Raw genomic sequence first — 56,511 nt, forward strand, 5'->3', positions numbered from 1 at the left:
CTGATCACGCTCGGCGCGCTGGAGGCCGTGCTGCGCGCCGAGGGCCATGCGCCGCCGGCGGGGGCGGCCATCGAGGCCGCGCGGGCCGTCTACGAGGCCGCGTCGTGAGCGGGCGGATGGCCCGTGCCGCGTCGGCCGGCGGCATGGGTTCGTTTTCGGTGTCATTATAATTTCAAGATCAATCGGGCTTTCGCTGCTCTAGCTTCCGCCGACCTCTCTCCGTGGCGGGGAACGGGGATTCGTTCGTGCGGGAAGATCGGGATGCCTCCTTCGGATGACGAGCGGATCGCCTGGGTCGCCAGCCAGGTGCTGCCGCACGAAGCGGCGCTGAGGACGTGGCTGCGCCGATTTCGCGACATCGATATCGACGATATCGTCCAGGACAGCTACGCGGCGATGATCACGGCCGATATCGCCGGGATCCGTAATCCACGAGCATATCTGTTTACCGTCGCCCGCAGCGTGGTGCTGCGCCATTACCGGCGCGCGCGCATTATTTCCATCACCACCCTGACGGATTTCGACGCGCGAAGCATCATGGATGAGGGGGCCGACGCCGAGCGGACCTTCGGCGCCCGGCAGGAGCTGGCGCGTCTTTACACATTCATCGAGGAGCTACCGCAGCGTTGTCGCCACATTCTCCTGCACCGCAAGATCGACGGATTGTCCCAGCGCGAGGTCGCGCAGCGTCTGGGCGTGTCGGAAAGCGTGGTCGAAAAGCAACTGGCCAGGGCGCTGCGCGCGCTCGACGCCCTGTTCGGCGAGACCGGCGCGGAGCGGCGGCCGGCTGATGGCGGGCCCGTTCGCGCGGCGCGGCGACGCGATGCCGGAAAATCCTGAAAGGCGCGCCCATCCGGTCGATGAGGCGGCATTCGACTGGGTGCTCCGGCTGGACCGGGGCGCGCTGGCGCCCTCGGACGCGGCGGATCTGGACGCATGGCTGAAGGCGGACAGCCGGCATCGGGGCGCGTTTCTGCGGGCGAGGGCGTTGTGGCGCTCGGCCGATCGCGTGGCGGCTTTTCGCGGCGGCGCCGGCGCGGTGCCGGAGGCGGAACCCGCGCCGTGCCGCGCCATGGGGCGGCGGCGGATGGTGGCGTCGGCCGCGGCGGTGCTTGCGGCCGGCGTGGTGCTGGGGGCGACGGCCGGGCCTGGCGAGGCGCGTGAGCCGGCGCGCTTCTTCCGTTCGGGCTGCGAATTGCCGCGGCCGGTGCGGCTGGCCGGCGGGACGTTCCGCCTCGATCGGACATCGCAGCTTGTCTGCCTGATGCGGGGTGGGCGGATCTACGGCGATCTGCTGGGTGGGCGTGTGCGGGTCGACTGGCGGCAGGGACCGATGTCGGTGCGGGCGGGGGGCGTGGAGATCGACACCGTCGCGGCGTCGTTCGTGATGCGATGCGATCGTGACGGGCAGAGCGTGCTGCTGCTGGAGGGAAGTGCCCGGCTGCGGGATGTGGCCGGAGGCGGGACGCACATGCTGCGCCGGGCGCAATGGGCGCGGCTGGCGCCCACGGGCCGGTGGGAAACCGGGAGCCTGAGCGCGGACGACCTGGATTATGTCTCCGCCTGGAGCCATGGCAGGCTGGAATTGCGCGCCGCTTCGGTCGCCGAGGCGATCGGGACGATCAATCTCTATAACGACACCCACATTCATGTGGCCGATGCGACGCTCGCGCGCCAGCGGATCGACGGCATTTTTTCGCTGACCGATCCGGAGACGTTCGCCCGCAGCCTTTGCCGCATGTTCCATGCCCGGCTGGTGACGTCGGCCCATGGGCTGGAACTGCGCTGACGGGCGGATGCGTTTTTTGCGCGGGCCAGCGTCTGTCAGAAAAGCTTAATAAAAATAAAGGAGTTTCTGGAGGGGGATTTTTCGCGCCCCGGTCTCAAGTAAGGAAACGTATCATTGGTGGATATGAAAGACCATGTCGCATTCATCGTTTCCCCATGCCCGCTTCGTTGCGGCGCTGCTTGCAAGCACCGGTATCGCGCTGAGTCTTTCGCCTGCTTCCGCCCATGCCCAGGCACGCCGGTTCGATATCGACAGCATGCCGGTTTCCCGCGCCGCGATCGTTTATGGGCGGCAGGTGAACATGCAGATCATGCTGCGGGAAAAATCGGCGCGGAATATTCAGGCCCATGCCGTCCACGGGGTGATGAGCGACGAGCAGGCCCTGTCGCGGCTTCTGGCGGGGACCGGGCTGGTCGTGCAGTCGCGGCATGATTCGGTGCTGATTTTGACGCCGGGGCATCGGGGGGTGTCGGTACAGCCGGCCGGCGAGCGGATCGTGGTTTCCGCGACCCATGACACGATGCTGACCAAGCGGACGAGCGATCAGATCTTCGATACGCTGAGCGCCGAGCAGATCCGCTCGGCGCCGGACCTGACGGTCGTCGAGGCGGCGCGGCGGATGGTGGGTATTTCCACCCTGCCGAGCCAGAATGACGGCCGGTCCGATAACCAGATGGAAAACGTCACCATTCGCGGACTGGACAATTCCTATAACCTGATCACGCTGGATGGGGCGCAACTGGCCTCGGCGGACAATGTCTATTCGCCGCAGCGTGGCATGCGGCTCGACCTGATCCCGTCCTCGCTGGTGGGGGAGTTGCAGATTCTCAAGACGATCGATGCCTATGACGATCCGCAGGGCCTGGGCGGGCAGGTCCACATGCTGTCGAAGAATGCCTACGAATATGGTAATTCCGCCGATATCCAGTTGCTCGGCGGGTGGAGCAACAGGGCGGGTACCGTCGTCGCGCCCCGCCGCGAGGATTGGCGCGTGGATGGAACGATCACGCGCGTCTTCGGCGGGAACCGGCAGTTCGGCCTTGTGCTGGCCGGGGGGTATCAGGAACTCAACTCGGCGGCGCATGCCATTCTGCCCGGTGACTCGGCGGGGGATGGATGGACCTATTACGGGGCGTCGGGTGCCGCGCAGGGCAGTTCCATCAATACCGACGCGGCCGCCCATGCCCCCGGTGCCGCCGCCGTGCCGGTGCGGGTGCAGGATTATGCGTTCGACGATGCCTACAGGCGCTACAGCCTGAACGGGAAATTCCAGTGGCGGCCGACATCGCGCCTCTCCATGGCCGTGGCGGGCGGCTATTTCCATGCCGTGGACCAGGAAGTGCGCAACGAGGCGCTTTCGATGCCGTCGGGCAACTGGATCGCGGGGGCGACCCCCGATACCGGCACGCTGACGCAGGGGCAGTATCAGTTCGGCGATTCGGTCCAGCCGGAAGTGCATCGGACCTTCTATGTAAACGGCACGCTTCATTACGACATCACGAACCGTATGAAGCTGGACCTGGTGGCCGCGGACTCGGAGGCCTGGGACCATCTGTCGGACTGGATGTTCAAGTGGAATACCGGCATGAAATACAGCAATACCGGAAATTCGGAAGACAAGACCAGTTATTCGCCGCTCTATGGGTATAATTATACGGTCAATGACGGGGCGCCTTCGATTTATCTCAACGATCTGGCGGCGGCGAACACCCTGAGCAATTACGGGCCGCGCTATTTCAGGGATTATGAGTATGCGCTGCGCACCAAGCTGCGATTTCTGCGTGGCGACTGGCACTGGGACCTGGGGCGCGGCTTCTGGCTGGGGGCGGGGGCGACGCAGACCATGACCAACGTGCAGCATACGGAAACCTATGATGACTGGGCGCCGCTGGCAGGGAATGCCCCGCAGGAGATCGGCAACCTCGGGGGGTACATCACGGGCCGCACCGGCGAGGTGACGTCCGCGCCGGGGCTGACCTATTATTATGTCGATCCGGTCAAGGCGCATGCCATCCTGACCGGGCGGCCGGACCTGTTTCGCAAGCTCGACGAGACGCCGGTCAACAAGGAATCCTATTATCATCTGATGGAATCCATCACGGCGCTGTATTTCCAGACCGGATGGCGGAACGACTGGTTTGCGATCCATGGCGGTTTCCGCTGGGATCATACGTTTCTGAACGTCGCCAACATCAATGCCGTCAGCACGGGAGGCGCGACGCAATATCTGCCGCAGACCCGCACGGCGCAGTACGATTACCTGCTGCCTTCGGTGCTGACGACGTTCTCGATCACGCCGCGGATGAAGGTCCGGGCGGATTTTACCGAGTCCATGGGGCGGCCGAACTATAACCAGATCGGGGGTGCGACCACGACGTCGGAAAGCAACGGCACCTATACGATCTCGCAGGGCAATTCGAACCTGAAGCCGCTGCATTCATGGAATTATGATCTGGCCTACGAATGGTATCCGGGACGCGATACGCTGGTCTCGCTCGGCCTGTTCTACAAGGATATCCATGACTCGATCTATACCCGCAACACGCTGGGGGAAGCGACGCTGAACGGCATCACGGAGCAGGCGATCGTGTCGCAGCCGCTCAACGCGTCCGGCGCGGGGCTGCGCGGGCTGGAGATGCAACTGGTGCGGGAGAAATTCGGTTTTCTGCCGGCCGTGCTGAGGAATTTCGGCGTTTCGTTCAATGCGACCTTTCTACAGGGCTGGTTCGATGAGCAGATGAGCGACGGTTCCGAGCGGCGCATGGGCGGATTGGCGAACCAGCCCCGCCATATCTACAACGCGTCCCTGCTCTATTCGGACCGGAACCTCGAAGCGCGCTTCGCCTATAATCTGACGGGAAAATATCTGTATTACACCTCGGGCACGGCCAGTTGGCTCGATATGTGGATGCAGCCGCGCGCGCAGATCGACATGCAAGTGAGCTATCATGTCAATCGGTGGATGTCGGTGACCGGGCAGGTGCAGAACCTGACCGATGCGGGCTACCAGACCCGGATGGGGCCAAGCGCCAACCTGATCCAGGACATGCATCCGGTGGGCCGGACCGTCTGGTTCGGTATCCGCTTCCAGCCCAGACTGTGAGGATCGGCATGTCATTTCGGGACTGTCGCCGGGTGATGGCGGCCGCGCTGGCGGCCTCCTGGACCGCCGGGCCGGTAGATGCGGCGGAGCCCGCCCCGCCGATGCCCGAAATCGTGCGGGTGGTCGCGGCGCCGGAGGCGACGCAGGGTGTGACCGACGATGCGGCGTTTCTCTATGCCGTGCAGAACGGGCGCATCGGTCGATATAGCCGGGCGACGGGGGAGCGTGTCGGGTCGTGGCAGGGCGACCCGGCGCTTTACATCCACATCAACAGTTGCCGGGCGATGGATGGCGAACTGGTCTGTGCGATGTCGAACTATCCGGAAACGCCGATGACCAGTTCGGTCGAATGGTTCGACGCGCGGACGATGCGGCATGTGCGGTCGCACAGTTTCGGCCCGGGGCTGGGGTCGCTGACCTGGATCGACTGGCATGGCGGAAGCTGGTGGGCCTGCTTCGCCAATTACGACGGCGAGGGCGGCGAGGCGCCGCGCGACCATCGCGCGACCGTGCTGGTGCGGATGGATTCGCATTTCGTGCGCCAGGAGGCGTGGCTGTTTCCGCGGGACGTGCTGGAGCGGTTCGGCCACTACAGCGCGTCAGGCGGGCGATGGGGGGCGGATGGCCGGCTTTACGTCACCGGGCACGACCGCGCGGAACTCTATGTCCTGGCCCTGCCGGAGGCGGGGGGGCGCCTTGTCCATGTCGACACCATGGCCCTGCCGACCAATGGCCAGGCGTTCGACTGGGACGTGCTGCGCCCCGGCCATGTCTGGACCATCGATCGCCGGCATGCGGCCATGGTCGAGAGCGTGCTGCCGCCGGCCGGCGCTAGCCGTGCCGGACCCTGGCGATCGTCGCCTTGAGTTCGTCGTAATCCACCGCGCCGGGAATGACGGTGCGGGCGTCGAAGATGAAGGTGGGCGTGCCTTCCATATGGATCGCCTCGGCCAGTTGCGCGTTGGCGCGCAGGGTCGCGGCGACGGCGGGACCGGCCATGTCCGCCACCAGGCGGTCGGCGTCGAGCCCGGCCTGCTTCGCCAGCAGGCGGATGCGGGCGGTGTCGGGGTGCGTGGTGTCGGTCATGACCGCGTGCTGCATGCGGAAATAGGCGTCCTGCCCGCCCTGCAACGCGGCGGCGGCGATGGCCTGGGCGGTCAGCAGGCTGGCCGGGCCCAGCACCGCCACCACTTTTTCCACGATCCGGACATCGGGATCGTCATGCACCAGGCGGTCCAGGTCGGGCAGGACCTTGCGGCAGTAGGGGCAGCGCGGGTCGTAGAACTCGACCACCGTCATGCGCGCGTGCGGCGCGCCCAGGATGGCGTCGGTCGGGGCCGGGGCCATCAGTGCCGCGCGGTTGGCGACCAGCGCGTCGCGGGTGCGGGACTGTTCCTGCGCCTCGGCCCCCGCGCGAAGGGCGGTGATCGCGTCGGTCAGGATCGTGGGGTCGGTCTTGAGCGCGTCGCGGACGATGGCGACGATTTCCTTGCGCTGGGCGGGGGTGAAGCCGCCATCGTCGGCATGGGCGGCGGAGGAGGCCGGGGCGGCAGCGGCCAGGGCCAGCATGACGCCGATGCCACCGCAGAGGATGGTGCGGAGCCGGGTGGGGCTGCGGGACGGGAGAAATGGCAAGGGCGGCCTCCGGCTCGGGTTCCGTATCGGGGCTGTCTGTAGAGCAGAACGGGGCGGCGCGGAAGGGTGCCGGGGGAGAAGGCGAGTTGCCGATGGCCCGGAAGACCGCTAATTCCCGATAGCCCGGTGGTTTCGCGCCTGGCATGCGGCGGCAATGGAGAATCTGTGCGTGCGTGAACGTCCCCTGAACCACCCGTTGCGTCGTTGCGGGGCCTTGCTGCTGTCCACGGTCATGGCCGCGGCGCTTGGCGGTTGTTCGGTCAAGACATTCAACGACCCGGTGGGGCAGGTCAGCCACGTTCTGTTCGGCGGCGGGGACAATGCCGCGAAGGGACCGACCTACCTGACCGGCTATATCGGCAATGTCGTGTCGGACGAGCCGCAATCCGCCATGGTCGCCCGCGACGTGCTGGCGCGGGGCGGCAATGCCGCCGACGCGGCGGCGGCGCTGGGCATGTCGCTGGCGATCACGCTGCCGTCGCGGGCCTCGCTGGGCGGGGGGGGCGCCTGCCTGGCGTGGCGGCCCGGCGATTCCGGCGGCGCGCGGGCGTTCCTGTTCCTGCCGGTTGCCGGATCGACGACGCCGGAGCCGGGTGGCGCGCCGGTCGACCGCCCGGCGGCGGCGCCGACGCTGGCGCGCGGGCTGTACCTGATGCATCTGCGCTATGGCAGCGTGGCGTTCGCCGAGACGCTGACGCCGGCGCTGGACCTGGCGCGGGGCGGGATTTCGGTCAGCCGGGCGCTGGCCACCGACCTGGCGGCCGTCCAGGGGCCGCTGCTGGCCGACCCCGGGGCCGCGGCGATCTTCAGCCGGGGGGACGGCAAGGTGCTGGCGGAAGGCGACAGCCTGGTACAGCCGCGCCTGGCCGGGGTGCTGGAGCAGATTCGCAGCATGGGCGTGGGCGACCTGTATAACGGGGCGCTGGCGCGCTCGTTCGTCGCCGGCAGCCAGGGCGCGGGCGGCGGCCTGACGATGGCGGACCTGCGCGGGGCCGTGCCGGTCGAGACCGATCCGCTGACCGTGCGCGCGGGGGACGTGACGGTGAGCTTCCTGCCGCCGCCCGCCGATGGCGGACTGGGCAGCGCGGTCGCGTTTCGCGCGCTGAACGCGGGCGGGCGGGGCGATCGTGTCGGGCAGTCGGTGGTTGCCGCCTGGCGCGCGCAGGCGGCCGGCGCGCGACCCGGCGCCGAACTGGTGGCCCGTGCCCAGGCACTGGTCGATTCCGGCACGGTGCCCTCGGGGGGGAGCCTGCCGCATCTACCGGCCTCGACCTCCTTCGCGGTGGTCGACCGGCATGGCGAGGCGGTGGCGTGCAGCCTGACGATGGACAACCTGTTCGGTATCGGCCGCGTCGCCGGCAGCACCGGCATCGTGATGGGGGCGTCGCCGCGCCGCCTGCCGCCGCCGCTGCTGACCGCTGCGATCGCCAGCGTGGGCAGCCGCTTCCGGGCCGCGGTGACGGGATCGGGACAGAATGACGCGGCCGACGCGGTCGCGGCCGAGATGAAGCAGGTTCTGGCGGGCGAAAGGCCGGGCGCGCGGCCGGTGACGGCGGATGGCCGCATCAATGCGATTTCCTGCCCGGAGGGGCTGCCGGGCGGCGAGGGCAGTTGCGCCGGCGGCACCGATGCGCGGTCGGCCGGCCTGTCGCTGGGGTCGGACTGAGGGAGCCGGCCGGGGGCTTGCGCGGCCGCTTGTGGGTGATCATGTTTTGTTCTAGTTTTTAGGGAGTCGGGGCCGTCGGGGCGTGGCGGATGGACCCTGGGATTTTCATGACATTGGAACGGGATTGAGGGCGATGGCGCAGGCACCGGGCATTGACAAGAGCAAGGCGCTGGAAGGCGCGCTGAGCCAGATCGAACGTGCGTTCGGCAAGGGATCGGTGATGCGCCTGGGCCAGCGGCCCAACGAGGCGGCGGACGTGATTTCCTCCGGCTCGCTGGGGCTGGATATCGCGCTGGGCATCGGCGGCCTGCCGCGTGGCCGCATCGTCGAGATCTACGGGCCCGAAAGCTCGGGCAAGACCACGCTGGCGCTGCATGCGATCGCGGAAGCCCAGAAGAAGGGCGGTGTCTGCGCGTTCATCGACGCCGAGCACGCGCTGGACCCCGGCTATGCCCGCAAGCTGGGGGTCGATGTCGACAACCTGCTGATCAGCCAGCCCGACGCGGGCGAGCAGGCGCTGGAGATCGCCGATACGCTGGTGCGCTCGGGCGCCATCGACGTGCTGGTGGTGGACAGTGTCGCGGCGCTGGTGCCGCGCGCCGAACTGGAAGGCGACATGGGCGACAGCCATGTCGGCCTGCATGCCAGGCTGATGAGCCAGGCGCTGCGGAAGCTGACCGGCACGGTCTCGCGCTCCAACACCATGATGATCTTCCTCAACCAGATCCGCCTGAAGATCGGTGTCATGTTCGGCAGCCCGGAGACGACGACGGGCGGCAATGCGCTGAAATTCTATGCCTCGGTGCGCCTGGACATCCGCCGCATCGGACAGATCAAGGACAAGGACGAGGTCGTGGGCAACCAGACCCGCGTCAAGGTGGTCAAGAACAAGATGGCCCCCCCGTTCCGCCAGGTCGAGTTCGACATCGTGTATGGCGAGGGGATCAGCAAGATGGGCGAGCTGATCGACCTGGGCGTGAAGGCGGGCATCGTCGAGAAATCGGGGGCATGGTTCTCGTACGACAGCCAGCGGATCGGGCAGGGGCGGGAGAATTCCAAGCAGTTCCTGCGCGACCACCCCGAGATGGCGGCCGATATCGAGCGCCGGGTGCGCGAACAGGCGGGCGTGGTGGCCGAAGCGATGCTGGTATCCCCCGGTGAACAGGATCTTGCCGAATCCGAGTGACCGGCGCGGGGCGCGGGGCCGGCTGCCCGGGGCGTACGTCCCGGGATTGCTGGTTCTGCTGGCTGGCCTGGCGGCCTGTGCGCCCAAGCGGCCGGAGGGGGATTCGATCGACGTGCCGCCCCTGACGCTGTTCAGCGGTCAGGAACGGCCGGGCGCGGCCAAGACCGCGTCGGCCGGACAGGCGGGGCGCGACGGATCGCAGCCCATGTCGGCCGCGCCGGCCGGGCGGCAGCCCGACTACCAGCCGCTGCCCGATGCCTTCGGCATGCAGATGATCGCCTCGGGCTTCGATGCCAATGCCGCCGGCGATGACGGGCAGAAGGAAGATGCGGAGCATTACGTCATTCCCGACACGCAGGTCAGCTACGGCGCGCGGAACCGGGGGCAGACGACGTACGGGCGATAGGGCGATCGGTGCCTCGTTCAGGGGCGTTCTGTCACGTCTCTGTCATGAGGGCGGCGGAAAATGGCGGGTTTCCGCCTTTTTTTGATGGTGGAGGGCCGGCGGGGCGTGGGGTCTACTGGATCGCGCCGATCGTTGGTGTTACGCCGCGCTGAACGAGACCGGAGATGGCGGTCGATAATGGTGGTCCTTCCGGGGGAAGCGGATTCATGACGGTTGGCACGAAACCCCGCTTCGTCCGTGCGGTCCGGACCTAGATCGTGATGCTCCGGGCGCCTCCGTGGGGGGCGGTGTCGGGTGACGGCGATCCGCCGCTGCCTTATCTGACGTTTTCGCGCGCCGAGTGGGCGGCGTTGCGGGCCAATGTGCCGCTGTCGCTGTCCGAGGACGATATCGCCGCGCTGCGGGGCCGCAACGAGCCCGTGTCGCTGGCCGACATCACCGAGGTCTATCTGCCGCTGTCGCGCCTGCTCAACCTGTATGTCATGGCCTCGCGCGGCCTGAACAGCATGGTCGAGAGCGCGTTCCTGGGTTGTCCGCGCATTTCGGTGCCGTTCATTATCGGCATCGCCGGCAGCGTGGGCGTGGGCAAGAGCACCTTCGCGCGGCTGCTCCAGGCCGTGCTGTCGCGCTGGCCGGACCATCCGCGCGTCGACCTGGTGACGACGGACGGGTTCCTGCTGCCGACGCGGGTTCTGGAAGAGCGCGGCCTGATGCAGCGCAAGGGCTTTCCCGAGAGCTACGATCTGCGGCGGATGATCGGCTTCCTGGCCGCCGTGAAGGCGGGCGAGCGCTTGCAGGACGTGCCGCTATATTCGCACGAGGCCTATGACATCGTGCCCGACTGCTTCCAGACGGTGGACCGACCGGATATCCTGATCTTCGAGGGGCTGAACGTGTTGCAGACCGGTACCGACCGGTCGATGGTGGCGTCGGATTACTTCGATTTCTCGATCTATCTCGACGCGGCCACCAGCGATATCGAATCGTGGTATGTGGACCGCTTCAAGCTGTTGCAGCGGACGGCGTTCCGGAAGCCGACTTCCTATTTCCATCATTATGCCGACCTGACGCCGCTGGAGGCCGAGGGGATCGCGGGGCAGATCTGGAACCGGATCAACCTGCCCAACCTGGAAGCCAATATCCTGCCGACCCGTGAGCGGGCGCGGCTGATCCTGCGCAAGGAGCGGTCGCACGCCATCGACGAGGTTCGTCTGCGCTATCTCTGACGGTGCCGCCGCGATCATGGCGCGGCGATGCCCAAAGTGGTGATGCCCAAGGTGGCGATACCCAGGGCGGCGAGGCGGGCGCGAACCTGTTCCAGCAGGGCGGGATCGCCATCCGGGCCGAGGGGGGCCAGGGTGCGCTCCATGGCCAGCAGGACGTCCGACGTCGCGTCGCCGGCCGCGCGCCGCCACCAGGCGAGGGCTGGGGCGCGCTCGCCCATCGCCAGCAGCGCCGATGCGTAATTATGCTGCCCGCGATAATCGCCGCCCTCGGCCGAGCGGCGATACCAGGCGAGGGCGGCGGCCGGGTCGCGCTCGGTGTGCCAGCCTTCCTCGGTGAAGCGGGCGACGAGGTTGATGGACTTGGCGTGGCCACGGTCGGCCGCGCTGCGGAACAGTGCCAGCGCGCGGGGCAGGTCGGCCGGCATGCCGATGCCGCGCATGGTCATGATGCCAAGATTGTAGCACCCCCAGAGATCGCCCAGCCGCGCCGCCGTGGCGTAGCTGGCGGCGGCGGCCTGGAGATCGACCGGGCCGCCCCAGCCGAAATGATGGCAGCGGCCCAGCATATTATGGGCCGGAGCGTAGCCGGCGGAGGCCGCGATTTCGTACCACCGCCGGGCCTGCCGGGGGTCGGGCGGCACATGGATGCTGTCGAGCAGGATATCGCCCCAGCGCACCTGGTCGGGAAGGTGGCCCTGGGCCGCGCGGTTGCGGATCTCCGCGATGATGTCGGGCAGGGCGGGGGCGGCTGCCCCGCCGCGCCGGCGTCGGGTGGCGACGGTCTTCAGGGCATGGAAAATCCGCATGTGCTGGGAACCCGTGGCGGTCGGTGGTTGGCGGTCGGGGCACCAAACCATTGTCGCGTTATTTATGCAATTGATAATCTATTGCAATATAGCTATGCAGTGTCGTCGCCGTGCCCGGCAGGGTCCCTGGATCGAAAGCGCCATGCTGCTGCATATTCCCGATGTTCTCTCGCCGGATGAACTTCTGCATTGCCGTCGCGCGCTTGCCGATGCGGCCTGGGCGGATGGCCGGGCGACGGCGGGGCCGCAATCGGCGGCGGCCAAGAACAATCTCCAGATTCCGCTGGACCATCCGCTGCATCGGTCGCTCGGCGAGATCGTGCTGCGGGCGCTGGGGCGGAATGCCCTGTTCAACAGCGCGGTCGTGCCGCTGCGTGTCGTGCCGCCGCTGTTCAACCGCTATGACGAGGGCATGTCGTTCGGCGCGCATGTGGACAACGCCATCCGGCCCATTCCCAATTCCGGCGGCATGCGGATCCGCACCGATGTGTCCTCGACGCTCTTCCTGACCGGACCCGACGATTATGACGGGGGGGAACTGCGGATCCATGATGCGTCGGGCGTGCAGGAGATCAAGCTGCCGGCCGGGGACATGATCGTCTACGATACCACGGTGCTGCATGAGGTGGCCCCGATCACGCGCGGCAGCCGGTGGGCGTCGTTCTTCTGGACCCAGTCGATGGTCCGCGACGTGGAGCGGCGGCGGATCCTGTTCGACCTGGATCGCACGATCATGGACCTGCGCGCGCGCCTGGCGGATGACGATGCCGCCGTGCTGGAACTGGTGAACTGTTATCATAACCTCATGCGCCAATGGTGCGAACTCTGACGCCTGGCCGGTCGTCGCCCCGCCTCGCCGCGCGGGAAGCGGACCAGACATTCTTTGTCGCGAACGAGTTTCTTGACGCCTGTATCGACGATGAAACATACATCGCGAATGCGAATAGTTCGCATTGTTATATCCGGCATTGAGGATCTTCGGCGAATGGGTGTCACTGGAAAATGGCGTGTGGCGCGGCAGGTGACCCCCCCGCGTGGTCAGGCCCTGTGTGGCCTGGCGATGGCGGTGATCGGCACCCCGGGATGGGCCGCGACGCCGGCCTCGCCGCCGCCGGATGCGCGGACCGGCGAGGACGGGAAGAAGGCGCGCGAGGACCGGCCCGCGCCCCGGCACGAGCATATCGAAGTGGTAGGCCAATGGCATGAGATGTCGCCGAAATTCACGGCATCGCTGCTGGACACGCCCAAGAGCGTTTCGATCATCTCGCGCCAGTTGCTGACCCAGACCGCGTCCAACACGCTGGCCGACGCGCTGCGCAATGTGCCCGGGATCACGATGGGGGCCGGGGAGGGGGGCAACCCTGTGGGCGACCGGCCGTTCCTGCGCGGGTTCGACGCGCAGTCGAGCACCTTCGTCGACGGGTTGCGCGATGTCGGCGCGCAGTCGCGCGAGACGTTCAACGTGGAGTCGATCGAGGTCGTCAAGGGCGATACGGGCTCGATCGCCGGGCGGGGCGGAGCCGGCGGCGCGATCCTGATCAACAGCAAGATGCCGACGCTGAAGAACGTGGTCGATGCCAATCTCGGCTTCGGCAATGCCGACTACAAGCGCGGCACCTTCGACGGCAACTGGCGGATCGCGGATAGCGGGGCGTTTCGCCTGAACCTGATGGGCGACGACCAGGGCGTGGCCGGGCGCGGGCCCACCCATTATCGGCGTTTCGGCGTGGCGCCGTCGGTGGCGTTCGGGCTGGGTACCCCCAACCGCGTCACCGTGATGTATTACCACATGCAGAACGACGACCTGCCCGATGTCGGCATTCCGTACAACAACCCGGCCTTCAACGCGCGGTCGGACGGCGCGAGGCGGGTGATGGCGACGGGCAGCGGCGCGCCGGTCAAGGTGCCGTTCGATACCTGGTACGGGCTGGAGAATCGCGATGCCAACCAGGACGGCATCGATATGGGCACGCTGCGGCTGGAGCATGATTTCAGCAGCACGCTGCATCTGCGCAATACCACGCGCTATTCGGAAACGACGCAGAACGACCGCTGGACGATGCCCGACGACAGCCAGGGCAACATCTATTACGGCTATGTGTATCGTCGTCTGAACAGCCGGCTCTCGACCTTCGATACCGCGACCAACCAGACCGATTTCTACGGATCGTTCGATCTCGCGGGATTCAGGAACCAGTTCGCCACCGGCGCGGAGTTCACGCGCGAGCAGGGCAAGAACGACAATTACACCGCCTATGTCGACGGGCAGAACGTGGGGGCGGGGACCAGTTTCACGCGGTGCGCGACCGCCCTGGCCTTTTCGTCGGGCACCTGCACCTCGCTGCTCGACCCGAACCCGAGCCAGGTATGGTCGGGCGACCTGAAACATACGGGCAAGCCGAACAGCACGCGGTTCGACACCAAGGCGGTCTATCTGTTCGACACGATCACGCTGCTGAGGCAGCTCCAGGCCAATGTCGGCGTGCGCTACGACAATGTGCAGAGCACCTATCGCGCGGCGGCGGCCGAATATGGACGCGGCGACAATCTGTTCACCTACCAGGGCGCGCTGGTCTACAAGCCGCGCTCCAATGGGACGCTCTACGCATCCTATGCCACCTCGGCGATTCCGCCCGGCAATTCGGTCGGCCAGGGATCGGACGATATCGGCCTGGGGGCCGACCGGACGGGCAATGTCGGCGCGGTGCTGAAGCCCGAGCGGGACCGCACGATCGAAGTCGGCACCAAATGGAACGTGCTGCATAACCGGCTGCTGGTCAGCGGCGCGCTGTTCCAGATCGATGCCACCAACTTCAAGATCTCCACCCCGACGGGCGGGATCGACAATGGCGGGACCAAGCGCGTCCGGGGCTTCGAGGTCGGGCTGAACGGGCAGATCACCCGCGACTGGGCGATCAATGCCGGGTACAGCTATCTGGACGCGCGGCTGGTCAGGGCCGGTGGGGCCGGTGCCGCGAACGGGCTGATGGACGGGCGCCGCGCGCCGAACACGCCGGCGAACAGCCTGGCGCTATGGACGACCTATCGCATCGTCGCGCCGGTGACCGTGGGAGCGGGCGTCTATTACATGAGCCGGGTCTACGGCACCGATTCGCCGACCGTGCCGAAATTCGTCCCCGGCTACTGGCGGTTCGATTTCATGGCCACCTACAAGTTCATGCGGCATTACAGCCTGCAACTGAACATGCAGAACCTGACCAACCAGCGCTATTTCACCCAGGCCTACACCACGCACTACGCGACGCAGGCGCCGGGCCGGACGGCGCTGGTCAACCTGAACGTCCATTTCTGACCGGCGGGGCGGCCATGCCGAACGCGGCGGCCGGTGTCGCGACGATCTGCGACCTTGCCGGCGGCGGGCTGGCCGGGGCGCAGCTCGCGCTGGGGCAGATCCTGCTGGATGGGGTTCTGCTGCCGCGCGACGCGGGGGCCGCCCTGGGCTGGTTTCTGGCGGCGGCGCGGCAGGGCGACGCCATGGGGTGCAACATGGTCGGGCGCTGCTGCGAGCTGGGGTGGGGCATGCCGGCCGCCCCGGCCGAGGCGTTGCGCTGGTATCGCCGCGCCGCCTGTGCCGGGCTGGACTGGGGCATGTATAATTACGCCACCGGCCTGACCCTGGGCTGGGACGGCCAGCCGGACCATGCGCGGGCGCTGGCATGGCTGCGCCGCGCCGCCGCGCGCGGGCACTGCAAGTCGTTCAACCTCATCGGCGGCTTTTATGAAGATGGATGGGCGGTGCCGCGCGACCGCGCCCAGGCCCGGGCATGGTATGCCCGGGCCGCCGAGGGGGGCGATTTCCGCGGGCATTTCAATCTCGGCCGCTTTCTGCTGGCCGAGGGCCGGCCGGAGCGGGCGCGGCGGCATTTCGAGGCCGCCCGCCGGACCGCGACGCCGGCCTTTCTGGCCCGCATGGACCGGTTTCTCGCGGAGGCGGGCGACCGGGGCGGTCAGGCGGTCTGTTTGGCCGCGATCAGTTCGCGGTAGATGCCGAGATAATCCTCGGCCATCCGCCGGGCGGTGAAGCGCTGTTCGAATCGCTGGCGGATGCGGTCGGCATGCAGCTCGGGCAGGCGGGCGCAGGCGGTGACCGCCTCGTGCTCGTTATCCACGATCAGGCCGGTCAGCCCGTCTTCCAGCACCTCGGGGACCGACCCGCGACGGAAGGCGACGACCGGCGTGCCGCAGGCCATGGCCTCGATCATCACCAGGCCGAACGGCTCGGGCCAGTCGATCGGCATCAGCAGCGCCCGCGCGCCGGACAGGAAGGCGGGCTTCTGCCGGTCGTTGATCTCGCCGATCAGTTCCACGCCCTCGCCCAGCATCGGCACGATCTCGCGCTCGAAATATTCGGCGTCCACTTTGTCGATCTTGGCGGCGATCTTGAGCGGCACGCCGAGGGCGCGGGCGATGCGGATTGCCTTGTCCACGCCTTTTTCCGGGCAGATCCTGCCTAGGAAGGCGAAATAGTCGCGCGGGCCGGGCTGCGGCGTCAGCAGTTTTTCCGGCAGGCCGTGCAGCACGGTCCGCACGTAATGGGCCTGGGGCAGCGGCAGGCGCTGGTTGTTGGAGATCGAGACGACCGGCACCCGGGGAAAGGCATCGAAGACCGGTTGCAGCTCCATCAGGTCCAGCCGGCCGTGCATGGTCGTCAGCATCGGCGTCTTCTGGCGGCTGAAATAGGTGAAGGGCCAGTAATCCATGTGGAAATGCAGGATATCGAACTGCTCCGCCATCCGCGCGACCTGCTCCATCATCAGCATGTGCGGCGCGATCGGGTCGCGAATCGCCGGGTCGAGGCGGAGCGCCTGCGGCCAGCAGGGGGTCAGCCGGGCGGAGGTCACGCTGTCGCCGCTGGCGAACAGGGTCACGTCATGGCCCATGGAAGTCAGTTCTTCCGTCAGGAACGACACGACGCGCTCGGTTCCGCCATATAATTTGGGGGGGACGGCTTCGTGGAGCGGCGCGATCTGGGCGATACGCATGGGGCTGGTCACTTCTTTCTTCCGCATGGGTGGACGAGGGATGCTAGCGTGCGATCAGGAAACGGCAAATCGATGGCATGTCGGAGCGGGGATCCGGCTACCGGGTGGAACGAAGCGGGATCGCGGATGTTCCATTCCGTGGGCGGGACCGCCCGGCGTCCGCGGGGAAGGGTAGCGAGAGCCTATCTTTCCTCCCCCCGATCCGGATAGATAATCATTTCAAGGTGTGGAACTTTCCGCGCGCCACGACGACCGGAGCGACCCGGCAGCAGAGAGGGCAGCCGATTTTGACGACTGATATCGAGACCACCATTTCAGACGATCAGTTGGTTCATTACGTGGGCCGGCCGCTTTCCTTCATCTTTCGCTATGCGCGGCGTCATGCCCTTCTGCATGCCGTGATCTTCCTTTCGGTCATGGCGGCCGTCGCCTGCACGGTCGGCGCCACGTATGCCACGCGATTCCTGGTCGATACCATGACCGCGCACGGTGTGGGAGACATGCATCCGGTCTGGAACGCGGTGGCGATCCTGGTCGTGGTCATCGCCTGCGACAACATGTCCTGGCGCGTGGCGGGGTGGTTCGCGACCTATGCCTTCGTCGACATGACCGGCGACGTGCGGCGCGACCTGTTCCGCTACCTGACCGGCCATTCCGCCAGCTATTTCGCCGACCGGATGTCGGGCGCGATGGCCGCGCGCATTTCGACCTCCGCCATGTCGGTGTTCACGCTGGAGAACCTGGCGGCGTGGAACGTGCTGCCGCCCTGCCTGAACGTGGCGCTGTCGGTCGGGCTGCTGCTGACGATCAGCCCGGTGATGGCGGGGGTGATCGTGGCGCTGTCGGCCGCGCTGTGCCTGCTGATGTTCCGCATGGCAGCCGGCGGGCGGGGCCTGCACCAGCATTATGCCGCCGAGGCCGCGCGGGTGGACGGCGAAATGCTGGATATCGTCAATAATATCTCGCTGGTCCGCTCGTTCGGCATGACGCGGTACGAGCGCCTGCGGCTGGGCGAGACCATGCGCCAGGAGATGGGCGCGCGCGGCCGGTCGCTGCGCTACATGGAAAAGCTGCGGCTGGTCCATGCCGTGCTGACGGCGGTGCTGACGGCGGGGCTGCTGTTCTGGGTGGTCATGCTGTGGCATCTGGGCCGGGCCAGCATCGGCGACGTGGTGATGGTGGCCAATCTGGGCTTCATGATCCTGCACGGCACCCGCGACCTGGCCGTGGCGCTGGTGGAGACCATCCAGCATGTCGCCCGGCTGGACGAGGCGCTGTCGGCGATCCTGGTGCCTCACGAGATGGTCGATTCGCACGATTCGCGCGGCTTCGCCGGCCCGGTGCGCGGCGAGGTCGCGTTTCGCGACGTGATGTTCGCCTATCCGGGTGGCAAGCCGGTGCTGTCGCATTTCAACCTGGTGGTCGCCGCCGGGACCCGGGTGGGGCTGATCGGGCGGTCCGGATCGGGCAAGAGCACGATCCTGGCCCTGATCCAGCGCCTGCGCTACGTGCAGGGCGGCGCGGTCGAGATCGACGGGGTCGACCTGCGCGACCTGGACGAGAAGAGCCTGCGGGCCTGCATGTCGGTGGTGCCGCAGGAGGTGTCGCTGCTGCGGCGGTCGGTGATGGAGAATATCCGCTATGGCCGGCCCGACGCGACGGATGACGAGGTGATCGCGGCCTCGATCGCCGCGGGATGCCGCGATTTCATCGACGCGATGCCCGAGGGGTTCCGGACCGAGGTCGGGGACCGCGGCGTCAAGCTGTCGGGCGGCCAGCGGCAGCGGATCGCGATTGCCCGGGCCTTTCTGCGCAATGCGCCGATCCTGATCCTGGACGAGGCCACCAGCGCGCTGGACAGCGAGAGCGAGCAGCGCGTGCAGGAGGCGCTGGACCGGCTGAAGGTCGGGCGGACCGTGATCGCGGTGGCGCATCGCCTGTCCACGCTGCGCGATTTCGACCGCATCGTGGTGATGGATCATGGCCGGATCGTGCAGGACGGCCCCGTCAACGTGCTGGAACGCACCGCCGGCCCCTATCGCGACTTCCTGGCCCATCAGTCCATGTTCATCGAAGGCGCCGCATGACAGCGGAGCGTGCCGGCGACGGCCCGGAGGACGGGATGCCGCGCGGGGTGACGGAGGGGAACCGGCGGGCGCTGAGCGCCGAAGCCTATGACTATATTCGCAGCGGCCTGATCCGCAGCCGCTATCGGGTGGGCCAGCGGCTGGTGCTGCGCCCGCTGGCCGCCGAACTGGGATTGAGCCCCACGCCGGTCCGCGAAGCCCTGCTGCGGCTGGTGTCGGAACAGGCGCTGGAACTGAACGACCGCAATACGGCGGTGGTGCCGGACATCACCCCGGCCAGTTTTCGCGAGATCCATCGGCTGCGCGTCGATCTGGAAAGCCGGCTGATCCAGGCGGCGGCCCTGCGCGCCACGGAGGACGAGCTGGAGGGGCTGGCGGGCCTGCATGCGCGCTTCCAGGAGGCCTGCGCGCGGCAGGATGACGGCATGATGGCGGCGGGGAATGCCGATTTCCATGCCATGCTGGCGACCATGGCCGACCTGCCGCTGACGGCGAATATCCTGCATAACCTGTGGACGCGGATCGGGCCGCTCTATGCCCTGGCGCGCACCGCGCCGCCGGCGCGCCCGCCCGGGATGCCGCACCCGCATGACGCTCTGATCGCCGCGCTGCGCGCGCATGACCCGGATGCCGCGACGCGCGCGCTGATCGGCGATGCGGACTATGCCCGAAGCTGGATCGAGCCGCTGCTGTCGCAGGGGGCGGGGCAAGACGGCCCGTGACGGGGAGAGCCCGCGGCGCTCCCGCTGGACCGGCCCCGGCTGACGGCCGCCTGTTCAGGCGGTCCTGGCCACGGGCTTCGTTTCGGGGACCTCGATGTCGATTTCCAGCATCGAGACGCCGGCGCCGCGATCCATCTTGATCTGCACCTTGTCCTGATCGACCGAGATGTGCCGTTTGATGACCTCCAGGATTTCTTCCTGGAGCCTGGCGATCAGTTCCGACTGGCCTTCGCCGGCGCGTTCGTGCGCCAGCAGGATCTGCAGGCGGTCACGGGCGATGGGGGCCGACGTCTTGCGTCCGAACAGTGAGGTCAGAAAACTCATGCGACACTCCGCTTGAACAGCCAGTCGAACAGGCCCTTGCGTTCGGTCGGCACGCTGACATCCAGTGTCTCGCCTTCCAGGCGGCGCACCGCTTCGAAATAGGCGCGGGACGGCGCACTGGTCGGATTGGACAACGTGACCGGCATGCCGAGGTTCGATGCGCGCAGCACTTCCTCGCTTTCCGGAATGATGCCCAGCAGCGGAATCGAGAGGATTTCCAGCACGTCCTCGGTGCGCAGCATTTCACCGCGCGCCGCGCGCGCCGGGTCGTAGCGCGTCAGCAGCAGGTGCTTGTCGATCTTCTCGCCTTTCTTGGCGCGCTCGGTGGTGCTGTCCAGCATGCCGATGATGCGGTCGCTGTCACGCACCGACGAGACCTCGGGGTTGGTCACCACCACCGCCTGGTCGGCGTGATACATCGCGAGCTGCGCGCCGCGCTCGATCCCGGCCGGGCTGTCGCAGATCACCCAGTCGAATTTCTCGCGCAGTTCCTCGATGACCCTCGCGACGCCCTCGGGGGTGAGGGCGTCCTTGTCGCGGGTCTGCGACGCGGGGAGAATCGACAGGGTCTCCACGCGCTTGTCGCGGATCAGCGCCTGCGCCAGCTTGGCGTCGCCCTGCACGACGTTGATCAGGTCGAAGACCACGCGGCGTTCGGCGCCCATCACCAGGTCCAGATTGCGCAGTCCGACATCGAAATCGACGACGACGACGTTCTTCCCGGTCTGGGCCAGTGCCGCGCCGAGGGCAGCGGTCGATGTGGTCTTGCCCACACCGCCCTTACCCGAAGTGACAACCAGCACCTTGGCCATATGCGTGTTTCCTTATGTCCGGCTTCGCCATCCTGTGGCGTCGTCTTGATACGAATCTAGTGGCGGAAATATGGTGAGGGCAACGGGAAAGCGGCCCTGAGTCAATTCAGCGACCGGACGACCATCGTATCGTCCTCCAGCATCGCCTGGGCAGGGCGGCCGTGGAGGGCCGGCGCGATCTCCTCGGCGATCATGTAATAGCCGTCGATTGCAAGAAGTTCCGCCTTCATCACGGCCGCGAAGATCCGCGCCCCGGTCTGCCCGCCCATGCCGGCGATCGCCCGCCCGCGCAGCGTGCCGTAGACATGGACCGATCCGCCGGCCGAGATCTCGGCCCCCGAGGCCACCGAGCCGACGACGACCACATCGCCTTCGGGATGCAGGACCGACTGTCCGGAGCGTATCGGGCCTTCGACGATCAGCGCGGGGGCCGACATGGGCGGGGCGGGCGCGGCGCCCGGTGCCTCCGCCGCGTCCTCGTCCGGCAGTTCCACCGTGCCGGCGGCGCGGCCGCCCTCGAACGCGATCGGCCAGTCCCATTCCGCCAGCGCGGGCCATGCCGGGTCGGCGCCCTCGATGCCGATGACCCGGACCCCGCGTTCCAGCAGGGCCGGATAGAAGCTGGCCAGTCCCTCGGCGTCGCCCGACAACAGGCCCAGGTCGAGGATGACCGGCTTGCCGACGAAGAAGGAGGGCGAGCGGGCGATCTGGGCGTCCAGCCCGCGCAGCCAGTCATCCAGTTCGGCCTCGGGGGACAGCACCAGCGCCAGGAAGGAGCGGCCGCGGGCGCGGATGCGGGGAAGCGGGCGGGGGGCGTCGGACAAGGGCGTCAGGGACCTTCGCGTTGCGGGGAAGGAAACTCGTTCCAGCTACCGTGAGAACGGGGCGCTGTCGAGCGATCCGCGCGAGGCGGCATCGATTTCCTGCATGGCATGCGGCGGGCCTTGGCGGCGCGCCGCGGGATGGCATAAAGTGCGACGATGCGTATCCTCTATCATCTTCCCTTATCGCCTTATTGCCGCAAGGTTCGCCTCGTCCTGGGCGAGAAGCGGCTGCCGTTCGAACTGATGATGGAACGGGTATGGGAACGTCGGCCCGATTACCTGGCCGCCAATCCGGCCGCGACCGTGCCGATGCTGGTCGAGGAAAACGGGCTGTCGATTCCCGATTCGTCGGTGATCTGCGAATATCTGGAAGAGGCCTATCCCGATACTCCGCTGCTGGGCCGCACGCTGGCCGAGCGGGTCGAGGTCCGGCGGCTGGTTGCCTGGTTCGACGAGAAATTCGCCGGCGAGGTCACGGAGAACCTGCTGCATGAGAAGGTGATGAAGCGGATTTCCGGGCGCGGCAACCCGGACGGCAATGCGCTGCGGGCGGGCTATGCCAATATCCGCTATCACATGTCCTATCTCGACTGGCTGGCCGAGACGCGGAAATGGCTGGCGGGGCCGACCCTTTCGCTGGCCGATTTCGCTGCCGCGTCGCATCTGTCCTGTCTGGATTTCATCAACGACGTGGACTGGAGCAAGGCGCCGGCGGCCAAGGACTGGTACGCGCGGATGAAGTCCCGCCCGTGCTTCCGCGCGCTGCTGAACGACCGGGTGACGGGGATCGTGCCGCCGGACCATTACGCCGACCTCGATTTCTGATCGCGCGGTGCCCATGACGATCGAGACCGACGCCATCGTGCTGGGCGCCGGGGCGGCCGGGCTGATGACGGCGCTGGCCGCCGGCCGGCGCGGGCGGCGGGTGGTCGTGCTGGACCATGCGGCCGAGGCCGGGCGCAAGATCCTGATTTCGGGTGGCGGGCGGTGCAATTTCACCAACCTGGATACCGATCCGGCACGGTTCCTGTCCGGTAATCCGCATTTCGCCAAATCGGCGCTGGCGCGTTTCCGGCCGGCCGACTTTCTGGAGATGATCGGGCGCCACGGAATCGCCTGGCATGAAAAGACGCTGGGGCAATTATTCTGCGACGGGTCGGCGCGCCAGGTGGTGGCCATGCTGCTGGCGGAATGCGCGGCGGGGGAGGTGGATATCCGCCTGTCGCACCGGGTCGTGGGCGTGAGCGGTGGCGAGGGATTTCGGGTCGAAACCGATCGGGGAGTGTTTCGCGCGCCGGCGCTGGTGCTGGCGACCGGTGGGCTGTCGATCCCGCGCATGGGGGCCTCCGGGCTTTCGCACGGGCTGGCGCGCCAGTTCGGGCTGCGGGTGACGCCCACGGCCCCGGCCCTGGTACCCCTGACGCTGGATGCGGCGGATGGCGGGTGGATGCGCGACCTGGCCGGGGTGTCGCTGGAGGTGCTGGCGCAATGCGGGGGCGCGCGGTTTCGCGAGGCGATGCTGTTGACCCATCGGGGCCTGTCCGGGCCGGCGATCCTCCAGGTTTCGTCCTATTGGGAGGCTGGCCGGGCGATCAGCCTGAATCTGCTGCCCGGGTGCGATGCCGGCGCCGTGCTGCGCGAGGCGAAGCGCCGGCGGCCACGGGTCGAGGGGCGGACGCTGCTGGCCGGCGTGCTGCCGCAGCGGCTTGCCCAGGCGCTGGCGGCGCGGCATCTGCCGGAGGGCCCGGTGGGCGAGATGCCCGACGCGGTGCTGAACCGGCTGGGCCAGATCCTGTCCGGCTGGCGGCTGGTGCCGGCGGGGAGCGAGGGTTATGCCAAGGCCGAGGTGACGCGCGGCGGGATCGATACGCGCGACCTGTCGTCGCGCACCATGGCGGCGCGGACGGTGCCCGGCCTGTATGCGGTGGGCGAGGCGGTGGACGTGACAGGCTGGCTGGGCGGCTATAATTTCCAGTGGGCGTGGGCCAGCGGGCAGGCGGCCGGACGGGCGATCGCCGGCGACGCGGGCTGATCGCCGGCCAGGCAACCACCCGGTCCCGCCGGCCGTTCAGCATGTGCATGTTCGAAGGAATGGAGGACGCAATGGCGACCTATCGTATCGCGCGCCGCTTCGTCGCGACGGGACGGGCGATCCTGCTCCTGTCCGGCCTGGCGGTCGTGGCCGCCGGCTGCCAGGGAGTGCCGCAGGCCTACCAGCCGCCGCCGGGGACGCCGATCGCCGGGTATGGCTATCTTTGCAAGGCCGGTGTCTATAGCTGCCACCTGCCGACGCAGGTGCCGCTGGGCGCCACATGTTCCTGCCCCGGGCTGGGGGCGCCGTCCTACGGGCTGGTGTATTAGAGGTTCCCGGCGCGTCGCACGGAGGGGAAGGGGTGCGTCCTTCCCCTGCCGCGCGGTGTCGGCTTACGGGGTCAGGACCGCGCAGGCGACCCGGTCGCCCGAGCCGCCGATCGGCTGGGTCTGGTAGTCGTCGGGTTTGGCGTGGATGACCAGCGACGAGCCGTCCTGGTCGATCAGGGCGGGGCGGCCGCCTTCGCCCTTGAAGGACACCAGGGTCGAATAGAGTTCCACCGTCGCGGTGCCGTCGGGGTCGACATGGATGTTCGGCAGGTCGCCGGCATCGTCGGCGTTTGCGTTCAGCAGGCCATGCACCGGCTTGGCGACATCATGCGCGTGGACGTGGCCGCCGGCGCTCTTGAACGTGGGCGGTGTGCAACTGCCCTTTTCGTGGAAATGCACGCCGTGCCAGCCGGGTGCGAGGCCCGTGGCGGTGATGCGCAGGATTACGCCCTTCGGCGCGTCGATGACCTCGACCGTGCCGTGCGCGGCGCCGTCGCTGCCCTTGAGGTCGCCCGTCAGCCGGTCGGCCGCCAGCGCCGAGACGGGCAGGGCGAGCAGCCCCGCGCCGAGTGCCGCCGCCAAAGTCCGGGGTGAAGATGCCATTATCTGCTCCTGTGCGTGCGATGCGCTGAAAACCTAGCAGCGTTCGGGGAGAATACGACCTTTGCCGGGCTGTGGATCCGCCCCGATCGAGAATTTGAACGTTCGGGGCATGTCCCGCGGCGGATCGCCGGGCGGTCTGGCATTCGGCGGACGGTCGTCACATTTCTGTCCCTGGCATGCCCGTGATATCGGACAGGGTCGGGCGGCAGGGATGCGAGGCGGGGCGGCATGGCGGGCAGGCGGGACGAGCGGGAGAGCGGGGATCTGTTCGGGGGAGCGGTCGCGCCGGGCGGGCAGGGCATGCGCCGCGCGCGGGCGGCGGCGGCGCGTACCCAGCCCCTGGCCGACCGGCTGCGCCCGGAATCGCTGGACGCGGTGGTCGGGCAGGACCATCTGCTGGGGCCGGGCGGCGCCCTGCGGCGGATGCTGGATCGTGGGTCGCTGGCCAGCCTGATCCTGTGGGGCGGGCCGGGGGTGGGCAAGACGACCATCGCCCGTCTGCTGGCCGATGCGGCGGGGCTGCGCTTCGTGCAGATCTCGGCCGTGTTCTCGGGGGTCGCGGATCTGAAGCGGGCGTTCGACGATGCGCGGCAGTGGGCCGGCACCGGGCAGAGCACGCTGCTGTTCGTCGACGAGATCCATCGGTTCAACCGCGCCCAGCAGGATGGATTCCTGCCGGTGGTCGAGGACGGGACGGTGGTGCTGGTGGGGGCGACGACCGAGAATCCGTCCTTCGCGCTGAACGGGGCGTTGCTGTCGCGCTGCCAGGTCATGGTGCTGCGGCGGCTGGACGACGAGGCGTTGGAACGGCTGCTGGGCCGGGCGGAGGCCGAGAGCGGGCGGGCGCTGCCGCTGACGCAGGAGGGACGGGCGGCGCTGCGGGCGATGGCCGATGGGGACGGGCGCTATCTGCTGAACATGGTCGAGCAGGTTCTGGCGTTGCCCGACGCGCCGCCGCTGGATGCCGGGGGGCTGGCCGGGCTGCTGGCGCGGCGCGCGGTGCTGTACGACAAGGACCGCGAGGAACATTACAACCTGATTTCGGCGCTGCATAAATCGCTGCGGGGCTCGGACCCCGACGCGGCGCTGTACTGGTTTGCCCGGATGCTCGAAGGGGGCGAGGACCCGCGCTTCATCGCCCGGCGGCTGACCCGGTTCGCGGCCGAGGATGTGGGCATGGCCGATCCGCAGGCGCTGCCCCTGGCGGTGGCGGCGTGGGAGACCTATGAGCGACTCGGCTCGCCCGAGGGGGAACTGGCGCTGGCGCAACTGGTCGTGCATCTGGGCAGCGCCCCGAAATCGAATGCCGTCTACAGCGCCTACAAGGCGGCGCGGCGGCTGGCGAAGGCGACCGGCAGCCTGATGCCGCCGGCCCATATCCTGAACGCGCCCACCGGCCTGATGAAGGATCTGGGCTATGGCAGCGGATATGAATACGACCACGATGCCGAGGAGGGGTTTTCCGGTCAGAATTACTTCCCGGACGGGATGCCGCGCGAATCGCTGTATCGCCCCACCGGCCGGGGATTCGAGGCCGAGATCGCGCGACGGCTGGACAGGTGGGCCAGACTGCGGGAAAGCCGTCAGTCATGAGTGTTGTGACCCTGACCGTCAGCGATGACGAAGCCGATATCCGCCTCGATCGGTGGTTTCGCCGCCATTACCCCCATCTGACCCAGGGGGCGTTGCAGAAACTGTGCCGCACCGGCCAGGTGCGGGTGGACGGCAAGCGCGCCGATACCGCGACCCGCCTGCTGGCGGGGCAGGTGGTGCGCGTGCCGCCGATCCCCGCCGCCGCGCGGCCGGCCCCGCCGCCGCGGCCGGTGCTGGACGACCGCAAGGTGCGCGAGATCCGGGGCATGGTGGTATACAGCGATGCCCAGGTGATCGTGCTGAACAAGCCCGCCGGGCTGGCGGTGCAGGGCGGGCCGGGCATTACGCACCATGTCGACGGCATGCTGGATGCGCTGAAGGAGCATGACGACGATCCGCGTCCCCGCCTGGTGCATCGGATCGATCGCGACACGTCGGGGCTGCTGCTGCTGGCGCGCACGCCCGGCGTGGCCGCGAAGCTGGCGGCGTCCTTTCGCGGGCGCGACGTGCGCAAGACCTACTGGGCGGTGGTGGTCGGCCGGCCGACCCCGGCCAGCGGGGTGATCGACCAGCCTCTGGCGCGGCTGGGGGCTGGGCCGGGGGCGCTGACGGTCGTGGCGTCGCGCAAGGACGAGGATGCGGCGCATGCGCTGTCGGAATATGAGGTGCTGGATGCCGCCGGCCGCCGCCTGTCGTGGCTGGCGCTGTCGCCGCTGACGGGGCGGACCCATCAGTTGCGCGTGCATTGCGAGGCGCTGGGGACGCCGATCCTCGGCGATCCGAAATATGGAGGGGATGCGGCGCACCCCGAGGGATTCGTCGACCGGCTGCATCTGCATGCCCGCTCGCTGGACCTGCCGCATCCGGCGGGGGGACGCCTGCATGTGTCGGCCGAACTGCCGCCGCATATGCGCGAGACCTTTCGCCAACTCGGTTTTACCGCCGGCGCCACGCCGGCGCCGCGGCGGAGCTGAGCGATGCTGCCCGTCGTCTGGGAAGGGTCCGCCATGCCGCCGCCGCGACCGAAACGCCGGGCCTGGCGCCTGCTGCTGCTGCTGGCCGTCCTGGGCGCCATCCTGGCCGGGGGCGCGGTGCTGGCCGCGCGGGCGCTGATCGACCCTGCCGCGCTGCGCGCGCAGGCCGTGGCGGCGGTCTGGCGCCAGACCGGTCGCGTGCTGCGACTGGGGGCGGTGCAGGTGCATATCCTGCCTTATCCGTCGCTGTCCGTCCGGGATCTGGCCCTGGCGGACATGCCGGGCGGGGCACGGGCGGAGATGCTGACGGCCGGGGGGCTGGAGGCGCGGCTGGCGGTTCTGCCGCTGTTGCGCCACGAGATCCGGCTGGAGGACGTGCGGCTGGTCCATCCCGACCTGCTGGTCGAGCGTCTGGCGGACGGGCGTGCGAACTGGCAGATGCGGCCGCCCGCCGAAGCGGCGTCTCCGCCGGGCGAGGTGTCGGCGCCGTCGACATCCAGTCCCTGGCGGATCCGGATCGGCAGCGTGCGGATCCGCGATGCCGATCTGCGCTGGGATGACCGGCAGGGTCGCATCAGCGGGGCGGCGACGCTGGACAGGCTGGACCTGTTCGGGCTGACCGGGCCGATGCCCACGATCGCCGCGCAGGGGCATCGCCTGGGCGACCGGCTGGCCGTCGTGACGCTGTCGGGGCAGTTCGGCCCGGTCCTCGCGCCCCAGGCCGCCGCATGGCCGCTGCATGTGCGGGCGTCGTTTCAGGTGGATGGGCGGGAGGCGGCCAGCGCTTCGCTGGACGGCGCCCTGTCCGCGCCCCGGCGGCTGCGCGGCTATGATGTCGCGGTGCATGCCGCGATCGGGCAGTTGACCGATTTCAACCGGCTGTTCGTGCATGCGAACCTGCCGGACATCCATGATATCGACGCCATGGCCCGCGTGGTCGATCTGGGAAGCGGGGACGCGGCGGTGCCCGGCCTGCGCCAGGTGCGGCTGCGGACCGGGACGATCGGCGGCGTGCCGATGCTGGGCGGGCTGCAACTGGATCATCTGGCGGTCGATGCGCCGACGCCGGCCGATCATGTGACGATCGAGACCGCCGGCCGGTACGACGGCCGGCCGTTCGCGCTGCACGGTACGGTGGGAACGCCCGCCGAGACGCTGGCGGCGGCGCGCAGCCACATGGGCAGCGCGATGCCGCTGGACCTGGTGGTGGAGGCGGCGGGCGGGACGTTGCATCTGGGCGGGACGGTCGGCGGCGGGCAATCGGCGCTGGACGGCCATCTGACGGCCGACCGGCTGTCGCTGCCCGGGGACCTGATGCTGGATCACCTGACCGCCGATGCCCATCTGGCGATCCGGGGTGGAACCGATTTCCGGCTGACCGGCCTGCGGCTGGATTCCGCCCAGATGACGTTGGACGGGGACATGTCCTTTCTTCGGCCGGGCGGGACGGACGGCGTTCCGGTGCTGGACGGCCGGTTGCATGCCAGCCGGCTGGATGTCGATGCGCTGCATGCCGCCGGCGCCGCGCCGGACGGGGACAGGCGTGAGGCCGAGGCCGATGAGGCGTCGCCCGCGCCCGCGCCGGCAAAGGAAGCCGGGGCGGACGGGGTGCTGCCCTTCGAGCGGTTGCGGCAGATGGAGGGGGACCTGGACCTGACGGCGGACCAGATGCGGCTGTATGGCGAGGATTATCATGCCGCCGAAGCCCATTTCGTGCTGCATGGGGGCAAGCTGACGGTCGATCCGCTGCATGCCGACGGTGCGGGGCGCAGCCTGGACGGTTCGCTGGGCATCGATGCGTCGGGCGCGGTGCCGCGCCTGTCCGCCGAAGTGCGGACGCTGGTGCTGCCGGCCGAATGGGTGGCCCAGGCGTTCGGCTGGAGCCCGATGCTGCGCGGCAGCCTGCAACTGGTCGGCAGTATCCAGACCCAGGGGAACGATCGCGCCGCGCTGCGCGCGCATCTGGGTGGTCATCTGGGCCTGTCGATGGTCAAGGGGCGGATCGACGGGAACATGCTGGGTCGCATGCTGGGGCCGGACGCGGCGGCCGCCACGCGGGGCTCGTCGGTCGCGCTGCGCTGCCTTGGCGTGCATATGACGCTGGGCAACGGGCAGGCCGCGCTGGACACGATCGGGCTGCAGACCTTTCGGCTGACGGTGACGGGGCATGGAACGGTCGGGCTGGCGCGCCAGGAGCTGGACCTGCATCTGCTGCCGCAACTGCTGATCGGCGGGACCGGCGCCAGCATGCCGGTCATGGTCGCCGGCACGGTGATGGCGCCGCAGCCGCGCCCGGAACCGGCGGGGCCCGGGCATCGTTTCATGCTGACCATCGGGCCGTCGGCGGGGTTTGCCGATCCGTGCCCCGATACCCTGAAGGCCGCGCGCGAGGAACGGCCCGGCCCCTCGCCGGACGCGGCGCCGAAAGCCAAGGGACCGAAGGTGATGGATGTGCTGCGCGGCCTGGGATTGTTTCGGTGACCGGCGCGCCTGGGGCGCGCCGCCGGTTCTGGGACCGGGCGGAGGTTGTGGAGGAGGCGGACGGGTTCGCGGTCCGGCTGGACGGGCGCCCGGTGCGCCTGCCGGGCGGGACGGTGCTGCGCGTCGGCGGCCGGGCGCTGGCCGAGGCTTTGGCCGGTGAATGGCGGGATGCGGCCGGCGGGCGGACGGGCGGGGAGTTCACGCCGTCGGACCTGCCCCTGACGCGGATGGCGGGGACGATGCTGGAGCGGATCGCCCCCGATCGGGCGGCGACGATCGGTGCGTTGCTGGGATATGCCCGCCACGAACTGTTGTGCTACCGCGCGCGTTATCCCGCCCTGCTGGTCGAACGCCAGCGGCAGGAGTGGGACCCGTGGCTGGACTGGCTGCGTGCCCGCCATGGGGTGGCGTTGCGGACCACCGATGGCGTGATGCCGGTCGATCAGCCCGACGACGCGCTGGCGGGACTGCGTGCCGTGCTGGATGGCGAGTCGGACGGGGTGCTGGCGGCGCTGGGGGTCGCGGTGCCGGCGCTGGGCAGCCTGGTGCTGGGCCTGGCGCTGGTCGAGGGGCGGCTGACGGCGGAGCAGGCCATCTGGTGCGCGACGCTCGACGAGCGGACCCAGATGGAACTATGGGGGGCGGATGCCGAGCAGGCCGCGCGGCTGGAGCGGTTGCGGGCGGAGGTTGCCGACGCGGCATCGTTCCTGGTGTTGCTGCGCCCGGGCTCCTGATGGCCGGGCGTGGCCATGGAACCGCCATAAACGGCCGGTAATCCACGCCTCGTGTTCCGATACCGAGCCAAACACTCTGTTACAGGGCTTTGCGCTAGAGAGGGACGGATGACATCACCAGACGGGAGAGGGTGCATGGCTTTGATCGATTGGCGGCCGCTTTCGGAAATGCCCGGCATTGCCGTGCATGAGATCGACCGGGCATCGAAAGGCCGGGGCGTATCGTCGCAGCGCGTGAAGCAGCGCGTGGCGCAGTGGGTCGCGACCTGCGCCATGGGCGCGTGGGTCCTGCTGGCGATCGTGCCCGTCGTCGTCGTGATCATGGCGATCGAAAGCTGATCCGGACGGTCGTAGCCTAGAGCCATATCCGTTCACACTGGTTCACGGATATGGCTTTAGATCATTGTTTTATCGAGCATCTTTATCCGACCGAATGAGTCCATCCGGTTGGATGATGCTCTAGCCCGGCACGGGCCGCGCGCCGGATCGCCGCCGGCGCGCGTTTCCGGGCAGGGTCAGGGGACGAGGACGGTGGCGCTGGCGGTGCAGGCGATGCCTTCCTCGCGGCCGGTGAAGCCGAGCCGTTCGGAGGTCGTGGCCTTGACCGAGATGCGGTCGATCTCGACCTCCAGCAGGTCCGCGAGGCGCTGGCGCATCGCCTGGGCATGCGGGCCGATTTTCGGGCGCTCGCAGATCAGCGTGACGTCGGCGTTGACCAGCATGCCGCCCCGGGCGCGAATCCGCTGGCCGGCATGGACCAGGAAGCGCGCGCTGTCGGCGTCCTTCCATTCGTTCTGGCTGGGGGGGAAATGGCGGCCGATATCGCCCTCGGCCAGCGCGCCGTAGATGGCGTCGCACAGGGCATGGATGCCGACATCGGCGTCGGAATGACCGGCCAGGCCGCGATCGTGGGGCACCGTGATGCCGCAGAGGATCAGCGCCCGGTTCTCGGCGAAGGCATGCACGTCGTAGCCGATGCCGGTGCGCGGCAGCAATGTCGGACCGATCAGCCGTTCCAGGCGCATCAGATCTTCCTCGTAGGTCAGCTTGATATTGTCTTCCGAACCGGGAACCAGCGCGACCGGGTGGCCCGCCATTTCCAGGAGGGCGGCGTCGTCGGTCGCGTCGCGGGCGGCGGCGCCGCGATGCAGGTCGCGCAGCAGCGCGAAGCGGAAACCCTGCGGCGTCTGGGCGCGATACAGGTCGTCGCGCGGGACGGTCGCCGCGATCACGCCGTCGCGGCCACGCTTGAGCGTGTCGGCCACCCGGACGGCCGGGATGGCGCCGGGCTGGGCGGCGAGGGCGGCGATCACGGCCCGGGTCACCTCGGCGGGCACATAAGGACGCGCGCCGTCATGGACCAGCACCAGGTCCGGCCGCTCGGCCTGGGGCAGGCGATCGAGCGCCTCGAGCCCCGCGCGGACGCTTTCCTGCCGGGTGGCGCCGCCGGCGACGGGCGGCAGGCTGTCCACGCCGTGCAGGGCGTCGGCCAGCGCGGCGGTGTCGCCGACCGGCTGGAGCAGGTCCACATGGGGACGCAGGGCGTCGGCCGCATGGCGGATGATGGGGCGGCCGCCGAGCGTCAGATACTGCTTGGCGACAGGCGATGCCGTCGTGGCGCTGAAACGTCGGCCCACGCCCGCGGCAAGAAGAATGGCTGCAACACGCATGGCGGAGCAATGCGGCGGACGCCACCCGCCGTCAAGCGCCGCCGCGCAATTGTTCCCGGGGACGGCCATGCGACTTCGATTTCGCGGGACTGCTATCGCGATTGCGTGATGCCGGGGAGTTCGGTATTCTGCTTAAATCCTAAGCATTCATGCTGGAATTTTATCCATGTCGTCCGAATTGTTGCGTCCAGTCGATCTGGGAAGGGGCGTGGTGCTGCGCACCCCGGTCATTCTCGCCCCGATGTCGGGTGTGACGGACCTGCCGTTCCGCCGGCTGGCGCGGCGGCTGGGCGCCGGGCTGGTGGTGTCCGAGATGATCGCGTCCTGGGCCATGGTGCGCGAGAACCAGGCGACGCTGCGCATGGCGGAGGTCGCGGACGAGGACGGGCCCAACGCGGTGCAGCTCGCGGGGTGCGAGCCCGGGGCGATGGCCCAGGCGGCGCGGATCGCCGTGGAGCGCGGCGCGAACATGGTCGATATCAATTTTGGCTGCCCGGTCAAGAAAGTGGCCGTGGGCCAGCAGGCGGGGTCGGCGCTGATGCGCGACGAGGCGCTGGCGGGCCGGCTGCTGGAGGCCGTGGTGCGGGCGGTGGACGTGCCGGTGACGCTGAAGATGCGCATGGGCTGGGACCATGCCAGCCTGAACGCCCCCGTCCTGGCCCGGATGGCGGAGCAGGCCGGTATCCGCATGGTGACGGTGCATGGCCGGACGCGGCAGCAATTCTATACCGGCACCGCCGACTGGGCCTTCGTCCGCTCGGTGAAGGAAGCGGTGTCGCTGCCGGTGATCGTCAATGGGGATATCCTGACGGTCGACGACGCGCGGCGGGCGCTGGCGCAGTCGGGCGCCGACGGGGTGATGATCGGGCGCGGCTGCTATGGCCGGCCGTGGTTCCTGGCGCAGGTGGGCCGCGCCCTGACGACCGGCGAGGAGGTGCCCGACCCGGACCTGGCGACGGAAAAGGCGATCGTCCTGGAGCATTACGACATGATGCTGTCGCATTTCGGCGCGCATCCCGGCCTGCGCCTGGCGCGCAAGCATGTGTCCTGGTACTCGGCGGGCCTGCCGGATTCGGCGGGTTTCCGCTCCGCGATCAATCGGGTGGACGAGGCCGGGGCGGCGATCGCGATGATCGGCGCGTTCTATGACCGGCACATCGCCGCCGGTTCGCGCCGCGAGCGCCGGGGGAGTGCGTCGGGCGGCCAGGAAGCCGCCCAGGCGGCATGATGCCCATGCACGCGGCCCTGCCGCCCGACGACAGGCCCCGGCCGGACGGCGCGGCGCTGCTGGATGCCATGCCCCTGCCGGTGATGCTGGTCGGGAAGGAAAACCGCATCCGCCATGTCAACAGCGCGGCGGAGCCGTTCTTCGGCATGTCCAGCCAGCATCTGGTGCAGATGCATCTGGCCGAGGTACTGGCGGCCGACCATCCGATCTTCCTGCTGGTGGACCAGGTGCGGCGCGACGGCGTGACGATCGCGGAGCATGAGTTGACGCTGGACGGCCCGCGCCTGCATCGCCAGGGCATCACCGTGCAGGGCACGCTGGTGGCCGAGGATCCGGACGGGGTGCTGCTGACCTTCCACGATTCCTCGGCGGCGCGGGCGCTGGACCGGCAACTGACATTCCGCTCGGCCGCGCGCAGCGTCTCGGGCATGGCCGCCATCCTGGCGCATGAGGTCAAGAACCCGCTCTCGGGCATTCGGGGGGCCGCGCAACTGCTGGAGGGATCGGTCTGCGAGGGCGACCGGGAACTGGCGATCCTGATCCGTGACGAGGCCGACCGGATTCGCGACCTGGTGGACCGGATGGAGATTTTCAGCGACAAGCCGCTGGAACGGCGGCCGGTGAACATCCACCGCGTGCTGGAGCATGTGCGGTTGCTGGCGCAGCAGGGATTCGGCGCCAATATCCGCTTCGTCGAGGAATATGACCCGTCATTGCCGCCGGTGTGGGGCAACCGCGACCAACTGGTGCAGGTGCTGCTGAATCTGGTCAAGAATGCCGCCGAGGCCGTCGCCGCCGATGACAGGGGGGGCGAGATCACGCTCGGGACCGCCTATCGCCATGGCGTGCGGCTGGCGGTGCCGGGGATGGAGCAGCGGGTCGAGCTGCCGCTGGTGGTCTCGGTGCGCGATAACGGCCCGGGCATTCCCGAGAGTGTCCGCCCCCATCTGTTCGAGCCCTTTCTGACCACCAAGGCGGGAGGAAGCGGCCTGGGGCTTGCGCTGGCGGGCAAGATCATCGGCGATCATGGCGGGGTGATCGAGGTCAACAGCCGCCCGGGCCGCACCGAGGTCCTGCTGCATCTGCCCGTGGTGGCCGAGGGACGGACGCACCCCTGACCCGTCGCGCCGCGCGGCGTTCCGCCCCGTCCGCCATGCCGCTGTTTTTATATTTTATCTCGAGAGACCGGATTTCGTATGCCCCTTCCGACCATCCTTGTTGCCGATGACGACCGCTCGATCCGCACCGTTCTCAGCCAGGCCCTGGGGCGCGCGGGTTATCAGGTGCGGACGACCGCCAGCGCGGCGACCCTGTGGCAATGGATCGAGGAAGGCGAGGGCGACCTGGTCATTACCGACGTGGTGATGCCCGAGGAGAACGGCCTGGACCTGATCCCCCGCATCAAGCGGGCGCGGCCGGACATGCGGGTGCTGGTGATGAGCGCGCAATCCACCCTGATGACCGCGGTCAAGGCGACCCAGCGCGGGGCGTTCGAATATCTGCCCAAGCCGTTCGACCTGAAGGAATTGCTGGCGGTGGTCGAGCGGGCGCTGGCCGCGCCGGCCCGCGCGCTGGCCGAGCCGCCCGCGCCCGAATCCGAGGAGCGGATGCCGCTGATCGGCCGGTCGATGGCGATGCAGGACATCTATCGCATCATCGCGCGGCTGACGACGTCGGACCTGACGGTGATGATCAACGGCGAGAGCGGCACCGGAAAGGAACTGGTCGCCCGCGCCCTGCACGATTACGGCCGCCGGCGGGGCGGGGCATTCGTGCCCGTCAACATGGCGGCGATCCCGCGCGAGTTGATCGAGAGCGAGTTGTTCGGCCACGAGCGGGGCGCCTTTACCGGGGCGACCAGCCGCAATCCCGGGCGTTTCGAGCAGGCGGCGGGCGGCACGCTGTTTCTCGACGAGATCGGGGACATGCCACCCGAGGCGCAGACCCGGCTGCTGCGCGTGTTGCAGGAAGGCGAGTTCACGACCGTCGGCGGACGGCTGCCGATCCGGGCCAATGTGCGGATCGTCGCGGCCACGCATCGCGACCTGCGCCAGTCGATTCGCAACGGCACCTTCCGCGAGGACCTGTTCTATCGCCTGAACGTGGTGCCGATCCGCCTGCCGCCGCTGCGCGAGCGGGTGGAGGACATTCCGCTGCTGGCGCGCCATTTCCTGGAGCGGTGCCGCGAGGACGGGTTGCCGGGCAAGATTCTGGCCGATGGCGCGGTCGAGCGGCTCCAGGCCAGTCGCTGGCCGGGGAATGTGCGCGAGTTGGAGAACCTGATGCGCCGCATGGCGGCCCTGTATCCGCAGGAGACGATCACGGCGGACCTGATCGACCAGGAACTGGCGGAATCCGCGCACGAGCAGGTGGTCGAGGCGCCGGAGGTGCTGGCCAAGGAGCCGCTGGCCGACGCGGTGGCCCGCCATATCAGGCATTTCCTGGCGGCGGGGCAGGACGGCATGCCGCTGCACGATATCTATGACCGGGTGATCGCCGAGGTCGAGCGGCCGTTGATCCAACTGACGCTGGCGGCCACGCGGGGCAACCAGATCAAGGCGGCGGCGATGCTGGGCCTGAATCGCAACACGCTGCGCAAGAAGATCCGCGACCTGGAAATTCCCGTCGTGCGGGGCGTAAGCTGATTTCCATGCGGCGGGAGCGAATCGGGTGCTGAGCCCCAGGCGCGGTTTCAGCCTCTGGTGCCTGGCATCGGGGGTGGGATTGACGCGCGGGCTGTTCGGGCTGCTGGCGCGGCGCAATGTCGCGCTGGCGCTGGTGGCGCTGGCGCTGTGCTTCGGCGTCGCCACCTTCGTGGTGCTGTCGGGCGGCATGTCGGTCACGCATTATCCGCGCGTCCAGGCCCTGATCTTCGTCCTGAACTTCCTGGTGCTGCTGCTGCTGGCGCTGGCGCTGGCGGAACGGCTGGGCCGCGTGCTGGCCGACCGGCGCAGCGGCCTGGCGGGCGCGCGGCTGCATGTGCGCCTGGTGACGTTGTTCGGCATCGTCGCGGTGGCGCCGACGGTGCTTGTCGGCTCGTTCGCGGCGGTGTTCTTCCACTACGGCATCCAGATCTGGTTCAGCGATCGCGTCAACACGGCGCTGAACGAGGCGTTGCAGGCATCGCACGGCTATCTACAGGAACATAACGCCAATATCCGGACCGAGGCGTTCTCGCTGGCCAACTATCTGGCCGGGGCGGCGAACAGCCTGGAAGGATCGGAATCGGACCTGATGCACGACCCCGAGGCGCTGGACCAGGTGCTGGATTCGCAGGCCACTCTGCGCGGGTTGAACGAGGCGGTGATCTACGACCCGCTGACCAACAAGGTCGTCGCCAAGGGCGGGCTGATGAGCCGGCCGGGGGACATGCAGGCGCTGCCGCCGCCCTCGGCCACCATGATGGCCCGTACCAACGATATCGCGATTCTCGATTCGCCGGACGAGAAGACGGTGCGCGCGGTGATTTCGCTGGGCGACACGCCGCCGCTGATGCTGGTCATCACCCGTCCGGTCGATCCCGAGATTCTGGAGCACATGCGCAAGACCGAGCGCGTGGTGGCGGATTACCAGCGGCTGAACCGCAACCGTTCCAAGATCCAGTTTACCTTCGTGCTGATCTTCGGGCTGGTGGGGCTGCTGGTGCTGTTCGCCGCCGTGCTGGTGGGCCTGATGCTGGCGAACCAGATCGTGCAGCCGCTGGGGCTGCTGATCGTCGCGTCGGAGCGCATCAGCGACGGCGACCTGAAGGTGCGGGTGCCGGAGGGCGAGCGGGACGACGAGGTGTCGAGCCTGTCGCGGGCCTTCAACCGCATGACCGACCAGTTGTCCAGCCAGCGGTCCGAACTGATGATCGCCTATGGCCAGATCAACGAGCGGCGGCGCTTTACCGAGGCGGTGCTGTCGGGCGTGTCGGCCGGAGTGATCGGGCTGGATGCGCAGCAGGTGATCGAACTGCCGAATCGTGCCGCCGGCGTGCTGCTGCAAAAGGACCTGGCGGCCAATGTCGGGCGGAACCTGGTGGATGTCGTGCCGGAGTTCGGCCCGATGCTGAAGGAGGCGGCCAGCGCCCCGGACCGGGTGTGGACCGGCGAGATCCATGTCGGGTCGGGTACGAAGGCCTGCACGCTGCTGGTGCGGATCGGCGGCGAGACCACGGGGGGAGCGCCGGACCGGTATGTGGTGACGTTCGACGACATCACGGCCTTGCAGGCCGCGCAGCGCAAGGCGGCCTGGGCCGACATCGCGCGGCGCATCGCGCACGAGATCAAGAATCCGCTCACGCCGATCCAGCTTGCGGCCGAACGGCTGAAGCGCCGATTCCTGCGGGAAATCACTTCCGACCCCGAGACGTTCAGCCAGTGCGCGGATACGATCGTGCGGCATGTCGGCGATATCGGGCGCATGGTGGACGAATTCTCGGCGTTCGCGCGGATGCCCCAGCCGGTCATGCGCCCCGAAGACCTGTCGCGAATCGTGCGCGAGGCGCTGATCCTGCAACGCACCGCGCACCCGGAGATCCGCTATGACACCGACCTGCCCGACCATGGGCCGATCGTGTCGTGCGACCGGCGCATGGTCGGGCAGGCGTTGACCAATTTGTTGCAAAATGCTGCCGATGCCATTGCAATGCTTCCGAAAGATGGTGATGCTGACCAGCGTCCGGCCGGGTCGGTCGGGACTGTCCGGATCGTCCTGCGCGTCGAGGGGACGGCCGCGCACATCGTGGTGGTTGATGACGGGATCGGCCTGCCGGAGGAAGACAGGCAGCGGCTGACCGAGCCCTATGTGACGCACAAGCCGAAAGGGACCGGGCTGGGGCTGGCGATCGTCAAGAAAATCCTGGAAGATCACGGGGGAAGCATCCGTCTGGAAGACAGGCCGGACGGACGCGGAGCCGTTTCGATCTTGATACTGCCCATAAAGGACGAGCATGGCGCATGAAATCCTGATCGTTGACGACGAACCGGATATCCGGCTGCTGATCGAGGGGATCCTTCGGGACGAAGGCTACGAGACCCGGCTGGCCGGGGATTCGGATTCGGCGATCAGCGCGTTTAGGGCGCGCAGGCCGTCGCTGGTCATTCTCGATGTCTGGCTCCAGGGATCGCGGCTGGACGGGCTGGGAATCCTGAACGCGATCCAGGGCGAGGAACCGGCCGTTCCCACCATCATGATTTCTGGCCACGGCACGATCGAAACCGCCGTCGCGGCCTTGCAGCACGGTGCCTACGACTTCATCGAGAAGCCGTTCCAGTCCGACCGGCTGCTGCTGGTCGTCCGGCGGGCTCTGGAGGCGTCGCGCCTGGCGCGGGAGAATGCCGAGCTGCGCCTGCGCGCGGGGCCGGAGGCGACGCTGTTCGGCGACAGCCCGGCCATCGCGGCGGTGCGCAACCAGGTGGAGCGCGTGGCGCCCAGCGGGTCCCGCGTGCTGATTTCCGGCGCCGCCGGCGCGGGAAAGGAAGTCGCGGCGCGGATGATCCATGCCCGCTCGCGCCGCGCCGAGGGGCCGTTCGTCGCCCTGAACTGCGCCACGCTGGCGCCGGGGCGGTTCGAGGAGGAGCTGTTCGGCATCGAGGGCGGGGTGGACGGCAGCGGGCGCCGCACCGGGGTCCTGGAACGCGCCCATGGGGGCACGCTGCTGCTGGACGAGGTGGCGGACATGCCGATCGAAACCCAGGGCAAGATCGTCCGTGCCTTGCAGGACCAGAGTTTCGAGCGGCTGGGCGGCGCCACGCGGGTCAAGGTCGACGTGCGGGTGCTGGCGGCGACCAATCGCGACCTCCAGGAGGCCATCGCCGCCGGGCGGTTTCGCGAGGACCTGTATTACCGGCTGGCGGTGGTGCCGCTGCGCGTGCCCAGCCTGCGCGAGCGGCGGGAGGATATTCCCGGCCTGGCGCGGATGTTCCTGCACCGGGCGGCGGAGAATGCCGGCCTGCCGCTGCGCGACCTGTCGGGGGATGCGATCGCCGCGTTGCAGAGCTATGACTGGCCGGGCAATTCGCGCGAATTGCGCAACCTGATGGAACGGCTGCTGATCATGATGCCGGGGAACGGTACCGACCCGATCCGCGCCGAGATGCTGCCGCCGTCGGTCGGGCAGGGGGCGCCGACCCTGCTGAAATTCGATCCGGCCGCCGACGTGATGGGCCTGCCGCTGCGCGAGGCGCGCGACCTGTTCGAAACCCAGTATCTCCAGGCGCAATTGCTGCGATTCGGCGGCAATATCAGCCGCACCGCCGGGTTCGTCGGCATGGAGCGCAGCGCGCTGCACCGCAAGCTGAAGCAACTGGGCGTCACGTCCGACGAGCGGGGCGCGGGATGAGATTTTGCCCCCTGGAGAAGGGCCTGCTAGAGAGGGCCAACCATATGATTGACGGGGAACGGAGCGTCCTGGCTGGCGTTCGTCCTCGGCTACAGAGCAAGTAAGGCCCAACCGTGGCAAAAGAACCGACGCAGAACGTTCAGGATGTTTTTCTCAACCATGTCAGGCGCTCGAAGACGCCGGTCACGGTGTTTTTGGTCAATGGTGTCAAGTTGCAGGGCATCATCACCTGGTTCGACAATTTTTCCGTCCTGCTGCGGCGCGACGGTCATACACAGCTTGTCTACAAGCATGCGATCAGCACCGTGATGCCGGCGACGCCGGTCGTGCTGTTCGATCCGTCGCGCGCCGAGGATGGGTCGGCCGATCCGGCGGACAAGGGCCTGCCGGGGGAGACCGACCTCGACTGACGTTCCCGTGACGCAGTCCGCCACGCGGGCCGCCGTCATCCTGCCATGGGAGCGGCCGGACCGTCAGGACGAGATCCGCGCCGCCGAGGCCCGGCTGGAAGAAGCGGTCGGGCTGGCGGCGTCGATCGGCCTGGTGATCGTGCGCCAGGCCGTGCTGCTGCTGCGCGCGCGTCGCCCGGCCACGCTGCTGGGCAGCGGGCAGGTCGAGTCGCTGCGCCAGGCGGTGGTCGAAGACCGGGTTGCCGTCATGGTGGTGGATACGCGCCTGACGCCGGTGCAGCAGCGGAACCTGGAAAAGGCCCTGGGCTGCAAGGTGATCGACCGCACGGCCCTGATCCTGGATATTTTCGGCGAGCGGGCCGCGACGCGGGAAGGCGCGTTGCAGGTCGAACTCGCCCATCTGGAATATCAGCGCAGCCGGCTGGTCCGGACCTGGACCCATCTGGAACGGCAGCGCGGCGGATTCGGCTTTCTCGGCGGTCCGGGCGAGACCCAGATCGAGGCGGATCGCCGGATGATCGGCGACCGGATCGTGCGCCTGAAGCGCGAACTGGAGCAGGTGCGGCGCACCCGTGGCCTGCATCGCGCCGCGCGGCGGCGGGTGCCGTTTCCGGTCGTGGCGCTGGTCGGCTATACCAATGCCGGAAAATCGACCCTGTTCAACGCGTTGACCGGGGCTTCGGTCTATGCCCAGGACCAGTTGTTCGCGACGCTGGACCCGACGATGCGCGGCATTCGGCTGCCGTCGGGCCGGCGGATCATCCTGTCCGACACGGTGGGCTTTATCAGCGACCTGCCGACCGAGCTGATCGCCGCCTTCCGCGCGACGCTGGAGGAGGTCGCGGAGGCCGATATCATCCTGCATGTGCGCGATATCTCGCATCCGGACACCACCGCGCAGCGCGCGGATGTCGAGGAGGTGCTGGAGGGCATGGCGGCCAGCGGGACGCTGGAGGATGACTGGCGCCGCCGGGTGATCGAGGTGCAGAACAAGGCCGACCTGCTGGGCGGGCGCGACGCGGTGCCGCCCCGGGCGGGCAGTATCGTGATTTCGGCGATCACCGGCGACGGGCTGCCGGAATTGCTGGCGGCGATCGACCAGCGCCTGACCGAGGCGATGGAAATCGCCCGCTACACCATTCCGGTCGGGGACGGCGCGCTGCTGGCATGGCTGTACGCTCATGGCGAAGTGACGTCGCGCGATGATGGCGAGCAGGCTATCGTGGTGACGGTGCGGCTGCTGCCGGCCGATCGCGCGCGGTTCGAGCAGCAACTGGCCAGTCACGACCGGTAGGCGCCCGCCCGTGCCGGACGGCCGGGAAGGAAAGGTGAAATCATGACTGTCACGGTTTCGCGCGCGCATATGCGGACGGTTCTGGGCATCATGCGGCAGGCGGCGGCGGATCGGATCATGCCGTCCTTCCGCCGGCTGGACGCCGAGGCCATTCGCTGCAAGAGCGGCAAGCTGGATGTGGTGACCATTGCCGACGAAGCGGCCGAGCGCGCCATGGCCGAGGCCTTTCTGCGCCTGTCGCCCGGTGCCGTGGTGATCGGCGAGGAAGAGGCCTGTGCCCGGCCCGGCCTGCTGGATGCGATCGAGGATGCCGAACTGGCCTATGTCGTCGATCCGATCGACGGGACGGCGAATTATGCGGCGGGCGTGCCGCTGTTCGGGGTGATGGTCGCGGTCATGTGCCGAGGCGAGGTCGTGGGGGGCGCGGTTCTGGACCCGGTCTGCAATGTCGCGGCGCTGGCGGCGCGGGGCGAGGGGGCCTGGCTGGTCGGGGATGACGATGAGGAGCGGCCGCTGCGCTGCGCGCCGCCCGTGCCGGCGGCCGAAATGTGCGGCAACGCATCATGGCGCTATCTGCCGCAACCGGTGCGCGATGTCGTGGCCCGCAATCTGCCGCGGGTGCTGGGGTCGTGGGATTTCCGCTGTGCCGCGCACGAATATCTGATGCTGGTCGACGGGAAATGCCATTTCCTGCTCTTCAACCGCACCTTGCCGTGGGACCATCTGGCCGGCTGGCTGATCCATCGCGAGGCCGGGGGCTATTGCGCCCATTTCGACGGCACTCCCTATCGGTCGAGCGACCGGGCGGGCGGGCTGCTCTATGCCCCCGACCGGGCGAGCTGGCAGGACCTGCGCGACCTGCTGCTGGATGCCGGCTGAACGCCCGCTTACGCGGCGCCGCCGCCCCGTTCCCGTCGTTTTACCTCCTGCCAGGCGGCTTCCATGTCGGCCAGCGTGCTGTCGGCCGGTGTCTGGCCGCGCTCGGCCAGGTGCCGTTCGACGCCGGTGAAGCGGCGGGTGAATTTGGCGTTGGCCTGGCGCAGGCAGGCTTCGGGGTCCAGGTCCAGCTTGCGGGCCAGGGTCGCGAGGGTGAACAGCACGTCGCCCAGTTCGTCGGCGATTCGCGCGCGGTCGCCCGAATCAAGCTCGGCCTTCAGTTCCGCGATTTCCTCGTCCACTTTTTCGGCGACGCCCCGGGCGTCGGGCCAGTCGAAGCCGACGCGGGCGGCGCGGGCCGATAATTTGCGGGCGCGCAGCAGGGCGGGCAATGCGGTGGGAATGCCGGCCAGCGTGCCGCTTTCGCTCCGGGCGCGGCGTTCACGCTCCTTGCCGTCCTCCCACTGGCCGGGCGCCAGGGCGGCGTCGCCGAAGACGTGGGGGTGGCGGCGGACCATCTTGTCGCCGATCATCCCGGCGATGGTCGCGAAATCGAACCAGCCGGCTTCCTCGCCCATGCGGGCGTGATAGACGACCTGAAGCAGCAGGTCGCCCAGTTCGTCGGGCAGGGCGGTCCAGTCCTGCCGGGCGATCGTGTCCTCGACCTCGTAGGCTTCCTCGATCGCGTAGGGGGCGATCGAGGCGAAATCCTGCTCGCGGTCCCACGGGCAGCCGCCGGCGGGGTCGCGCAGGCGGGCCATGATGTCGAGAAGGCGCGAGAGGGCCTGGGCGGCGTCGGGCATCCGGTGGGCTCCGTGCTGGTCGGCGGGATGGTTCCTGTCTGCACCGGCACGGGGGGCGCGTCCAGCATGACGGACGGCGGGGGCTCTGGCTGGCGGGCCGGGCAGGGATTATAGTCCCGCGCCGACGAGCAGGGGGTATCCATGGACGGACAGGCGACGGTCTTCATCGATGGCGAGGCGGGGACGACGGGGCTGGGCATTCGTCAGCGCCTGAGCGCGTTGCCGGTGACCGTGCGTTCGATCGCGCCGGAACAGCGCAAGGATGCCGCCGCCCGCCGCGCGATGATGGAATCGGTCGATCTGGTGGTGCTGTGCCTGCCCGACGCGGCGTCACGCGAGGCCGCGTCGATGGTGGCGGGACTCGCGGCGGATGGCGGCCGGGCGCCCCGGCTGCTGGACGCCAGCACGGCGTTTCGCGTCGATCCGGACTGGGTTTATGGTTTTCCGGAAATGGGGGACGGGTTCGCGGCGCGGGTCGCGGCGGCGGCGCGGGTTTCGAACCCCGGCTGCTACCCGACCGGGGCCATCGCGCTGCTGCGTCCGCTGGTTCGGGCCGGGCTGCTGGCGCCCGATGCGCCGCTGACGATCAACGCGGTCAGCGGCTACAGCGGGGGCGGCCGGGCGATGATCGAGGCGCATGAGCGCGAAGGCGGGCCGGCCTTCGAACTCTATGGGCTGGGGCTGGAACACAAGCATCTGCCGGAGATCACGCGCTATGCCGGGCTGACGCGGCCGCCGGTCTTCGTGCCCTCGGTCGGGCATTTCGCGCAAGGGATGATCGTGTCGGTGCCGCTGCATCTGGACCTGCTGGCGCGGCCGGCGACCGGGGCGGACCTGCGGGCGGTGCTGGCCGATTTCTATGCCGGGTCGGACCGGATCAGCGTGGCCGATTCCGTGCCGGACCTGTCCGCCGAGACGCTGGCGCGCACCGACCTGATGGAATTGCGGGTTCATGCCAACGAATCGCGCCGGCAGGCGGTGCTGACGGCGCGGCTGGACAATCTGGGCAAGGGGGCCTCGGGCGCCGCGATCCAGAATATCGCCCTGATGCTGGGCCTGGCGGCGCCCGCGCCCCGCGCCGGGTGAGCGATTGCCCGGCGGGCGGGGGCCGGTGAACGATTGCCTGCGGGGCTGGTTTGCTGATAAGCAGGCCCGCAGGCGAGAGTGACGGAACGGTAGACGTAGTCGGCTCAAAATCGACCGCCGCAAGGCATAGGGGTTCGAGTCCCCTCTCTCGTACCATTTCTCCGGACCGGATGATGTCTGCTGCCTCCCTCGACACGATGACGAAGCCGGGTGTGCGCCCCGCCAATCCCTGTTTTTCCTCCGGTCCCTGCGCCAAGCGCCCTGGCTGGTCGCTGGATGCTCTGTCCGGCGCGCTGCTGGGCCGGTCGCATCGCGCGCCCGAGGGGCGGGCCCGGCTGAACGAGGTCATTACCCGTTCGCGCGCCGTTCTCGGCCTGCCGGACGACTGGAAGCTGGGGATCGTGCCGGCGTCGGATACCGGCGCGGTGGAGATGGTGCTGTGGTCGCTGGTCGGCGCGCGCCCGGTCGACGTGCTGGCCTTCGAGAGTTTTTCGGCAACCTGGGCCGACGATATCGTCAACCAGTTGCATGCGCCGGCCGCGCGGGTGCTGACGGCGGATTATGGCCGTCTGCCGGACCTGGGACAGGTGGATTGGGCGCATGACGTGGTGCTGGCCTGGAATGGCACGACCTCCGGCGTGCGCATTCCCGATGGCGCGCCGATTCCCCGGGATCGGGACGGGCTGGTGATCTGCGACGCGACCTCGGCCGCCTTTGCGATGGATCTGCCGTGGGACCGGCTGGATGTGGTCACCTGGTCCTGGCAGAAGGTGCTGGGCGGCGAGGCCGCGCATGGCATGCTGGCCCTGTCGCCGCGCGCGGTGCGCCGGTTGGAAGAGACGCCGCCGCCGCGCGCGCTGCCGAAGATCTTCCGCCTGACGGCGAAGGGGCGGCTGATCGAGGGGATCTTCAAGGGCGATACGATCAACACGCCCTCCATGCTCTGTGTCGAGGATGCGCTGGATGGGCTGCGCTGGGCCGAGGCGGTTGGCGGATTGCCGGCGCTGATCGCCCGCAGCCAGGCCAATCTGGCTGTGGTGGCCGACTGGGTCGCGGGCTCGGACTGGGCGTCCTTCCTGGCCGCCGACCCGGCCGAGCGTTCCAGCACCGCGATCTGCCTGACCATCGTGGCGCCCTGGTTCATGGCGCTGGACGCGGCGACGCGGGTCAGGGCGGCCAGGCGGATCGTCAGTCTGCTGGAAGCCGAGGGCGTGGCGCTGGACAGCGGCAGCTATCGCGATGCGCCGCCGGGCCTGCGGCTGTGGGGCGGTGCGACCGTCGAGGCCGACGACCTGCGCGCGCTGATGCCGTGGCTGGACTGGGCCGAGGCCCTGGTGCGCGCGGAATTCGCCTGACGCGTCGCGGCGCGGGCGTGGGCTGACGAATGGCCGCAAGGATGATATAGGCGCGCGCATGACGGACGATCCGCCTCCCAACCCCGCCCTGCTGCCCGCGGGCTTTGTCGACCTGCTGCCTTCCGATGCCGAGGCCGAGGCCGCCGGCATGGAAAGCCTGATGCGGGTCTTCGCCTCGCACGGCTACAGCCGGGTGAAGCCGCCTCTGCTGGAATTCGAGGACACGCTGCTGAGCGGGTCGGGCGCGGCGGTCGCCGAACAGGCCTTTCGCCTGATGGACCCGGATACGCGGCGGATGATGGCGCTGCGCCCGGATATCACCCCGCAGATCGCCCGCATCGCCGCGACCCGGCTGGCCGATGCGCCGCGACCGCTGCGCCTGTCCTATACCGGGCTGTGCGTGCAGGCCAGTGGCGGCGCGCGCGAGAGCGACCGGCAGATTTCCCAGGCCGGGATCGAGCTGATCGGGCTGGATTCTCCTGAAGCCGACGCCGAAGTCGTGGCGCTGGGTGCCGAGGCGCTGGCGGTGCTGGGGGTGCCCGGCGTGTCGTTCGACCTGACGATGCCGCCGCTGGTGCCGGCGCTGATCGCGGAAATCGGCTATAGCCCGGCCGAGCGGCAGGCCCTGATGCGAGCGCTGGACCGCAAGGACGCGGCGGCGGTGGCGAAGCTGGCCGGCGGGCTGGCGCCGGTGCTGACCGAATTGCTGCATGCGGCCGGGCCGGCCGAGCGGGCCCTGTCGGTGCTGGGCGGGCTGGTGCTGCCCGCGCCCGCGCGGGTGCTGAGCGAACGTCTGGCCGCGACCTTCGCCGCGATCACGGCGCGGGTGCCCGACATCCGCCTGACCATCGACCCGGTCGAATTCCGGGGGCTGCATTACCATACCGGCGTGTGCGTGACCGTCTATGCCCGGGGCCAGCACGAGGAGTTGGGCCGTGGCGGGCGCTATATGTCCAATAACGATGAGCCGGCCTGCGGCCTGACGCTGCGCCCCGAAGCCCTGCTGCGCGCGGCGCCCGCCAGGGCCGGCCGGGTGCGCGTCTTCCTGCCCGCGGGGAGCGACCCGGCGGTGGGGCGGCGGCTGCGGGCCGAAGGCTATGCGACCGTCGATGGGCTGGCGCCCGTCGCGGACAGCCGGGCCGAGGCGCGGCGCCTGGAATGCGACATGATCGTCGTCGATGATGGAGTGATGGCGCTGAACTGACGCGCCTGTTAAGCCGGGCGGCCGATGTCGCCCCTGTCAGGCTGCGTTCCGGCCGGACCGTTTTTCTGAGGAGCTTCTGATGTCCAACGTCACCGTGATCGGCGCCCAGTGGGGTGACGAGGGAAAGGGCAAGATCGTCGACTGGCTGGCCAGCCGCGCCGATATCGTCGTCCGTTTCCAGGGGGGGCATAATGCCGGCCATACGCTGGTGGTCGGCGACCAGACCTACAAGCTGTCGCTGCTGCCGTCGGGGCTGGTCCGTGGCAAGATGGGCGTGATCGGCAATGGTGTCGTGGTCGACCCCGAGGCCCTGCTGACCGAGATCGACCGCGTGACCGCGCAGGGGCTGGAGGTGACGCCGAAAACCTTGCGCATCGCCGAGAACGTGCCGCTGATCCTGCCGGTGCATGGCGCCATCGACCGCGCGCGCGAAGACGCGCGCGGCGCGCGCAAGATCGGCACCACCGGGCGCGGCATCGGCCCGGCCTATGAGGACAAGGTGGCGCGCCGGGCCATCCGCCTGTGCGACCTGGCCGAGCCGGAGACGCTGGACTGGAAGCTGGACGAGCTGCTGCTGCATCACAACACGCTCCTGGCCGGCCTGGGTGCCCCGACCTTTACCAAGGCGGCGCTGCTGGAGCATCTGGAGGCGTTGGCGCCGCGCGTGCTGCCCTACATGGACACGGTGTGGGACCTGCTGGACGATGCGCGGCGGGCCGGACGCCGCATCCTGTTCGAGGGCGCGCAGGCGGTGATGCTGGATGTCGATCACGGGACCTATCCGTTCGTGACCAGTTCCAACACCATTGCGGCCAATGCGGCGACCGGCAGCGGTGTCGGGCCCGGCAGCGTGGGCTTCGTGCTGGGAATCGCCAAGGCCTATTCGACCCGGGTGGGTGAGGGGCCGTTCCCCAGCGAGTTGCATGACGAGATGGGGCGCACCCTGGGTACGCGCGGGCATGAATTCGGCACCGTGACCGGCCGCCCGCGCCGTTGCGGCTGGTTCGATGCCATGCTGGTGCGGCGCGCGGTGCGTGTGGGGGGGATCAACGGCCTGGCGCTGACCAAGCTGGATGTGCTGGACGGATTGCCCGAGATCCGGGTCTGCGTCGGCTATGAGCTGGATGGCAAGGAAATCCGCAGCTTCCCGTCGGCTCCGGCGGCGCAGGCGCGTGTGACGCCGGTTTATGAGACGATGGAAGGCTGGAGCGACAGCACCCGTGGCGCGCGGTCCTGGGCGGACCTGCCGGCGCAGGCGATCAAATATGTCCGCCGGATCGAGGAACTGGTCGAGGCGCCGGTGACGCTGCTGTCCACCAGCCCGGAGCGCGACGATACCATCCTGATGCGCGACCCGTTCGAGGGCTGAGGCCCGTCACAGGAAAGGCCGGACTGGTCAGTCCGGCCTTTTTTTCACGGTTGGAACGGTTGGGTCGTCAGGCTGCGCTGGCGCCGCGATGGGCCTCGACCTCGGCCTTCATCGCGGCCTGAACCTTCTCGAAGGCGCGGACCTCGATCTGGCGCACCCGTTCGCGCGAGATATTGTAGGTGTGCGACAGGTCTTCCAGCGTCGCCGGTTCATCCTTCAGGCGGCGTTCGGTCAGGATATGGCGCTCGCGGTCGTTCAGCGTCTTCAGCGCGGTATCCAGCAACGCCTTGCGGCCACTGAATTCCTCGCTTTCCGCCAGGGCTTCCTCCTGATTGTCGTGCTCGTCGACCAGCCAGTCCTGCCATTCGCCCTCGCTGTCGGCGCGCAGGGGGGCGTTCAGGCTGTGATCGGGCGCCGACAGCCGGCGGTTCATGTTGATCACGTCCTGTTCGGGCACGCCCAGCGATTTCGCGATCTGGTTCACCTGTTCGGGTTGCAGGTCGCCGTCGTCGATCGCCTGCATCTGGCCCTTCAGCCGCCGCAGGTTGAAGAACAGCTTCTTCTGGGCGGCGGTCGTACCCATCTTCACCAGCGACCAGCTATGCAGGATATATTCCTGGATCGCGGCGCGGATCCACCACATCGCATAGGTGGCCAGACGGAAGCCGCGATCGGGGTCGAAGCGACGGACCGCCTGCATCATCCCGATATTGCCCTCGCTGATCAGTTCGCCCAGCGGCAGGCCATAGCCGCGATATCCCATCGCGATCTTGGCGACCAGCCGCAAATGCGACGTGACCAGGGCATGCGCCGCCTTGGTATCGCCCTTGTCCCGCCAGCTTCGCGACAGACGCTGTTCGTCTTCCGGCGAGAGCATGGGAAACTTGCGGATGTCCTGGAGGTACCTTGAAAGATTGGTCTCAGGACCAACATTGAGAACGGAAGAGGCCATGGGTCGGACTCCTTTTCCCTGAGGGAGGGTCATGCCCCGCTGATGTCCTAAAGGCACATCTGGCGACAGGGTTGCATGACCGGCCCGTATGACGCGTGGATGGACTTCACGTCCCCGCGTGGCACCCCCTCCTAGGGCTGCGCCGCCGCGAGACGTCCATTCCGGCGGTAACGTCACCCGTCGGAGTATGATTTTCAGCCTATCGGCCCGGTTCGGGAGCGTCAAGGAAGCTCGGCGAGGATTGCCTTAAAACTAAGCAATCTTTGCCAGCAGCGCCTTGAAATCGTCCGGCGGGGCGGTTTCGAACAACAGCGGCTCGCCGGTGCGCGGGTGGGTGAAGCCCAGTCGCGCGGCGTGCAATGCCTGCCGGGGGAAATCCAGCGCGGCGCGGCGCGCGTCGTCGGGCAGGGCGCGCGCCGCGGCCGGGATGCGGCGCAGATAGACAGGATCGCCGACCAGCGGATGGCCGGCATGGGCGAAATGCACGCGAATCTGATGGGTGCGGCCGGTGGCCAGCCGGCATTCCACCAGGCTGAGCGCGCCATGATGGGTGGCGAGGGTTCGGTAATGCGTCAGGGCGGCCTTGCCGCCGTGCGCGACCACGGCCATGCGCTTGCGGTCGCGCCTGTCCCGGCCGATCGCGCCGTCATATCCGCCGCTGGGGGGGATCATCGATCCCCATGCCAGGGCCAGGTACGTGCGGTCTATCGTCCGTGTGGCGAAGGCCTCGGACAGCGCCGCGTGGGCCTGTTCGGTCTTGGCCGCGACCATGACGCCGGACGTGTCCTTGTCCAGCCGATGCACGATGCCCGGCCGCCTCTCGCCACCGATTCCGGTCAGGCTGTCGCCGCAATGGGCGAGCAGGGCGTTGACCAGAGTGCCCTCCTCGTTGCCCGGCGCGGGATGCACGACCAGGCCGGCGGGCTTGTCCAGCACGATCAGGTCGGAATCCTCGTACAGGATGGCGAAGGGGATGCTCTGGGCGCGAGGGGTGGCGGGGATTGCCGGGGGCACCCTGATTTCATAACACTGGCCGGGCCGCACCGGATCGGCGGGCTCGCGCAGCACATGGCCGTCGCGCAGCACATGCCCAGCCTCCATCAGGGCCTTGACGCGCGAGCGCGACAGCGTATCGAGCGCGTCGGCCAGGAAGCGGTCGGTCCGCTGGCCGGCGTGCTCGTCGGTCGCGGTCAGGCTGAGGGGAGGCGTGTCGTCGGTCATGCACGGCTCTTAACGGAAATCGCCCGGGCGGAACATCATGCCGGGCCGAAATGGATCAGGACGATTATGAATGGACAGGGCGTGAGCGCGCAGGGATCGGGCATGGCGGGTTCCAGGGGGCTTCTGGCGGCGGTGATCGGCATGGGGGTGCTGCTGGCCGTGGGCTCGCTGGTGCTGGTCGCGGTATTGGTTCACCGGATCGCGCATCCTCATCCGGCGGGGAGCGCTCGCCCCGTCGCGGAAGCGGGCGTGGCGCCGGGCGGGGATTATGGCGAGCTGGTATTGGACGAGCCCGCGGGCACGCATGTCACCGCCCTGACGCGGCAGGATGCGGGGCTGCTGGCCGTTGCGCTGACCGGCGGCGGGCCGGACCGGGTCCTGCTGTGGGATGTCGCGCATCGGCGCATTCTCGCCCGTCTGGTCATGAGCCGTGTGCCGGCCCAGGCGGTGCTTGCGCCGTAATGGACTGAAAAGGCTCGATCTTGGAAAAAATGGGCCGCAAGCCGATTTTCCTGTTCGGGGTGGCTTGCGTCCCCTCTCGCGATGTCATAGAAGCTGCCTCGTCCAACGTCCCGTTCGTCTAGAGGCCTAGGACACCGCCCTTTCACGGCGGTAACACGGGTTCGAATCCCGTACGGGACGCCATTGATTTCCTTGAGTTTTTCGAGGAAACGGCATGACAAAATCTGGGTTTTTGAGCCAGATTTGAGCCATCGCGAGGAAGGTGCCATCCTCGCGGCATGGCGGACAGCAGCGATAAAGCAAGGGATCAGGCTGTGACCGGGGGCGGTGGAAACATCGACCCGGCGACCGGGAAAGCCCTGCCCGCCGGTATCTGGTATCGCGGTCCCAAGCAGTATCAGGCCCGCAAGCAGGTCGATGGCCGGCGCATTCGCAAGACCTTCTCGACCGCTGCGCTGGCTCGACGGTGGCTCAATGAGACCACCGCCAAGGTCGAACTCGGCCAGTTCACGGACACCAGCGCGCTCGACAAGGAAACCGTGGGCAAGGTCGTGCAGAAATATGCCGACGAATGCATGGCCGACCGTGAGGCCGACCGGACAGGGCACATTCCGGCGATTCTCAGGGACAAGGAGTTGCCTGGGGTCACCATGTCCAAATTTTGCCCGGCTGACGTTCGCGGCTTCCGGGACAGGATGCTGGCGGCCGGCTATTCCCCGGCAACGGTGGTCAAGCGCATGAATCTGCTGGCGTCGGCGATGCAGCATGCGATTTCGGAATGGGACTTGCCCATCGTCAATCACGCCTCCGGACGGGTCGTGAAGAGGCCGGAGGGTGCGGATAAGAAGCGCAACAGACGACTCGACGAGGATGAGGACAAGGACGGGAAGACGGAGTTCGACAGGCTGATCGTGGCCGTCTCGGATTCCGTCTATCCCGACGATGTGTGGCTGGTTCGCTGGTCGATCGAGCAGGGCACCCGGCGAGGGGAAGCGATCGGTCTGCGATGGTGCGATGTCGATATCGAACGCCGACTGATCAAGCTGGGCGGCGAGGCTGGCAAGACCAAGACACACAAGCATCAGGAAGAACACGGCCCCGAAATCCGCCCCCTCACACCAGGGGCAAGACGGCTTCTGTGCGAGAAATTGGCCACATACCCCAAGCCTCCAAAGTCGAGCGACAAGGTGTTCAGCGTAGGCGCCGAGGCGGCTTTCAGCGTGCGTTACGGGCGGATGGTCAAGCGCGCCGGACTCCATAACCTGACATTCCACGACCTGCGTCATGAAGCGACCAGCCGGCTTGCCAGGCTGTTGCCAAACCCGTTGGACCTCAAGAGGGTCACGGGACATCGTGACCTGAAGAGTCTGGACAGGTATTATCAACCAGTCCCGGAGAGCATCAGCAAGCAGATCGAAGAGGCCGAACGGCTGGCTGGCATCATTGCGGCCGAGGAAGACGACGATGGCGAGTAAAGAAGAACAGTCGCGCCGCCTGCCGGCCGTGATGGATAGCAAGCAGGCCGCAGAATATCTGGGGGTTTCCTACGGGCGCCTGCGGAATCTTCTTTGGCTCGGCCTCGGACCCAAGTCGTTCAGCTTCGGCAAGCGTGACCGCCGCTTCCGTGTCTCTGACCTGGATGCGTTCATCGCCGCCAAGGTTGGAGACGTGGCGCCTACGACGGCGATCAAGCGCGGTCCAGGCCGGCCACGTAAAGGGCGCACGAGCGTTGCGGCGGTAATAGCCGTGAGCGTCTTGGCCGTGACGATTGTGGCCGCCTGGCTAATCATCGCCGCGTCCATGCGCTGATGCCTGGCTCCGCTGCATCGCGATTGCTTCGAACTGGCCAAGACCACCGGACACAAGGACCCGCGCATGCTGATGCGGTATTACAATCCCAGCATCGCCGATCGGGTCGCCCGGATCAGGGCCAGGGAGAGGGAGTTGGCGATGGGGTGAGGTAAGGGGTGATTTTCCAGGGACATTATGATGTCGGTAAATCACCCCCGAGGTCCGGCGGTGGATTACGGATGGAATGAATGGTCTAACCCAAAACCACAGGCAGGGTGATGATAGGGAACAATCAAAATTGCACGAGCACGAACAACGGGAAAAGAGCCGCCTACAACAGAGAGTAGATGCAGCAAGGCACGTTCTGACCCGTTCCACTGCAAAACGCGCGTTTGCTTCACCGGGATTATAAGTCCTCTCCCGCCATTCATTCTGTCGATTATTCTCAAAATAATATAGAAGTATCTATAAATAAATATGCCTCGATGATACCTGTCTGCGGATACCAAAAAGAATTTTTTTTGAGTTCTTCCTTGCTGTAGGCGTCCTCATCTCCGTCGGGTGAGGTATCCTTAAAATTCAAAATTTCATCATTATTTATGATGAAGTCGATAATTTTTCTCGAAAATTCGTATCTCTTATAGTTGTTCTTTATTGACGGATCGCTCTCGATCATTTGGATGCAAGATTTTATATAATCTTTATCAATCAATTTATTCTCTCCATTTTGGAGTTTTTCATAATAATGGCCGAATGCTAATCTGACAATAACCCATGGACCCGTCCTGTTTGTCGGCTGATACCCAGTGATGAACTGGCCGTGTTCATGGTGTTGGCTGCTCAGGAATATATACAGGTGACAAATGGGTGTTATCGACCCCGCTGAAGCGCCTACTGGTCAATTAGTGTTGCTCGCCGCAGCGATATCCAGCACTTGATATTAAGCTTAGCATCAACATTTTTGATAACGTGGACTCAGCGAATTTGGGAATGATTATTATGGCATCAGGGAAGACGCATATTTTTCTAGATAACTCTAATATCTTTGGTGGAGCGCAACGTGTCGCCCGTGAGAAAGAAGAGGCGCCATGGCCGAGTGTTCGGGTTGATTATCAGAATTTATTTTCGATTATCCGGAGAAACCGGACGTCTTTGGGTTATTCGATGTTAGCTGGCTCAGTCCCGCCAGGAAATGATGCATTATGGGCAGCAGCGCAGACTGCCGGTTTTGATACGACGCTTTTGCGACGAGTCGAAAACGACGACGGACGATTAGTCGAACAAGGTGTCGATGAGGCTATTCACCTCAGAATAGGAAATACTCTTCTGGATGAAGATAATCCTGGGACTCTTGTGATCTTGACTGGCGACGGAGCCACTACGGAGCAGGGATCTAGCTTCACTAAACAAGTTGAAAGAGCGGCAAAGCGACAGTGGAACGTAGAAATTTGGTCGTGGAAATTGCAATTATCACCAAAGCTCCGGGATATGCGTTGGAAATATCCGAATTATGTTACGGTTTATTTTCTTGATGAATGGTATTGGGGTCTTATATTCATAAAGGGCGGCGTGTATAAATTGAAAGATGAAGAGATAACAGTGCTTGGGCGTTCAACTCATGGTATTAGGTTAACTGAAGAGGCTTTTGCTGAAGCTATTGACTGCACCCCCGCCGCCAACGCAAAATAATGTGTTCACTTGCCGGTGCCGTCATCCACAAATCCATATCCTCCTGTCGCGTCAGGATAACAGGCATGGCCTTGGGATGAACGGCACCGACTTCCCGGTTGGCTTCAGTGGTCAAGAATCCATACAGGTCGTCCGTCGTCTCGCCATCGGCCAGCTTCCTGACTGATGTCCACCGGCACCGGAGCCCGGCGAAGAAGGCCACGCGGCTCGCCATTGGCCCTGGCGAACCAGACCTGGCGGCTTCCTCCATCCGGCAGATGTTCGGGTTCGGCGAAGGCCGTCAGCGGGACTAGGCAGCGGTGTTCCACGCCCAGCCAGCGCCGCCACCAGGACGATCCCGTGTGCCGGACGTTGGTAATGCCCCGGTCCACCTTCTTGCCCTTGAGCATGCCACGGAGTTGGCGTTCTACGATGGGGCGTGGATGGCTTCTGGCTGCTCTCAGCATGGCACGAAGATCGGGATGCTGGGGGCGCGAGGGGGCGGTTACGGGGATTCTCTGAAGGGGGCGCTGAAGGCGGCGAGGGAATGCCCGGCTGCCGCCGGGGCAGGGCGGTGATGCTGCCTATGCTGATCGTCTGGATGCTGATGGCTGCATCAAGCAGCCGGCGGAGCCGGGTATCCAAGAGCCGACGCACAGCGTCCCCCTTCAGCCCATCTCGTAAATGCGCTGCCCGACCTCTGCCCGACCAGAAAACGCCAGGCGGGCAGAGGTCGGGCAAGGCGAGGCACGGGCCACGCATCGGGCGACGGATCGCTGCCTGTGTTCCGTCGCCGGCCCGAGAAAACCCCGGAGACTCAAGTTCTTGTGGGCAGACCATACACGGCCGGGCCTCAGCCGTTCCCCACACCGTACCGCATCTCCGAAGATCGTGCCTTGACTCTCGTCGCATTTAAGGAACAAAGCATGAACTCTTATCACTGACGCCCGCCAGCATCGGACGGATCGAGATGACCACGAAGGGGAGCCAAGCCCAGAAGAAGCCTGCCCTGGAAGCGCTCCAGGCGACCATTGCTCGCATCGAAGGACACAAGAACCGCAAGCGTGCCGTCCTGCCGTTCGGGGTGAAGGCGATCGATACGAGACTGCCGGGTGGTGGGCTGGCCCTCGGGGCGCTCCACGAAGTGGCCGGGGGCGGGAATGACGCCCTGAACGCGACTGCGGCGGCCCTGTTCGCCGCAGGGATTGCCGCCCGGACCAAGGGCAAGGTGCTGTGGATCGTCACCCGGCAGGACATCTTCGCGCCGGCTCTCGATCAGGCCGGACTGGCCGCCCGCCGGGTCATCCATGTCGAAGCGTCCTCGGACAACGACGCCCTGGCCTGCTTCGAGGAAGGGCTGCGGCATGGCGGGCTGGGTTCCGTGGTTGCCGAGGTCGGGCGGCTGACGATGACGGCCTCGCGGCGCTTGCAGATCGCGGCCGAAGGGACTGGGACGATCGGCCTGGCTGTCCGGAGATGGCGCCGCCAGACGGAAGCCGCCGATTTCGGACAGCCGACAGCCAGCACCACACGCTGGCGGGTCTCCGTCCTGCCATCCGCGCCGCTTCCCGTGCCTGGCGTGGAGCGGCCTCGGTGGATGCTGGAATTGCTGCGCGCGCGATCGGGGGAATGCGCGGATTTTGAGGTGGAGGGATGCGATGCCAACGGGAGGATTGAATCGTGTGGTGTCGCTCTACCTGCCTCTGTGGCCGACGGAGCGCATCAGGAAGAAGCTGGGCAACGCCGCGCCTGAGACACCGCTGGCCCTGGCCGGCCGGGAAGGCAGCCGCCGCGTGGTGCTGTCCGCCGACCTCGCCGCCCGCAAGATCGGGGTGACGCCCGGCATTCCGGTTGCCAAGGCCCAGGCGCTCTATCCCGATCTGACCATCATGGATGCCGACCCCGACGGCGACCGGGCCGGGCTGGAGGCTCTGGCTCTCTGGTTCCAGCGGCGGATCGCGCCTATCGTGGCCGTGGACGCATCCGGCGGCCTGCCTGATGGCATCGTAATGGACACGACCGGCACGGATCATCTGCATGGTGGCGAGCCGGCGATGCTGGAAGCCGTGGTCCGTCGCCTGGCTGACTCAGGCTTCACCGCCAAGGCCACGATCGCCGGAACCTGGGGCGCCGGCCATGCCCTGGCCAGATATGGACGCGGCCGGATCGTCATCGTGCCCGATGGAGGCATCCCCGACGCGCTCTGCAACCTGCCGATCGAGGCATTGCGGCTTCCGGCTGCCGTCATCGAGGGCTTGCGGACGCTGGGTATCTCCCGGATCGGCAAGCTGGCCGCCATGCCGCGCGCGCCGCTGACCTTGCGGTTCGGGCCGGAACTGGAGCGTCGTCTGGACCAGGCGTATGGGCGCGTCGCCGAGCCCATCCTGGCCGTACGCCCGGTTGATCCGGTTTCTGTGGCGCGCAACTTCGCCGAACCCATCGGTGCGGCCGAGACCATTGCC

The 56,511-nt window shown here is 67.7% G+C and carries 50 protein-coding genes, 2 tRNA genes and 1 pseudogene (1 of these 53 only partly in view); 41 read left to right on the forward strand and 12 right to left on the reverse strand.

The annotated features are described in order from the left end of the window. Positions 1 to 261 precede the first annotated feature (261 nt). The 4 genes from HLH48_RS01740 to HLH48_RS01755 all read left to right on the forward strand — a co-directional run bounded on the left by HLH48_RS01740 (position 262) and on the right by HLH48_RS01755 (position 5,758). A complete protein-coding gene (locus HLH48_RS01740; RefSeq protein ID WP_182995791.1) occupies positions 262 to 840 on the forward strand; it encodes an RNA polymerase sigma factor in 579 nt (192 codons plus the stop codon). Continuing rightward, positions 791 to 1,789 (forward strand): FecR/PupR family sigma factor regulator, encoded by a 999-nt coding sequence (locus HLH48_RS01745; protein WP_182995792.1) that lies wholly within the window; start codon positions 791 to 793, stop codon positions 1,787 to 1,789. Before HLH48_RS01740 ends, HLH48_RS01745 begins: the two co-directional genes overlap by 50 nt. A 133-nt stretch (positions 1,790 to 1,922) precedes the next feature. Beyond that, a complete protein-coding gene (locus HLH48_RS01750; RefSeq protein ID WP_182995793.1) occupies positions 1,923 to 4,892 on the forward strand; it encodes a TonB-dependent receptor in 2,970 nt (989 codons plus the stop codon). 8 nt (positions 4,893 to 4,900) lie between these two features. After that, positions 4,901 to 5,758, forward strand: coding sequence for a hypothetical protein (locus tag HLH48_RS01755; protein WP_182995794.1), 858 nt, complete (start codon positions 4,901 to 4,903; stop codon positions 5,756 to 5,758). On the opposite strand, the gene HLH48_RS01760 is transcribed toward HLH48_RS01755, so the two are convergent. Further along, positions 5,724 to 6,461: a DsbA family protein gene (locus HLH48_RS01760; protein ID WP_182996031.1), complete on the reverse strand. Its 738-nt coding sequence runs from the start codon at positions 6,459 to 6,461 to the stop codon at positions 5,724 to 5,726. The genes HLH48_RS01755 and HLH48_RS01760 overlap by 35 nt on opposite strands. 220 nt (positions 6,462 to 6,681) lie before the next feature. On the opposite strand from HLH48_RS01760, the gene HLH48_RS01765 reads away from it, so the two are divergent. The 4 genes from HLH48_RS01765 (at position 6,682) to coaA (ending at position 11,011) form a co-directional block, all read left to right on the forward strand. Then, the gene (locus HLH48_RS01765) at positions 6,682 to 8,193 is read left to right on the forward strand and encodes a gamma-glutamyltransferase (protein ID WP_182995795.1); all 1,512 of its coding nucleotides are present in this window, start codon (positions 6,682 to 6,684) and stop codon (positions 8,191 to 8,193) included. Positions 8,194 to 8,326: 133 nt separating this feature from the next. Next, entirely contained in the window at positions 8,327 to 9,379 is a 1,053-nt protein-coding gene (gene recA, locus HLH48_RS01770) for a recombinase RecA (RefSeq protein WP_182995796.1), read from the forward strand. Next, the gene (locus HLH48_RS01775; RefSeq protein WP_246386713.1) at positions 9,363 to 9,785 is read left to right on the forward strand and encodes a hypothetical protein; all 423 of its coding nucleotides are present in this window, start codon (positions 9,363 to 9,365) and stop codon (positions 9,783 to 9,785) included. The genes recA and HLH48_RS01775 overlap by 17 nt, the downstream gene beginning before the upstream one ends. 260 nt (positions 9,786 to 10,045) lie before the next feature. Further along, positions 10,046 to 11,011, forward strand: a complete 966-nt coding sequence (gene coaA, locus HLH48_RS01780) for a type I pantothenate kinase (protein WP_182995797.1) — start codon at positions 10,046 to 10,048, stop codon at positions 11,009 to 11,011. A gap of 14 nt (positions 11,012 to 11,025) precedes the next feature. Here the strand turns inward: coaA and HLH48_RS01785 are convergent, their stop codons facing one another. Further along, the gene (locus tag HLH48_RS01785) at positions 11,026 to 11,817 is read right to left on the reverse strand and encodes a tetratricopeptide repeat protein (protein WP_182995798.1); all 792 of its coding nucleotides are present in this window, start codon (positions 11,815 to 11,817) and stop codon (positions 11,026 to 11,028) included. A 142-nt stretch (positions 11,818 to 11,959) separates the two neighbouring features. On the opposite strand from HLH48_RS01785, the gene HLH48_RS01790 reads away from it, so the two are divergent. From HLH48_RS01790 to HLH48_RS01800, 3 genes are all read left to right on the forward strand, one after another. Further along, positions 11,960 to 12,646, forward strand: a complete 687-nt coding sequence (locus HLH48_RS01790; RefSeq protein WP_182995799.1) for a Fe2+-dependent dioxygenase — start codon at positions 11,960 to 11,962, stop codon at positions 12,644 to 12,646. A gap of 156 nt (positions 12,647 to 12,802) precedes the next feature. Next, on the forward strand, positions 12,803 to 15,130 hold the full coding sequence (locus HLH48_RS01795) for a TonB-dependent receptor (protein WP_182995800.1): 2,328 nt from the start codon (positions 12,803 to 12,805) through the stop codon (positions 15,128 to 15,130). Between the two features lie 14 nt (positions 15,131 to 15,144). Continuing rightward, positions 15,145 to 15,822, forward strand: coding sequence for a tetratricopeptide repeat protein (locus HLH48_RS01800; RefSeq protein ID WP_182995801.1), 678 nt, complete (start codon positions 15,145 to 15,147; stop codon positions 15,820 to 15,822). On the opposite strand, the gene HLH48_RS01805 is transcribed toward HLH48_RS01800, so the two are convergent. After that, on the reverse strand, positions 15,786 to 16,820 hold the full coding sequence (locus tag HLH48_RS01805) for a glycosyltransferase family 4 protein (RefSeq protein ID WP_182996033.1): 1,035 nt from the start codon (positions 16,818 to 16,820) through the stop codon (positions 15,786 to 15,788). The two genes, HLH48_RS01800 and HLH48_RS01805, sit on opposite strands and share 37 nt — an antisense overlap. 287 nt (positions 16,821 to 17,107) lie before the next feature. Here HLH48_RS01805 and HLH48_RS01810 point away from each other — a divergent pair, with 287 nt between their 5' ends. Together HLH48_RS01810 and HLH48_RS01815 are read left to right on the forward strand one after the other, a co-directional pair. After that, the gene (locus tag HLH48_RS01810) at positions 17,108 to 18,907 is read left to right on the forward strand and encodes an ABC transporter ATP-binding protein (RefSeq protein WP_182995802.1); all 1,800 of its coding nucleotides are present in this window, start codon (positions 17,108 to 17,110) and stop codon (positions 18,905 to 18,907) included. A gap of 35 nt (positions 18,908 to 18,942) precedes the next feature. Then, positions 18,943 to 19,629 (forward strand): GntR family transcriptional regulator, encoded by a 687-nt coding sequence (locus tag HLH48_RS01815; RefSeq protein WP_182996034.1) that lies wholly within the window; start codon positions 18,943 to 18,945, stop codon positions 19,627 to 19,629. A 54-nt stretch (positions 19,630 to 19,683) separates the two neighbouring features. Here the strand turns inward: HLH48_RS01815 and minE are convergent, their stop codons facing one another. The 3 genes from minE to minC all read right to left on the reverse strand — a co-directional run bounded on the left by minE (position 19,684) and on the right by minC (position 21,589). Beyond that, positions 19,684 to 19,953: a cell division topological specificity factor MinE gene (gene minE, locus HLH48_RS01820; protein ID WP_182995803.1), complete on the reverse strand. Its 270-nt coding sequence runs from the start codon at positions 19,951 to 19,953 to the stop codon at positions 19,684 to 19,686. Beyond that, positions 19,950 to 20,765: a septum site-determining protein MinD gene (gene minD, locus HLH48_RS01825; protein WP_114727694.1), complete on the reverse strand. Its 816-nt coding sequence runs from the start codon at positions 20,763 to 20,765 to the stop codon at positions 19,950 to 19,952. Before minD ends, minE begins: the two co-directional genes overlap by 4 nt. A gap of 101 nt (positions 20,766 to 20,866) precedes the next feature. Continuing rightward, on the reverse strand, positions 20,867 to 21,589 hold the full coding sequence (gene minC, locus HLH48_RS01830) for a septum site-determining protein MinC (protein WP_182995804.1): 723 nt from the start codon (positions 21,587 to 21,589) through the stop codon (positions 20,867 to 20,869). A 156-nt stretch (positions 21,590 to 21,745) separates the two neighbouring features. On the opposite strand from minC, the gene fzlA reads away from it, so the two are divergent. The 3 genes from fzlA (at position 21,746) to HLH48_RS01845 (ending at position 23,950) form a co-directional block, all read left to right on the forward strand. After that, positions 21,746 to 22,414 carry an FtsZ-binding protein FzlA gene (gene fzlA, locus HLH48_RS01835; RefSeq protein WP_182995805.1) on the forward strand — a complete coding sequence of 223 codons (669 nt, stop codon included), beginning with the start codon at positions 21,746 to 21,748 and terminating at the stop codon, positions 22,412 to 22,414. A 13-nt stretch (positions 22,415 to 22,427) separates the two neighbouring features. Then, positions 22,428 to 23,621 (forward strand): BaiN/RdsA family NAD(P)/FAD-dependent oxidoreductase, encoded by a 1,194-nt coding sequence (locus HLH48_RS01840; RefSeq protein WP_182995806.1) that lies wholly within the window; start codon positions 22,428 to 22,430, stop codon positions 23,619 to 23,621. Positions 23,622 to 23,692: 71 nt separating this feature from the next. Continuing rightward, on the forward strand, positions 23,693 to 23,950 hold the full coding sequence (locus HLH48_RS01845; RefSeq protein WP_182996060.1) for a hypothetical protein: 258 nt from the start codon (positions 23,693 to 23,695) through the stop codon (positions 23,948 to 23,950). A gap of 63 nt (positions 23,951 to 24,013) precedes the next feature. Here the strand turns inward: HLH48_RS01845 and sodC are convergent, their stop codons facing one another. Further along, the gene (sodC, locus tag HLH48_RS01850; protein WP_182995807.1) at positions 24,014 to 24,553 is read right to left on the reverse strand and encodes a superoxide dismutase[Cu-Zn]; all 540 of its coding nucleotides are present in this window, start codon (positions 24,551 to 24,553) and stop codon (positions 24,014 to 24,016) included. A gap of 228 nt (positions 24,554 to 24,781) precedes the next feature. On the opposite strand from sodC, the gene HLH48_RS01855 reads away from it, so the two are divergent. From HLH48_RS01855 to HLH48_RS01875, 5 genes are all read left to right on the forward strand, one after another. Next, a complete protein-coding gene (locus HLH48_RS01855; protein ID WP_182995808.1) occupies positions 24,782 to 26,146 on the forward strand; it encodes a replication-associated recombination protein A in 1,365 nt (454 codons plus the stop codon). Next, positions 26,143 to 27,120 (forward strand): RluA family pseudouridine synthase, encoded by a 978-nt coding sequence (locus HLH48_RS01860; RefSeq protein WP_182995809.1) that lies wholly within the window; start codon positions 26,143 to 26,145, stop codon positions 27,118 to 27,120. Before HLH48_RS01855 ends, HLH48_RS01860 begins: the two co-directional genes overlap by 4 nt. A gap of 3 nt (positions 27,121 to 27,123) precedes the next feature. Continuing rightward, positions 27,124 to 29,601, forward strand: a complete 2,478-nt coding sequence (locus HLH48_RS01865) for an AsmA family protein (protein WP_246386716.1) — start codon at positions 27,124 to 27,126, stop codon at positions 29,599 to 29,601. After that, the gene (locus HLH48_RS01870; protein ID WP_373320303.1) at positions 29,598 to 30,335 is read left to right on the forward strand and encodes an ATP12 family chaperone protein; all 738 of its coding nucleotides are present in this window, start codon (positions 29,598 to 29,600) and stop codon (positions 30,333 to 30,335) included. The genes HLH48_RS01865 and HLH48_RS01870 overlap by 4 nt, the downstream gene beginning before the upstream one ends. 135 nt (positions 30,336 to 30,470) lie before the next feature. Then, complete coding sequence (locus HLH48_RS01875) at positions 30,471 to 30,674, forward strand: hypothetical protein (RefSeq protein WP_182995810.1); 204 nt, start codon at positions 30,471 to 30,473, stop codon at positions 30,672 to 30,674. A gap of 176 nt (positions 30,675 to 30,850) precedes the next feature. On the opposite strand, the gene HLH48_RS01880 is transcribed toward HLH48_RS01875, so the two are convergent. Beyond that, on the reverse strand, positions 30,851 to 32,005 hold the full coding sequence (locus HLH48_RS01880; RefSeq protein ID WP_182996037.1) for a bifunctional 2-C-methyl-D-erythritol 4-phosphate cytidylyltransferase/2-C-methyl-D-erythritol 2,4-cyclodiphosphate synthase: 1,155 nt from the start codon (positions 32,003 to 32,005) through the stop codon (positions 30,851 to 30,853). A gap of 166 nt (positions 32,006 to 32,171) precedes the next feature. Between HLH48_RS01880 and dusB the strand changes: the two genes are divergently transcribed. The 8 genes from dusB to HLH48_RS01920 all read left to right on the forward strand — a co-directional run bounded on the left by dusB (position 32,172) and on the right by HLH48_RS01920 (position 42,141). Then, positions 32,172 to 33,233, forward strand: a complete 1,062-nt coding sequence (gene dusB / locus HLH48_RS01885) for a tRNA dihydrouridine synthase DusB (protein WP_182995811.1) — start codon at positions 32,172 to 32,174, stop codon at positions 33,231 to 33,233. Continuing rightward, positions 33,230 to 34,351, forward strand: coding sequence for a two-component system sensor histidine kinase NtrB (locus HLH48_RS01890; protein WP_182995812.1), 1,122 nt, complete (start codon positions 33,230 to 33,232; stop codon positions 34,349 to 34,351). Before dusB ends, HLH48_RS01890 begins: the two co-directional genes overlap by 4 nt. A 78-nt stretch (positions 34,352 to 34,429) precedes the next feature. Continuing rightward, positions 34,430 to 35,878, forward strand: a complete 1,449-nt coding sequence (ntrC, locus tag HLH48_RS01895) for a nitrogen regulation protein NR(I) (protein ID WP_182995813.1) — start codon at positions 34,430 to 34,432, stop codon at positions 35,876 to 35,878. 73 nt (positions 35,879 to 35,951) lie between these two features. Continuing rightward, positions 35,952 to 38,177, forward strand: coding sequence for a sensor histidine kinase NtrY-like (locus HLH48_RS01900; RefSeq protein WP_264813345.1), 2,226 nt, complete (start codon positions 35,952 to 35,954; stop codon positions 38,175 to 38,177). Then, positions 38,167 to 39,558: a nitrogen assimilation response regulator NtrX gene (ntrX, locus tag HLH48_RS01905; protein ID WP_182995814.1), complete on the forward strand. Its 1,392-nt coding sequence runs from the start codon at positions 38,167 to 38,169 to the stop codon at positions 39,556 to 39,558. Before HLH48_RS01900 ends, ntrX begins: the two co-directional genes overlap by 11 nt. A gap of 113 nt (positions 39,559 to 39,671) precedes the next feature. Further along, positions 39,672 to 39,968, forward strand: a complete 297-nt coding sequence (hfq, locus tag HLH48_RS01910; RefSeq protein WP_182995815.1) for an RNA chaperone Hfq — start codon at positions 39,672 to 39,674, stop codon at positions 39,966 to 39,968. A gap of 7 nt (positions 39,969 to 39,975) precedes the next feature. Next, positions 39,976 to 41,262, forward strand: a complete 1,287-nt coding sequence (gene hflX / locus HLH48_RS01915; RefSeq protein WP_182995816.1) for a GTPase HflX — start codon at positions 39,976 to 39,978, stop codon at positions 41,260 to 41,262. Between the two features lie 42 nt (positions 41,263 to 41,304). After that, complete coding sequence (locus tag HLH48_RS01920; protein ID WP_182995817.1) at positions 41,305 to 42,141, forward strand: inositol monophosphatase family protein; 837 nt, start codon at positions 41,305 to 41,307, stop codon at positions 42,139 to 42,141. Between the two features lie 8 nt (positions 42,142 to 42,149). Here the strand turns inward: HLH48_RS01920 and mazG are convergent, their stop codons facing one another. Further along, positions 42,150 to 42,941, reverse strand: coding sequence for a nucleoside triphosphate pyrophosphohydrolase (mazG, locus tag HLH48_RS01925; RefSeq protein WP_182995818.1), 792 nt, complete (start codon positions 42,939 to 42,941; stop codon positions 42,150 to 42,152). Between the two features lie 141 nt (positions 42,942 to 43,082). On the opposite strand from mazG, the gene argC reads away from it, so the two are divergent. The 5 genes from argC to HLH48_RS01950 all read left to right on the forward strand — a co-directional run bounded on the left by argC (position 43,083) and on the right by HLH48_RS01950 (position 47,955). Next, complete coding sequence (gene argC, locus HLH48_RS01930) at positions 43,083 to 44,027, forward strand: N-acetyl-gamma-glutamyl-phosphate reductase (protein ID WP_182995819.1); 945 nt, start codon at positions 43,083 to 43,085, stop codon at positions 44,025 to 44,027. 72 nt (positions 44,028 to 44,099) lie between these two features. After that, positions 44,100 to 44,183 (forward strand) — tRNA-Leu (locus tag HLH48_RS01935). A 17-nt stretch (positions 44,184 to 44,200) separates the two neighbouring features. After that, a complete protein-coding gene (locus HLH48_RS01940; RefSeq protein WP_182995820.1) occupies positions 44,201 to 45,382 on the forward strand; it encodes a phosphoserine transaminase in 1,182 nt (393 codons plus the stop codon). Between the two features lie 58 nt (positions 45,383 to 45,440). Then, positions 45,441 to 46,586, forward strand: coding sequence for an ATP phosphoribosyltransferase regulatory subunit (locus HLH48_RS01945; RefSeq protein WP_182995821.1), 1,146 nt, complete (start codon positions 45,441 to 45,443; stop codon positions 46,584 to 46,586). Between the two features lie 79 nt (positions 46,587 to 46,665). Beyond that, positions 46,666 to 47,955 (forward strand): adenylosuccinate synthase, encoded by a 1,290-nt coding sequence (locus tag HLH48_RS01950; protein WP_182995822.1) that lies wholly within the window; start codon positions 46,666 to 46,668, stop codon positions 47,953 to 47,955. 67 nt (positions 47,956 to 48,022) lie between these two features. Here the strand turns inward: HLH48_RS01950 and rpoH are convergent, their stop codons facing one another. Both rpoH and HLH48_RS01960 read right to left on the reverse strand, forming a co-directional pair. Then, positions 48,023 to 48,907 carry an RNA polymerase sigma factor RpoH gene (gene rpoH / locus HLH48_RS01955; RefSeq protein WP_182995823.1) on the reverse strand — a complete coding sequence of 295 codons (885 nt, stop codon included), beginning with the start codon at positions 48,905 to 48,907 and terminating at the stop codon, positions 48,023 to 48,025. A 252-nt stretch (positions 48,908 to 49,159) separates the two neighbouring features. Further along, positions 49,160 to 50,128 (reverse strand): RluA family pseudouridine synthase, encoded by a 969-nt coding sequence (locus HLH48_RS01960; protein WP_182995824.1) that lies wholly within the window; start codon positions 50,126 to 50,128, stop codon positions 49,160 to 49,162. Positions 50,129 to 50,230: 102 nt separating this feature from the next. On the opposite strand from HLH48_RS01960, the gene HLH48_RS01965 reads away from it, so the two are divergent. The 5 genes from HLH48_RS01965 (at position 50,231) to HLH48_RS01985 (ending at position 54,070) form a co-directional block, all read left to right on the forward strand. Beyond that, entirely contained in the window at positions 50,231 to 50,590 is a 360-nt protein-coding gene (locus HLH48_RS01965) for a hypothetical protein (protein WP_182996039.1), read from the forward strand. 107 nt (positions 50,591 to 50,697) lie between these two features. Next, positions 50,698 to 50,773 (forward strand) — tRNA-Glu (locus HLH48_RS01970). 95 nt (positions 50,774 to 50,868) lie between these two features. Beyond that, positions 50,869 to 52,065, forward strand: a complete 1,197-nt coding sequence (locus HLH48_RS01975; protein ID WP_182995825.1) for an integrase — start codon at positions 50,869 to 50,871, stop codon at positions 52,063 to 52,065. Then, positions 52,055 to 52,399, forward strand: coding sequence for a helix-turn-helix transcriptional regulator (locus HLH48_RS01980; RefSeq protein ID WP_182995826.1), 345 nt, complete (start codon positions 52,055 to 52,057; stop codon positions 52,397 to 52,399). Before HLH48_RS01975 ends, HLH48_RS01980 begins: the two co-directional genes overlap by 11 nt. A gap of 972 nt (positions 52,400 to 53,371) precedes the next feature. Further along, complete coding sequence (locus HLH48_RS01985; protein WP_182995827.1) at positions 53,372 to 54,070, forward strand: NYN domain-containing protein; 699 nt, start codon at positions 53,372 to 53,374, stop codon at positions 54,068 to 54,070. Here the strand turns inward: HLH48_RS01985 and HLH48_RS01990 are convergent. Beyond that, positions 54,036 to 54,462, reverse strand: a pseudogene (locus HLH48_RS01990) (SOS response-associated peptidase family protein); the annotation flags it as partial. The gene HLH48_RS01985 and the pseudogene HLH48_RS01990 sit on opposite strands and share 35 nt — an antisense overlap. Before the next feature lie 557 nt (positions 54,463 to 55,019). On the opposite strand from HLH48_RS01990, the gene HLH48_RS01995 reads away from it, so the two are divergent. Beyond that, the gene (locus tag HLH48_RS01995; RefSeq protein ID WP_182995828.1) at positions 55,020 to 55,802 is read left to right on the forward strand and encodes an ImuA family protein; all 783 of its coding nucleotides are present in this window, start codon (positions 55,020 to 55,022) and stop codon (positions 55,800 to 55,802) included. Next, positions 55,732 to 56,511, forward strand: partial view of a DUF6504 family protein gene (locus HLH48_RS02000; protein ID WP_456305406.1) — the 5' portion only. It continues 741 nt past the right edge of the window; 780 of the gene's 1,521 nt are visible here — the first part of the coding sequence; its start codon is at positions 55,732 to 55,734; its stop codon lies off the right edge, out of view. The genes HLH48_RS01995 and HLH48_RS02000 overlap by 71 nt, the downstream gene beginning before the upstream one ends.

Origin of the sequence: Gluconacetobacter sacchari (assembly GCF_014174255.1) — a bacterium.
Classification (GTDB): Bacteria; Pseudomonadota; Alphaproteobacteria; order Acetobacterales; family Acetobacteraceae; genus Gluconacetobacter; species Gluconacetobacter sacchari.

Excerpts from the sequence above, each read along its gene's own strand:
- HLH48_RS01740 (WP_182995791.1), top strand. The coding sequence starts at position 262 with ATGCCTCCTTCGGATGACGAGCGGATCGCCTGGGTCGCCAGCCAGGTG.
- HLH48_RS01745 (WP_182995792.1), top strand. The coding sequence starts at position 791 with ATGGCGGGCCCGTTCGCGCGGCGCGGCGACGCGATGCCGGAAAATCCT.
- HLH48_RS01750 (WP_182995793.1), top strand. The coding sequence starts at position 1,923 with ATGTCGCATTCATCGTTTCCCCATGCCCGCTTCGTTGCGGCGCTGCTT.
- HLH48_RS01755 (WP_182995794.1), top strand. The coding sequence starts at position 4,901 with ATGTCATTTCGGGACTGTCGCCGGGTGATGGCGGCCGCGCTGGCGGCC.
- HLH48_RS01760 (WP_182996031.1), bottom strand. The coding sequence starts at position 6,461 with ATGCTGGCCCTGGCCGCTGCCGCCCCGGCCTCCTCCGCCGCCCATGCC.
- HLH48_RS01765 (WP_182995795.1), top strand. The coding sequence starts at position 6,682 with ATGGAGAATCTGTGCGTGCGTGAACGTCCCCTGAACCACCCGTTGCGT.
- recA (WP_182995796.1), top strand. The coding sequence starts at position 8,327 with ATGGCGCAGGCACCGGGCATTGACAAGAGCAAGGCGCTGGAAGGCGCG.
- coaA (WP_182995797.1), top strand. The coding sequence starts at position 10,046 with ATGCTCCGGGCGCCTCCGTGGGGGGCGGTGTCGGGTGACGGCGATCCG.
- HLH48_RS01785 (WP_182995798.1), bottom strand. The coding sequence starts at position 11,817 with ATGCGGATTTTCCATGCCCTGAAGACCGTCGCCACCCGACGCCGGCGC.
- HLH48_RS01790 (WP_182995799.1), top strand. The coding sequence starts at position 11,960 with ATGCTGCTGCATATTCCCGATGTTCTCTCGCCGGATGAACTTCTGCAT.
- HLH48_RS01795 (WP_182995800.1), top strand. The coding sequence starts at position 12,803 with ATGGGTGTCACTGGAAAATGGCGTGTGGCGCGGCAGGTGACCCCCCCG.
- HLH48_RS01800 (WP_182995801.1), top strand. The coding sequence starts at position 15,145 with ATGCCGAACGCGGCGGCCGGTGTCGCGACGATCTGCGACCTTGCCGGC.
- HLH48_RS01805 (WP_182996033.1), bottom strand. The coding sequence starts at position 16,820 with ATGCGTATCGCCCAGATCGCGCCGCTCCACGAAGCCGTCCCCCCCAAA.
- HLH48_RS01815 (WP_182996034.1), top strand. The coding sequence starts at position 18,943 with ATGCCGCGCGGGGTGACGGAGGGGAACCGGCGGGCGCTGAGCGCCGAA.
- minE (WP_182995803.1), bottom strand. The coding sequence starts at position 19,953 with ATGAGTTTTCTGACCTCACTGTTCGGACGCAAGACGTCGGCCCCCATC.
- minD (WP_114727694.1), bottom strand. The coding sequence starts at position 20,765 with ATGGCCAAGGTGCTGGTTGTCACTTCGGGTAAGGGCGGTGTGGGCAAG.
- fzlA (WP_182995805.1), top strand. The coding sequence starts at position 21,746 with ATGCGTATCCTCTATCATCTTCCCTTATCGCCTTATTGCCGCAAGGTT.
- HLH48_RS01840 (WP_182995806.1), top strand. The coding sequence starts at position 22,428 with ATGACGATCGAGACCGACGCCATCGTGCTGGGCGCCGGGGCGGCCGGG.
- HLH48_RS01845 (WP_182996060.1), top strand. The coding sequence starts at position 23,693 with ATGGCGACCTATCGTATCGCGCGCCGCTTCGTCGCGACGGGACGGGCG.
- sodC (WP_182995807.1), bottom strand. The coding sequence starts at position 24,553 with ATGGCATCTTCACCCCGGACTTTGGCGGCGGCACTCGGCGCGGGGCTG.
- HLH48_RS01855 (WP_182995808.1), top strand. The coding sequence starts at position 24,782 with ATGGCGGGCAGGCGGGACGAGCGGGAGAGCGGGGATCTGTTCGGGGGA.
- HLH48_RS01860 (WP_182995809.1), top strand. The coding sequence starts at position 26,143 with ATGAGTGTTGTGACCCTGACCGTCAGCGATGACGAAGCCGATATCCGC.
- HLH48_RS01865 (WP_246386716.1), top strand. The coding sequence starts at position 27,124 with ATGCTGCCCGTCGTCTGGGAAGGGTCCGCCATGCCGCCGCCGCGACCG.
- HLH48_RS01875 (WP_182995810.1), top strand. The coding sequence starts at position 30,471 with ATGGCTTTGATCGATTGGCGGCCGCTTTCGGAAATGCCCGGCATTGCC.
- HLH48_RS01880 (WP_182996037.1), bottom strand. The coding sequence starts at position 32,005 with ATGCGTGTTGCAGCCATTCTTCTTGCCGCGGGCGTGGGCCGACGTTTC.
- dusB (WP_182995811.1), top strand. The coding sequence starts at position 32,172 with ATGTCGTCCGAATTGTTGCGTCCAGTCGATCTGGGAAGGGGCGTGGTG.
- HLH48_RS01890 (WP_182995812.1), top strand. The coding sequence starts at position 33,230 with ATGATGCCCATGCACGCGGCCCTGCCGCCCGACGACAGGCCCCGGCCG.
- ntrC (WP_182995813.1), top strand. The coding sequence starts at position 34,430 with ATGCCCCTTCCGACCATCCTTGTTGCCGATGACGACCGCTCGATCCGC.
- ntrX (WP_182995814.1), top strand. The coding sequence starts at position 38,167 with ATGGCGCATGAAATCCTGATCGTTGACGACGAACCGGATATCCGGCTG.
- HLH48_RS01920 (WP_182995817.1), top strand. The coding sequence starts at position 41,305 with ATGACTGTCACGGTTTCGCGCGCGCATATGCGGACGGTTCTGGGCATC.
- mazG (WP_182995818.1), bottom strand. The coding sequence starts at position 42,941 with ATGCCCGACGCCGCCCAGGCCCTCTCGCGCCTTCTCGACATCATGGCC.
- argC (WP_182995819.1), top strand. The coding sequence starts at position 43,083 with ATGGACGGACAGGCGACGGTCTTCATCGATGGCGAGGCGGGGACGACG.
- HLH48_RS01940 (WP_182995820.1), top strand. The coding sequence starts at position 44,201 with ATGTCTGCTGCCTCCCTCGACACGATGACGAAGCCGGGTGTGCGCCCC.
- HLH48_RS01945 (WP_182995821.1), top strand. The coding sequence starts at position 45,441 with ATGACGGACGATCCGCCTCCCAACCCCGCCCTGCTGCCCGCGGGCTTT.
- HLH48_RS01950 (WP_182995822.1), top strand. The coding sequence starts at position 46,666 with ATGTCCAACGTCACCGTGATCGGCGCCCAGTGGGGTGACGAGGGAAAG.
- rpoH (WP_182995823.1), bottom strand. The coding sequence starts at position 48,907 with ATGGCCTCTTCCGTTCTCAATGTTGGTCCTGAGACCAATCTTTCAAGG.
- HLH48_RS01960 (WP_182995824.1), bottom strand. The coding sequence starts at position 50,128 with ATGACCGACGACACGCCTCCCCTCAGCCTGACCGCGACCGACGAGCAC.
- HLH48_RS01965 (WP_182996039.1), top strand. The coding sequence starts at position 50,231 with ATGGCGGGTTCCAGGGGGCTTCTGGCGGCGGTGATCGGCATGGGGGTG.
- HLH48_RS01975 (WP_182995825.1), top strand. The coding sequence starts at position 50,869 with ATGGCGGACAGCAGCGATAAAGCAAGGGATCAGGCTGTGACCGGGGGC.
- HLH48_RS01980 (WP_182995826.1), top strand. The coding sequence starts at position 52,055 with ATGGCGAGTAAAGAAGAACAGTCGCGCCGCCTGCCGGCCGTGATGGAT.
- HLH48_RS01985 (WP_182995827.1), top strand. The coding sequence starts at position 53,372 with ATGATTATTATGGCATCAGGGAAGACGCATATTTTTCTAGATAACTCT.
- HLH48_RS01995 (WP_182995828.1), top strand. The coding sequence starts at position 55,020 with ATGACCACGAAGGGGAGCCAAGCCCAGAAGAAGCCTGCCCTGGAAGCG.